The organism is Kribbella sp. NPDC004138 (assembly GCF_053603655.1).
The window spans coordinates 223634-277504 of sequence record NZ_JBSGFZ010000002.1 but is presented as its reverse complement, the minus strand read 5'-3'; the positions used below and the strand labels follow the sequence as shown (position 1 = coordinate 277504).

Here is a 53871-nt window from a genome sequence, read left to right as displayed (position 1 = left end):
GCCCTGCTGCTCGTAGTACCGGACCAGTGCGCCGTCCCCGCCGGCGAAGCAGTCCACCCGCAGCAGCCGCACGCCTGCTTCGCGGGCCAGGCCGCGCGCGTGGTCGAGCAGGGTTCCGCCGAGGTTCTGCCCGGCGGACGCGCGATCGGTCACGAGCAGCCGCACGTAGAGCTCCGGCTCGGTGGCCGGCGGCACGTAGTCGAGCGCGGCGCCGACGGCCAGCGCGCCGACCACCCGGTGGTCCGCCGTACCGACCCAGAGGCCGCCGTCGTCGGCGAAGCCGGTGATCTGCTCGACCCGCCGCGGGCTCGTCGAGTGCGGCGCCGTACCCCACTGGTCGGTCCGGCCGCGCGCGACCAGCCATTCGGTCGCATCGTCGAGGAGCGCCAGCACGGCCGGTACGTCGTCCCGCCCGGCCCGGCGGATCGTCATCTGCACGCTGCCCAGAATAAGTTGGCCGCGGATGTCGAAACCGCGTCCGCAGTCTCTACCCAGGGGTGTAGAGAGGAGCTCACGATGAGCAAGAAGACCGGAAAGCTGGACAAGACCTTCACCGCGCCGCTGCTGAAGAGCGACGCCAAGGGCGGCTGGACCTACGTGCAGATGCCGGAGTCGGCCGCGTACTTCGGGACGCGCGGACTGGTCAAGGTGCGCGGCACGATGGACGGCCACCCGTTCGAGAGTTCGTTCATGGCGCTCGGTGACGGTACGCACAAACTGCCCGTCAGGGGCGAGTTGCGAACCCTGCTCGGCAAGCAGCCCGGAGACGAGATCACCGTTCATTTGGAGGAACGTCTCGGTTGAGAGTCACCGTCGTTTGATCTGAGATCACTGTCACAACCGGTCATGTCCTGAGTAAGGACTCTGTGAAGAATCAGTGCTGACCGGCTGCTCGGGTGGGTCGATCGTGGGCCGGACCGTACCGTCGAACCTGGGTGGTCCGACGAAGGCAGGAGTGAACGAGGTGCAACGGGGCTCATGGGGCATGCCGTCGGCATGCCCGCGATCAGCGGAGCCGGTCTCACCGTGATTTCGCTGAACAAGATTCTCGGCGTGGCCGGCCTGGTGCTGCTGGTCGGCGGCGCGCTGCTCGGATTCCGGTCGGTGTCGGCGAGCGGGGCCGACTGCGGTTCGGCCTTCCGGCCGGCCGGCGGGATCACGCCGATGGCCTGCGACAACGCGCTCAGCGGCGCCAGCACGCTGACCACGGTCGTGATCAGCGCCGGCGTGCTCTGCCTGATCGGTGCCGTCGCGATCAAGGTCGTCCACGACCGCGCGCAGGAGAAGGTCAGCGCCTGAAACCAGGTGCGAACCCGCCCCCGGTGCGTCAGGGTGCCGGGGTGACGATCGAACCGTTCCGGCTGGACGTGCCGGACAGCGAGTTGGACGACCTGCGGCAACGACTCGACCTGGTTCGCTGGCCGTCGGAGCTTCCGGGCGCCGGCTGGTCGCGCGGCGTACCGCTGGAGTATCTGCGGGACCTGGCCGGCTACTGGCGGGACGGGTACGACTGGCGGGCCGCTGAGGCGCGGCTGAACGAGTGGCCGCAGCACACCACCGTCATCGATGGGGCGCTCGTACACTTCGCGCATCTCCGCTCGTCGTCGCCCGACGCGATCCCGCTCGTGGTGACCCACGGCTGGCCGGGCTCCATCGTCGAGTTCACCTCCGTCGCACCGTTGCTGAGCGACTTCCACCTGATCCTCCCGACCATCCCGGGCTTCACGCTGTCCGGCCCGACCCGCGAGCCCGGGTGGGAGTTCACACGGGTCGCGCGCGCGTGGACCGAGCTGATGACGCGGCTCGGATACCAGCGGTACGGCGTCCAGGGCGGCGACTGGGGCGCGGCGATCTCCCGCGAGGTCGGGCGGATCGATCCGGAACGGGTGCTCGGCGTACACCTCAACCTGATCCCCGGCGCGGGCGCGACGTCCGAGCCGACGCCGGCGGAGCTCGCGCCGCTGGACGCCGCCGAGCGCGAGCGCACGTGGGCGTCGTGGCGGCGGCAGCAGGAGTTCGCGTCCGAGCAGCAGGGGTACGCCGACCTGCAGTCCACCCGGCCGCAGACGCTGGCGTACGCGCTGACCGATTCGCCGGTCGGGCAGCTGGCCTGGATCGCGGAAAAGTTCGCGACCTGGTCGGACGTCCCCATCGACCGGGATCTGCTGCTCACCAACGTGATGCTCTACTGGCTGACCAGGACGGCGGGCTCGGCCGGAGCGATCTACTACGAGCGCGCGCATGCGGCGTACTGGGGTCAACCGCCCGAGCCGTCCCGGACCCCGACCGCGCTGCTCGACCTCGCCCACGAGAACTTCATCCCGCTCCGGCACAAGATCGCCGGCACCGACAACGTCGTCCGCTGGACCAGCCATCCGCGGGGCGGCCACTTCGCCGCGCTCGAGGTGCCCGAGCTGCTGGCCGCCGACGTCCGCGCCTTCTTCAGGGCTTGAGCCTGCCGTCGGTCCGATCGGGTGGGAGAACTATCGTGACCGCATGAGTTTTACCGGGTTTCCGGCTGCGGCGCTGGACTTCTACGACGATCTCGAGATGGACAACACCAAGACCTTCTGGACGGAGCACAAGCACGTCTACGAGGAGTCGGTCCGGGCGCCGATGGCCGCGCTGCTGGCCGAGCTCGAGGAGGAGTTCGGTACGGCGAAACTCTTCCGCCCGTACCGCGACGTCCGCTTCGCCAAGGACAAGACGCCGTACAAGACCCACCAGGGCGCCTTCATCGACGTCGCGCCGTCCACCGGGTGGTACGTGCAGGTCTCCGCACCCGGCGTCCGGGTCGCGGCCGGCTTCTACGAGGCGTCGTCGGAGCGCCTGGCCCGGGTCCGCACCGCCATCGACGACGACCGCCGCGGGAAGCAGCTGGAGAAGCTGCTCGCCAAACTGACGAAGGCCGGCTGGACGGTCGGCGGCGACAAGCTCAAGACCAGCCCTCGCGGCTACGACCCCGAGCACCCCCGGATCGACCTGCTCCGCCACAAGTCCCTGACGGTCGGCAAGAGCTACGGCTTCGAACCGGTCATCCACACCGCCGACCTGGTTGCCCAGGTCCGGTCCGACTGGCGAGCCACCAAACCCCTGATCACCTGGCTGACCGACAACACCTGAGACGGTCAACCAGGCAGAAGAGGGGAGAGACGAACGGAGAACAAGCGAAGGAACGAGGACAGAGAAAAGGATAGGAACGGCGCCCAGGGGCAGCCAGCGAGGTCGAGCATGTCCTGAAGTCGCGACCGGTCCGAGTTGCGCGCTGGTGCAGTTGAAGGAATCCGCTGCCAACTCCGACAGTTCACCCCTCGTCTCGCCAGCGGCGGAAGGTGTCGTTGAGGCTTCTCCACAGGCGCGCCCACCATTGCCGACGTCGCTGGCCTCTCACGAATCCGCCGCATCCGGGTACGCCGGATCGTTCGTGACCCGCAACGACACGAAGCGGCGGCGCATCGCAGTTTCGTATGCGGCCGCCGACGCGGGATCGGAGGTGTAGTCGGCGATCAAATGTTCACCGAACCACACGCGGACGCGCCGGTCGGTCGGGCGCGGGAGTTGTGTCGCGGTCATCGGTCGCTCAGGTTCCGTGCGATGTCGCGGATCATCAGAACCGCGATGACGACCGTGGCGACGATCAGCGCCCACATACCGGCGATCATCGCGAGCCACCTCGTCTCGTTCGTGCCCGAAGAGTTGACATGGCACGACCGTACGGAGCGTGATCCTCCTTGTACCATACGAATCTCGGCCCGGATCGGGCCGCAGAACACGAACGAATGGTTGGCAGACTGATCGATTCGCGCGGGCTGCGTACCGTGTCGGGGTCGAAAGCGAGAGGTTGTGGACAATGCCGAGACCAGCCGGCCCGCCGACTGTTCGACTGCGGCGGCTCGCGGCCGAGTTGAGCGCGCTCCGTGCCGAGGCTCAATTGACCCGTGAGCAAGTAGAGGAGCAAACCGGTGTCAACCAGGGAACGCTGTGGCGCATCGAGAAAGGCCATGCGAAGCCTCACAACGGCACCCTCGAGATCCTGTTCGATCTTTACGGCGTCGACGACTCACGCCGCGCGAACCTGATCGATCTGGCCCGGGACGCGAAGTCGCCTGGCTGGCTTCGCCAGTACCCGCACTACTCCGACGCGATATCGGATGGTTACGCGGCCTACATCAGCTTCGAGTCCGAGGCACGGTCCGTGAACAACTATGAGTCCCTGTTCATCCCCGGTCTGCTGCAAACCGAGGACTATGCCCGGACAGTCATGCTCGACGGCTTCGGCGCCGACACCGAGACCGTGGAGCGCCGCGTCCAGGTGCGCATGGAGCGTCAGGGTGTCTTGTCACCTCAACGGGTAGGGCGAGATCCGTTGGAGTTCTGGGCAGTCGTCGACGAGGCGGTGCTCCGGCGGGAGGTTGGTGGTCGGGCGGTCATGCGTGCACAGCTCGGACGGCTCCGAGAAGTGAGCGAGTTGCCCAATGTCACGGTGCAAGTGGTCCCCTTCGATCGCGGGTCCTACCGAGGGATGGACAACGCGTTCAGTCGACTCAGATTCGGGGCGACGGCACCTGACATTGTGCATGTGGAAGGCCTTGCCGGAGATCTGTTCCTCGAGTTGGAGGCTGAGGTCGATCGCTTCAGTTCGGTGTTCGACCACCTGCGGGCAACGGCGCTGAGTCCCCGGGACTCCAGCGCTCTGCTGGCGACGTTGATGGCTGGCTGACCGGACCGGCCGCCGTTGTCCACAACCTTGCGTTTCTGCCCGCGCAGGGCATTACTTCGCGCTGAAACGCCCCGCGACACGCTCCATGCGATGCGCAGGAACTCCTTCTGGGCTGCGTAGATTCACATGGTGCGCGGCCGGTCATGGTCCGTACGGTCATTTGCATGACCACCACAGGGATGAGCCTCGCGTTCTGGCCCGGCCAGGCGCCGGGACCGCAGACGAGCGTGCAACGCATTCTCTATTGCTACGCCTGTGAGCGCCTCATCCGGAGGCTTCGCGACGTTGTCGAGGTCCAGGATGCCGCCTCTCGGGTTGCGATCGATCGCGGCTACAGCCTTGGTCCCCTATTCGTCGAAGAGGATGACTCCGGCCTGGCGATGGAGGCGCTGCTTCATGCGATGGCGTCGAGCGTCGGTGGAGCCGTTGTGGCGGTCCCACACCGGGGTCACTTCGTTCCCCTCGGCTGGCCTGACGAGTGGCAGCAGCTCCTGGAGCGGCTCACCGGTCACCCGCTCGTATTCACCCGCTACACCCCATAGACAGCGGGGCGGGCATGCTGGCTCTCTGTTGCCCGTGTCCGCCCCGCTCTCCACAACTCGTGCATCGAGGGCTGACCGTGTCTAGTGCCTCAACCAGGGGTCCCTGGGGACTGACCAGGGTAATCGACTTCGAGGATTGCTGATCTGTTGGAGGACCCTGATGGCTGAAGTGACCGGTCGTGATTGGCACTTGCTCGCGGACGCGATGGTCAGATCGATCAAGCGCGAGGGGTATCTCCACAGCTCGCCTCTCGAGTTGGCATTTCGTGAGACACCGCGACACCTGTTCGTACCGGAGTTCCTCCGGCTGAAGCACAGCGCGGAGGGCATCACGACGGCTGACGGCGTCGTTGACGTGGATGATCCGTCCTGGCTCCCGACGGTCTATACGAACGAGGCTCTCATCACTCAGGTCAAACCGATCGCCGGGCAGGCCGGCGCCACGGCGTTCACCTGTTCCTCGTCGGCGCCGGCGCTGATGGCGGACATGATCGAGGAGCTCGGGATCGAGCGGGGCATGAACGTCCTCGAAATCGGCACCGGGACCGGCTACAACGCCGCCATCCTGTGCCACCTGCTCGGCGATCAGGCCGTGACCACGATCGACATCGACCCGGAGCTGGTCGGCCAGGCGCGCGAACGCCTCGCCCTCCTTGGATATCACCCGTCCTTCGAAGCGGCCGACGACTCCTACGACCGCATCGTCGCCACGCACGCGGTCGCTGACATTCCATACGACTGGATTCGATGGGCGAAACCGGGCGCTGTTGTCCTCGCGGACGTCCGCGCGCCGGAGAACAACACCGTCGGTGCGTGGGCGAAGCTAGTCGTTGACCAGGCCGGTACGACGGCCATCGGGACACTGATGGATCCGCGGGGATACTTCATGAGCGCCCGCAAGGTACCGGAGTTCGCCTACGCGGGCGAGCCTCCTCCAGAGCTCACCGAAGCCGAGCATCGCAAACGCGCGGGACAGACGCGGCAGCGCCGTACGTCTCTTGCGGCCGGGGTTCTCGACACTCCCGACCTCGCCATGTTCCTCTGGCGTTCTGCGTCAGGGCTGACCTTCTCCACGACGGCGGACGGCGCGGCCTCCCTGAACGGCTCTCATGGCGAGTCGTGGGCATATGTTGCTGACGGCAACGTGCATCACGGTGGCGTCGAAGACCTGTGGGTGCTTGTCGAACGGGCCTATGAAGCTTGGGACAGCGCCGGCCGGCCGCCGAAGGAGAGCTGGAAGGTCTTGGTGGACGACCGTGGTCGAACCTCCGTGACGCTTCCCGGCGCGGGCGGCCGCGTCCGCACCGGATAGACGCGTCGCGGGCGGCAGGCTGGGCTCAGCTCTCGAAGTCCTTCTTGATGTTGGTGAGGATGTCACGGGTCCTGTTCGGCGGCGGGGCCGCGACGCAGAGGGCTTCCATGGTGGCCGTGTACTGATCGAGGTCCTCGAGCTTGTCCAGGTACAGGGCGCTGCTGAGGTGCTCGATGTAGACCATGTCCGGGAGGTCCTGCTCCGGGAACCGCAGGATGCTGTACGCGCCGCCGGTGGCCGCGTGGCCGCCGACGTTGAACGGCATCACCTGGAGTGTGACGTTCGGGTACTGCGACGCGTCGATCAGGTGGTCGAGCTGCTGGATCATCGCCTTCACGCCGCCGATCGGCCGGCGCAGCACCGCCTCGTCGACGACTGCCCAGATCCGCACCGGGTCCGGGCGGGTCAGGACGCTCTGCCGGCCGGTCCGCAGCGCGACCCGGCGCTCGACCTCCTCGGCCGGGATCAGCCCGCGGCCGAGCTGGATGACCGCGCGGATGTAGTCGGGGGTCTGCAGCAGGCCCGGGACGAACTGCAGCTCGTAGACACGGATCAGCTGCGCCGCGGCCTCGAGGTCCAGGTAGGAGTGGAACCAGCTCGGCAGCACGTCGCCGTACCGGTGCCACCAGCCGGGGTTGTTCGCCTCCCGGGTGAGCGCGAGGAGGCGCTCGCGCTCTTCCTCGTCGTCGACGCCGTACAGCGTCAGCAGGTCGCGGACGTCGCGCTCCTTGAGGCCGACGCGGCCGAGCTCCATCCTGCTGACCTTGGACTCCGACGACCGGATCTCCCACCCCGCGTCGGATCTGCTGATCCCTGCTGCTACCCGCATCCGGCGTAGATGCCCGCCGAGAATGATGCGCAGCGCGGTCGGTCCGCTCTGCGCGCCCGACTCGGTCACACCCACCTCCCAGCGGCCCCAGCGGTCTCCATCGGCAACCTCACCCGCAGACGCACATCATCGCACGCCGGAGCGCTGATCTGCCGAAGTTCTTACAAAAGAGCGGCGATTCCGGATCGGCGATCACGGAGCGTAAGCCTAGCCGATGAATGGTTCGCCTCTTTTGTCAGTACATACTAGCGGCTCGACGCGCCGTCGAACACCGTTCGGCGACGGCTGATCCCGCCTCGCTGAGGCGCAAACAGGCCCAATCTGGTCTCGAAATGGAAAACGTGCGGATGCACGTGCATCGGGCGCTTGCATTCGTCGCGTGCCGACGCCATGATTGCTTCATGCACAGAAGGTGAGCTGGATCTCGCGAAAAGTGACATCGCGTGAACCGGCAGGCCGGTCCTACAGAGCGCCGACGGCCCCCCGTTGGCATGACTGGTTGGGGAACCCGAGTCGATGAACGACGACGACAGTGAGGTTGTGGAGCAGACCGCCGCGATGGCCGGCAGCCGTGCGCCCAAGGAGCTGACGGAGCGGGAGATCCAGGACCTGGTCGCGCGTTGCCCCGAGCAACAGCGCTGGGCCTTCGAGGGCTGGTTGCGCGGCGTCCGCCACCTCGACGGCGACCCGATCGTGAGCCTGGCCCCATGACCACCGACAGAGCAGCAGGAGGACGGAAGATGGTGCGGATCTGGCTGGGTGATCACCTGATCGCCGAGTACGTCGCCGAGCCGGACCGCGCGTCGCGGTACCAGCGCGTGATGACGCCGAAGTTCACCGGATTGCGAATCACCGTTGACAATGCGGCAACCGGGAAGGCCTCCGAGCTGCCGAGCGAGCAGCTCTGGCCGCTCACCGTTCAGTAAGTCCGTACCCGCCCCTCGGGCACGCCAGGACCGACTCTCGCCGGAGAGTCGGTCCTGGCGTTTTTATGCGTCGTCACGCCACTGCGCGGAGCCCCGTCCGGGCCCGCGGATCTCCGGGCACAGGAAAGGGCCCCTTCGTCACTCGCCTGGCGAAGGGGCCCTTGCTTCTGTGGTGCCCTGTACTTCTCTGTACTGCTCTTGTACTGCTCAGTGGTGCCGGGTCCTGCTCAGATCAGGTAGCCGAACTCGCCATCCTGAACGCCGCCGAGGAACGCCTCGATCTCTGCCTTTGTGAACACCAGCGCCGGGCCGTCGGTGAAGCGCGAGTTGCGCACCGCCACACCACCGTCCGGCAACTTTGCTACCTCGACGCAGTTGCCCGACGGGCCGCTGCGCTGGCTCTTGCGCCAGATCAGCTCGCTGTTCGAGTCGCCGGGCATGCCGTTATAGATCGCAGTCATCAGCTGCACCTTCCGTACGTCCTTGGCATATGCACGTGCATTTGGCCTTGCATTTGCATCGTACACGCTTTGGGCTCACGTGTCCGCTCCCTTACGTGCTGTGATCGTGATGCCGTGAAGCGAGCGTTTCGGCCGGTGATCCGGTCGCGATCGGTGACCGTTGCCCGACTGCCGCAGAGCTGTTGCCCGACCGGTGGAAAACTGCTGTGCATGAGTTCCTGAACCGTGGGGTACGGTTCCTGATGCAGGCATGACCGTGGTTCAGCGAAGTGCCACGCCGTGACGACAGTCGCGAGGTCATACCAATGGTCATCAACACCATCGAGCGGGAATCCACCCGCAGCGGAGCGCCCACGGATCGGGCCGCCCGCGAAGCAGCTACCCGGGAACTGATGGAACGGCGAGCTGCCAGCACCGACGAGGTCGAGCGTCAGGAGATTCTCGAACAGGTCGTCGAGCTCAACCTCGAAATGGCCAAGGGCATCGCGCGCCGCTTCCGCGGCCGGGGCGCCGAGGCCGACGACCTGGAGCAGGTCGCGTATCTCGGGCTGGTGAAAGCCGCCCACCACTACCGGCTGGAGGCCGAGACCCCGTTCATCGGGTTCGCGATCCCCACCATCCGCGGCGAGGTCAAGCGGTACTTCCGCGACTGCGCCTGGACGGTGCGGATCCCACGCCGGCTGCAAGAGATGCAAGGCACGATCGCGACCAAGCTGCCGGAGCTGGAGCAGCAGCTGAACCGCGAACCCACCCCGGCCGAACTGGCCGATCACCTCGAGGTCGAGGTCACCGAGGTCGAGCAGGCACTCGCGGCGCGCGGGTGCTTCAACGTCCTCTCGCTGGACCGGCCGGCCGAGGCCGACGCCGAGCTCACGCTCGCCGACGTGGTCGCCGACGACGAGGACGCGAGCATCGACCAGCTGGAAACGGTCGAGATGCTGCAGCCGGTGCTCGCCGATCTCGGCGAACGGGACCGCCGCATCCTGCAGCTGCGGTTCGTCGAGGGCTGGACGCAGTCCGAGATCGGCGAGGACATCGGCGTCAGCCAGATGCAGGTGTCGCGGGTCCTTCGCCGGATCCTCGACGACCTCCGCAAGAAGCTGACTCCGCTCCAGGCCGCCGCCTAGCTGTCGGTCGCGGGTCGCAGTACAACTCAAGGTTCCGCCGGTCCGTCGTCGACGAAAACTGCGACGGGCCGGCGTCACCTCTCCTTCGTCCACACCTCGCCGGCGACTCGCTGGGCGCTGAGTCTCACCGACGGTGCCGGGTACCTGCACAATGGGTGGAAGACGAGGGGATGAGTCGTTGCGGTTGGCTTTGCGGATGTTCAGGACCGTGCCCGCGGACGCGGTCGCGGTGCTGCGCGCGTATCCGCCGATGGTGGTGTGCTTCGCGGCCGCACTGACGGGCACCGCGCTGGTGTTCGACGTCTTCTACCTGGTCGCGAGTCCGGGACTGACGCTCGCACTCGTCTATACAGTGCCGGTGCTGGCCGGATTGATCGCCGGACTGGTCGCGGCGGCCGACGACGTCGGGCTGGAGCGACGCATCGTGCTCCGTACCGTCGGCGTGGCCGTTGCCTTCGGCATCACCAATGCGATCGTCGTCGCGATGATCGCGGCGATGGCCCGGACCGACCCGTCGAACTGGGCGGCCGGCGGCCAGGCGGTGCTGTTCGCCGGGTGCACGGTGTTCGCGGTCGCGCTCTCGATCGTTGCCTGCCGCAAGCTGATCGATGTGCTCGGCATCGAGATGAGAACCCGGCTCCCGCATCGCCGGCCGCCCCGCAGCCCGCTCGCCGCGCCCGCGGTCGCCGCCGTCAGGCCGCGGGTGAGCAAGGAGTCGGCCGCCCGCGCCAAGCCGGCCTCGCCGGTCGGGCCGCCCGCGGCCGTCGACGAGGAGGAGACCATCCCGGTCTTCGTCCCGCCGCCGCCGAAGATCGTCGACCTCGACGAGGCCCGCCCGGTCTCCGGCTCCGGCCCCGTCGGATCGCACACTCCGCGCGCCCGCCGTACGACCGTGCGACGCGTCAGCAAACCAGGCCGCCGCCCGGGTACCTAGGTCCCTGTCCGGCGTCCCCGGCCGGCGCGCGGACGGTGCCCGGAACTGCGAGACTGGGGCCCGACCAGGGGAGGGTGTCTGTGTGGGATCTGGTGGTTGTCGGAGCCGGGCCGGCGGGGGCCGCGGCCGCGCTCGGGGCGTTGGCGGCGGACCCGAGCTTGTCGGTGCTGCTGCTCGACCGGCACGAGTTCCCACGGGACAAGGCCTGCGGTGACGGCATCGCGCCGCACGTCCTCGACCTGCTGGCCGGCGTCGGCGTCACCGGCATCCTCGACGACTGGACCCCGGTACGGCGCTTCGTGCTGAACCGGGGTGCTGCGGGTGTGGACCGCGAGCTGTCCCGGCCGACCTGGGTGGTCCCGCGCACCGTCTTCGACCAGCGGCTCGTCGACGCCGCGCGAAAGGCCGGCGCGCAGTTCGTCCGCCGCCGGGTCCGCGGCCTCGCGATCCGGCCCGGGTCGGTCGGCGTCGACGACCTGGAGGCCCGCTTCGTGGTCGGGGCCGACGGCGCGCATTCCGTCGTACGGCGGGAGCTCGGCCTGAAGTCGGGCCCGGTGGCGCTCGCGATCCGCGGCTACGCGCCGACCCCGCCGGCACGGGCCGCGAGCCAGGTGATTGCGTACGGCCCCGGGCGGCAACCGTCGTACGCGTGGTCCTTCGACCGCGGCGACGGGTGGTCGAACGTCGGGTACGGCGAACTCCTGGCCGGTACCCGCCCGACCCGGACCGACCTGCTGAACCAGCTGGAGAAGCTGCTGCCGGGAGCGGCCGACGGCGGCGAGTCGTGGTGGGGACACCACCTGCCGCTCGCCGGCTGGATGTGGCGGCCGCGCCGCGGACCGGTGCTGCTCGCCGGCGACGCGGCCGGGCTGATCAACCCGATGACAGGGGAGGGCATCTACTACGCGGTCGCGACCGGTCTGCTCGCCGGCCGCGCCATCGCCGACGCCCTCCGAGCAGGCAGCCCGGACGCGGGTACGCCGTACCGCCGCCGCACGTCCCGCCTGCTGTCTCGGCACCTTCGCGATACCGCAGTGGTCGCCCAGCTCAGCCGTTCGGACCGGATCCTCGACGCCGGGATCCGGGCCGCCGCGGCCGACCAGCACGTCTTCGACGATCTCGTCGAGCTAGGCCTCGCGGACGGCGGCCTGACCCGCCGCCTGCTCCGAACCATCCTGCCCTGACGCCTTGAGCGCATACCTAGCAGCATCGACGACCCGCTCGACCGGCCAGCCGAGCTGCCTCGCCACGTCCGGCGCGCGATCGTCCTGCCACAGGACGGCGAGCACCGCCAGACAGTCCTGGAAGCCGGCGCCGCCCGACATGTCCTCACCGAGCCGCTCGAAGAACTCCGCCATCTGCAGCAGGCGATCACCCGCGGGACTGTCGCGACCGACCAGCTCGACGCCCTCGGCCGCGGTCTCCGCCCAGTTGTGGTTGGTGCGGGCGCTCACCTCCCACGCCTTCAGCCACACGTCGTCGGCGATCAGGTAATGCTGCAGCCGGCGCACCGGGTCGGGCTCGCGATGCACCATCCCGACCCGCTCGAGATAGCCGATCGCCTTCGAGATCGACGCCGGGCTGACCTTCAGCGCGCGGACCAGGTCGGCCGCCGTCAGCGTGCGGGAGTCGGAGGTGTAGAGCAGCGCCAGCACGCGCGACGCCATCCGTGGCAGCCCGCCGTCGACCATCATCGCCGCGAACCGCTCGACGTACGCCTGCCGTGGCTCGACGGGCCGGACAACGTCCACGGTCGCGGTGGACCTGCGCCGCCGGGCCCGGGACGCGGTGGCGTGGTGCGCGTGGTCGGCCCGGTATCCACGCGGGCCGCCGTTGCGGGCGACCTCCCGGCTGACGGTCGACGTCGGCCGGCGCAGCTGCCGCGCGATCTCGGCGTACCCGAGACCGTCGGCCAGGCCCGCCGCGATCTCCAGCCGGTCCTGGTGACTCAGCCTGCCTCCGGGCATCGGCATCCTCCGCGCATTCATCGTCAGCTCATTGCAACGGATTGCGTTCTCTCGCAATCTCATTGCACAGAATGCCATGATTGACAGGGTTTCTCGACCGTAAGACCGTGACAGATGATTGCCGGTCGTGTGAACGCAACGTAGCTTCCACGGCATGGTGCTGACAGTGGACGGCCTGCGGATGCGCTACGGCGATCGCGAGGTCCTGCGGGACGTGACGTTCGACGCCCGGCCCGGCGAGGTGCTGGCGTTGCTGGGGCCGAACGGCGCGGGGAAGAGTACGACGATCGAGATCCTCGAGGGCTTCCGGCTCCGGTCGGCGGGCCGGGTCGAGGTGCTCGGCGTCGATCCGGCCGCGGCCGACGAGCGCTGGCGATCCCGGATCGGCATCGTGCTGCAGTCCTGGCGCGACCACGGCAACTGGCGGGTGCGCGAGTTGCTGCACCATCTCGGCACGTACTACGCGCCGTACGCGACACCGGCCGCGCCGCGCCCGTGGCCGGCCGATGAACTGCTCGCCGCCGTCGGCCTGACCGCTTCCGCGGGGCAGAAGGTCAGGACGCTGTCCGGCGGGCAGCGGCGGCGGCTCGACGTCGCGATCGGGATCGTTGGCCGCCCCGACGTCCTGTTCCTCGACGAGCCCACGACCGGCTTCGATCCGCAGGCCCGCGTGGAGTTCCACGACCTGGTCCGCCGGCTCGCCGCCGAGCACAGGACGACGGTCCTGCTCACCACGCACGACCTCGACGAGGCGAGCAAACTCGCGCAGCGCATCGTCGTCCTGGCCGGCGGACGGATCATCGCGTCCGGCACGACCGCGCAGCTCACCGAGCTGATCGCGGGGGAGGACGAGGTCCGCTGGTCGGTCGACGGCCGGCCGTTCCGCGAGTCGACGCCCGACGCGACCGCCTTCGTCCGCGCCCTGTTCACCAGGTACGGCGACGCGGTCGGCGACCTCGAAGTACGCCGCGCCTGCCTCGAAGACACCTATCTCACCCTCGTCCGGGAGCAAGCATGAAGACCGGCTGGCAGCGGGGGCTGATCGAGTTGCGGCAGTCCTTCACCAACGGGCCCGAGCTGTTCAGCCATTTCCTCTGGCCGGTGCTGATGCTGGCCGCACTGTTCTTCCTCCGGCATCGCGACTTCGGCGCCACCGGGTTCCTGCTCGGCGCCCTCGCCCTGCCGAGCATCCTCGGGATGAACGCCGCGATGGGCATGGTCAGCATGAGTCAGCAGCTCACCGCCGACCGCGAGGACGGCACGTTGCTGCGGGCAAAGGCCATCCCGAACGGCATGGTCTGCTACCTGGTCGGAAAGGTCGTCTCGGTCGCGGGCGGGCTGCTCGTGGACCTGGCGATCCTGCTGATTCCGGGGCTGTTCCTCATCGACGGGCTGGCGCTCGGATCGGCGCACTGGTTCACGCTCGGCTGGGTGCTCGTGCTCGGCCTGGTCGCGACGCTGCCGATCGGCGCGATCCTCGGCTCGGTCTTCACCACCGCCCGGTCCCAGGGTCTGATCCAGTTGCCGATGCTCGCGCTGATTGCCGTGTCGGGCATCTTCTACCCGCTCACCTCGCTGCCTGGCTGGCTCGCAGGGATCGGCCAGCTCACCCCGGTGTACTGGATGGGCCTGGGGATGCGTTCCGCGCTCCTGCCCGACCAAGCGGTTGTGGTCGAGGTCGGTGAGTCGTGGCGGCACCTGGAAACGGCAGCTGTGCTCGGCCTCTGGGCTGTCGCCGGATTGCTGCTCGCTCCCGTCGTCCTGCGGCGAATGGCGCGCCGGGAGTCCGGCTCCAAGGTCGCCGAGCGTCGCGAACGCGCGCTCCAGCGCGTCGCATGATGGACGTATGGACCAGATGCAGGCGTGGGCAGTGGATCGTCCCGGACCGATCGACGGCGGTCCGCTGAAGCAGGTCCGCCGTACCGTCCCGGAGCCCGGCGCCGGTGAGGTCCTGGTGAAGGTGGAGGCGTGCGGGATCTGCCGGACGGACCTGCATCTGACCGAGGGCGACCTCGAACCGAAGCGCCCCGGCGTCGTTCCCGGTCATCAGGTGGTCGGCACCGTCGTCGGGCAGGGCGGTCGCTTCGCGGCCGGAGACCGTGTCGGGATCGCCTGGTTGCGCGGGACCTGCGGCGTGTGCGAGTTCTGCCGGCAAGGCGCCGAGAACCTCTGCCCGCGGTCGACGTACACGGGTTGGGACGCGGACGGGGGCTTCGCTGAGTACGCCGTGGTGCCCGAGGACTACGCGTACGCGCTGCCGGCCGACCGGCCCGCGGCGGAACTCGCGCCGTGGTTGTGCGCCGGGATCATCGGCTACCGCTCGTTGCTGCGCGCGAACCTCCCGCCCGGCGGCCGGCTCGGCATCTACGGCTTCGGGTCGAGCGCCCACCTCACCGCGCAGCTCGCGCTGGCCCAGGGCGCCGAGCTGTTCGTGATGACCCGCGGCGAGCGGAACCGTGCCCTGGCCAAGGAGCTCGGCGCCGCCTTCGTCGGCGAGACTGCCGATCGGCCGCCGGTGCCGCTGGACTCGGCGATCGTGTTCGCCCCGGCCGGCGATGTCGTCCCGTACGCGCTCGAGGCGCTGAAGCCGGGCGGGACCGCGGCGGTCGCCGGCATCTACCTGTCCGACGTACCGGCGCTGAACTACGAGCGGTACCTGTTCCACGAGCGCGACCTGCGCAGCGTCACCTCCAACACGCGTCGTGACGGCGAGGAACTGTTCCGCCTGATCGCCCGGCTGCCGGTGACGGCGCACACGACCGTTGTCCCGTTCGGCACCGTCGACGGGGCGCTCGCCGACGTCGCCCACGGCCGCGCGAGCGGGTCCCTGGTCACCGTCCTGGATTAACTGAACCGTCGCGGGCCGGAGAGCGTTAGAACTGGGTGAAGATTCCACCAGCGGGCGCCGCCCGGCTTCAAGGGTGCCTGCTAGCTGCGTTAGATTTGATCAAATCTCACCGACCTGCCAGGAGCGTGCGCGTGCGTATGTTGGAGCTGACCCGCCGTCCGCGGTCGGTCCCGGCTGCCGTACGCCTCTCGTCCGGAGAGGGCGGCCGGTGCTGAGCAAGGTCCTCGGCGCGGTAGGTGCGGTCCTGCTGATCGTCGGGGTGGTGCTCGCCGTCCGGCCGGTGCACGCCGGCGGGGACGCCTGCGGATCGGTCTTCCAGCCCGACAAGGGCATCACGCCGATGCAGTGCGACGCCCGGCTGAGCGGCCGCGGCACCCTGGTCGCCGGCTTCGGCGCCGGCGGCGTCGCCCTGGCCGTCACCGCCATCTCGCTCGCCGCGATCCGCGACCGCCGCACCCGCGTCACCTCCTGACCCCTCTCTTTGAGCCCTCACCAACCGTTTCGCAGGCCAGAGAATGGTTGGTGGGGGCTCAAAGTCGGTCGTGCGACGGCACGCTTGACCTTCACACTGTGTCAAGCCGGAAGGTGGCTGCATGTTCACCATCGGAGACTTCGCGGCGTTCGGGCAGGTGTCCGCGCGGATGTTGCGGCACTACGACGCGCTCGGGTTGCTGCGGCCGGCCGTGGTCGACCAGGCCACCGGGTACCGGTACTACTCGGCCGACCAGTTCAGCCGGCTGAACCGGATCGTCGCGCTCAAGGACCTCGGGTTCAGCCTGCAGCAGGTCGGCGAGATCGTCGACGCCAAGCTGTCCGCCGAGGAACTGCGCGGCATGCTGCGGCTGCGGCAGGCGCAACTCGAGGACGAGCTGGCCCGGAGTGCGGCCCGGCTGACGAGCGTCGAGGCGAGGCTCCGGCTCATCGAAAGGGAAGGTCACATGCCCACCGACGACGTCGTCCTGAAAACCATCGCCGCGACCCGGGTTGCCGAACTGTCCGCGATCTCACCGAGCTACGACGGTGCGGACATCGGCCCGGTGCTCCAGCCCCTGTTCGGCCAGCTCTTCGAACGGCTCGGCGCGGCCGGCATCGACCCGTGCGGTTCGCCGGTCGCGTACTACGAGGACGCCGGGGACGAGACGATCCGTGTCCACGCCGCCGTCCCCGTCGGCACGGGGACGGCGCCGGACGTCGACATCCTCGAGCTCCCGGAGCTCGCCCAGGCCGCCACGATCGTCCACCAGGGCGACATGATGGAGGCCGATCGCAGCATGCAGACGCTGGCCCGCTGGATCGAGGACAACGGCTACCGCAGCCAGGGGTACGCCCGGGAGGTCACGCTCCAGTTCGACATGGACAACCCGGCGAACTGGGTGCACGAGTTCCAGATCCCGGTCACAAGGTCAAGCTGACCGTCGCGAATGAGTGCGGCGGCAACGTCACCCGCAGACCGCGCGGCTCCGGTTCCACCTCGAGCGGAACCGGGGCCACCGCGTCCGGAGTGTCCACCGTGTTGTAGGCCTGCGGTTTCGATGCCGCCAGCAACCGTCCCGACGACTCCCACGACGCCGCGCCCCGGAGATCGAGCACGACGTCCAGCGCCTGCTCCGGATCGAGGTTGCTGACCGACACCAGCGCCCGCCCCTCCTTCACCGACGCGGACGCCGACACCAGCTGCATCGCCGTACCGTCGAGATCGTAGGTGCGACCCTCGACCACGTGCACCGGCAGCGCCTGCGCGTCCTGGTGTCCCTTGTTCATCTCGAACACGTGGTACGTCGGCGTCCGCACCAGGCCTCCGTCATCATCGGTGAGCAGCATCGCCTGCAGCACGTTGACCGTCTGCGCGATGTTCGCCATCACCAGGCGCTCCGCGTGCCGGTGGAACACGTCGAAGTGCAGGCTCGCCACGAGCGCGTCCCGCATCGCGTTCTGCTGGAACAAGAATCCGGGGTTCGTGCCCGGCTCCACGTCCCACCAGGTGCCCCACTCGTCCAGCACCAGGCCGATCTTGCGCTCCGGGTCGTAGGCGTCCATCAGCGCCGAGTGCGCGCGGATGACCCGCTCGATGTCCTGCGCCTTGGCCAGCGTCCGGTAGTAGTCCTCCAGGCCGAACTCGGTCGCGCTGCCCTTGTGCTCCCAGGTGCCGGCGACGGTGTAGTAGTGGATCGAGATGGCCTGGAAGATGTTCTTCGGGTCGCGCCCGCAGCCGAGGCAGCTGACCGCCTTCAGCAACGCCTCGGTCCAGGCCAGGTCGTCGTCCGACGCGCCCGCGGCGATCCGGTACAGCTTGTTGTCGCCGTGGTCCTTCAGGAACGTCGCGTACTGCCGCGCCAGGTCGGCGTACGCCTCGGCGCGCAGGTTGCCGCCGCAGCCCCACGCCTCGTTGCCGATACCCCAGAACGGGACCTGCCACGGCTCGTCACGCCCGTTGGCCTTCCGCAGCCGCACCATCGGGCTGTCGCCGTCACGGGTCAGGTACTCGACCCATTCGCTCATCTCGCGCACGGTCCCGCTGCCCACGTTCCCGTTGACGTACGGCGCCGCGCCGAGCAGCTCGCACAGCGCCATGAACTCGTGGGTGCCGAAGTGGTTGTTCTCCTCGACGTTGCCCCAGTGCGTGTTCACCATCGACGGCCGGTCCGCCTTCGGGCCGATGCCGTCCTTCCAGTGGTACTCGTCCGCGAAGCAGCCGCCCGGCCAGCGCAGGTTCGGGATGTCGAGCGCCCGGAGCGCCTCGACGACGTCCAGCCGGATCCCGCCCTCGTTCGGGATGTCCGAGTCCTCGCCGACGTAGAAGCCGCCGTAGATGCAGCGGCCGAGGTGTTCGGCGAAGTGGCCGTAGAGATGCCGGTTGATCGTGGGTCCGGGGACGTCGAGGTCGATCACGACCCGTGCTTCAGGCATGGAGCCCTCCTCAGTCTTTACAGTTGGCCGCATGGGCAAGCCGTCTGGCGTGGTGACGATGGCCGACGTCGCCCGGTACGCCGGGGTGTCGACGATGACAGTGTCGAACGTGATCAACGGGCGGCCGCGGGTCGGGCCGGAGACCCGGGAGCGGGTGCTGGCGGCGATCGGCGAGCTGGGGTACCAGGTGAACCTGGCGGCCCGGCATCTGCGCGCCGGCCGCACCGGCGTCGTCGGCCTGGCCGTGCCCGAGCTGGAGCGCCCGTACTTCGCGCAGCTGGCCGGCCGCCTCGCGGACCGCTTCGAGGCACACGGCCTGCGGATCGTCACCGAACGCACCGGCGCCAGCCGTGAGGGCGAGCTGGACGCGGTCGCCTTCTCCCGGCTGCGGATGTACGACGGGCTGATCCTCAGCGTGGTCGACATCGACCCGGCCGAGCTCGGCCAGCTGCGCACCGACGCGCCGGTGGTGATGATCGGGGAGCGGGCGCTGCCGTCCCGTTTCGACCACGTGATGATGGACAACGTCGACGGCGCCCGGCAGGCGACCGCGCAGCTGCTCGCGACCGGCGCGCGCCGGGTCGCGATGATCGGCGGCGATCCCGGCGGCTCCGCGACCATGCAGGCACTCCGCGCCGAGGGGTACGCGCTCGCCCACGCCGAGGCCGGCGTCGAGGTCGATCCGGAGCTGAACGTGCGCTGCTTGTTCGGCCTGCGGGACGGGTACGACGCCGTCCGGGGTTTGCGCGAGCGCGGGGTCGCGTTCGACGCGGTGTTCGCGCTGACCGACGTGGTGGCGATGGGGGCGCTGCGGGCGCTCGCCGACGCGGGCCTCCGGGTGCCGGACGACATCCAGGTGGTCGGCTTCGACGACATCGACGAGGCGGCGTTCCTGGTGCCGTCGCTGTCCACGGTCAACCCCGGTCACGACGAGATGGCCGACGCGATCACCACGCTGATGACGGCACAGCTGCGCAGCCCGGGCGGCGAGCCGAAGGAACTCGTCGTACCCGCGCAGCTCGTCCTGCGGGGCACGACGAAGCCGTCGGCCTGAAGTCCACTGTCGCCGCACGGCAGTAGGTATATCGATAAACAAGCGCGCTGGCAAGGCCCCGCAGTGCGGCGGGGCCTTGCGGGGGTCAGCGCAGCAGCTTCGCGACTTCCGTCAGCTGGTCCTCGGTCAGCGGGCCGAAGTCCATCGCACGGGCGTTCTCCTCGGCCTGCGCGACGGTCCGGAAGCCGGGGATCGGGACGGTCCGCGGACTGCGGGCCCACAGCCAGGCGAGTGCGCCCTGGGCCAACGTCCGCCCGCCGCTCTGCAGGACGTCGCGGATCGCGGACACCTTCTCCCACCACTCCGGCGATGGCACGCCGCCGTCGTCGAAGTACCGCAGCCAGGACGGCGGCAGCGTACGGATGTCCGCGCCGGTGGCCGGCCTGTTCACGTCCCGGCGGCCGAGGATCCCCATCCCCAGCGGGGTCCGGTTGATGCTCGCCAGGTTCTCGCGCTCGCACAGCGCGAAGAAGCCCGGCGCGTCGTGCAGCACGCTCGCTTCGTGCTGGACCGCGGCGCAGTGCTCGCCCTGGGCGAAGAACTCCGCGCTGTGCACCGTGTCGGTGCTCCAGGCGTAGCTGCGGATCAGCCCTTCGCGGACCAGTTCCTCGCAGGCCTCGCGCAGCGGCAACGCGATCTCGTCGGTGGTGTCGAAGTGCAGCTGGTAGAGATCCAGGTAGTCGGTCCCGAGCCGCTCGAGCGACGCCCGGACGGCCTTGTGGACGTACTCCGGGCTGCTGTCCTGGTGGTGCATGACCCGGGTCGACTCGTCGAACGTGTTGCCCCACTTGGTGGCGATCACCACCTGGTCGCGGATGCCTTCGAGGGCCTTGCCCAGAACGCGTTCGCTGTGGCCGGCGCCGTACACGTCCGCGGTGTCGAAGAACGTGACGCCGAGCTCGACCGCCCGGCGGATCGCCCGCACCGACTCGTCGTCGTCCACGACACCCCAGCCCAGCGGTTCACCGGCCGGATTGCTGAACGGCCCTCCGATCGCCCAGCATCCGAACCCGACCGGGCTGACCTCGATTCCTGCTCGTCCCAACCTGCGCATCTCCATGACGACGAGCCAACCAGCGTGGGGCTCATCCGTCCAATGAATCTTCTGTACGGACTTCATGCATGCCGTGCATATAACGAAATTACCCTCTTTACCTACCATTAGCTGTTAGGTAACCTTCCTAACAATTCTGGCTCCGCGCCCCCGGAGGAATCTCATGAGACTGCGCATGCTCGCGCTGGTACTACCTGTCGGACTGCTCGCCGCGCTGGGCGGCTCTGCCGCCAGTGCCCGGATGAACGCCGACACCCTGCTGTCGCAGGGCAAGCCGGTGATCGCCTCGAGCGTCGAGGACGACACTCTGACCGCGGCGAAGGCGGTCGACGGCAGTACGTCGACCCGCTGGGCCAGCGCCGAAGGGGTTGATCCGCAGTGGATTCGCGTCGACCTCGGTCAGCCGGCCGCGGTCGGCCGGGTCAAGCTGAACTGGGAGGCCGCGTACGCGAAGGCGTACCGGATCGAGGTCTCCGACAACGGGACCGACTTCACCACGGTCAAAGAGGTTGCGGACGGCAACGGTGCGACCGACGACCTGACCGGCCTGCAGGCACACGGCCGGTACGTGCGGCTCGTCGGCACCAAGCGCGGCACGTCGTACGGCTACTCGCTGTGGGAACTCCAGGTCTACGGCACGGCCGACTCGAGCGGCGACACCCAGGCGCCGACGGTTCCGGCCGGTCTGAAGAGCACCGGCGCGACGGGCACCTCCGTCGCGCTCAGTTGGACCGCCTCCACCGACAACATCGGCGTCAGCGGGTACGACGTCCTGCGCGGCGGCACGGTGGTCGCGACGACGCCGGGCACGCAGTACAACGACACCGGGCTGACCGCGAACACGGCGTACACGTACTCGGTGCGCGCCCGCGACCTGGCCGGGAACGTGTCCGCGGCGAGCGCGCCGATCACGGTCACCACCTCCGCCGGCGGCAGCGGGAGTTTCGTCCTCGCGGCCGCGGGGGACATCGCGGATCGCTGTACGGCGTCCGACTCCGACTGCATCCACCCGAAGACGGCGAACCTGGTCCAGGCGATGAACCCGGCCGCCGTGATCACGATGGGCGACAACCAGTACGACGACGCGCATCTGTCGGACTTCCAGAACTACTACGCGAAGACGTGGGGGAGGTTCAAGAGCATCACGCACCCGATCCCCGGCAACCACGAGACGTACGACGACACGCCGTTCCAGGGGTACCACGACTACTTCGGGTCGATCGCGACACCGCAGGGCAAGAACTATTACAGCTGGAACCTCGGCAACTGGCACTTCGTCGCCCTCGACTCGAACGACTTCGTCAAGGAGGACGGGCTGAGCGAGCCGGCCCAGCTCACCTGGCTGAAGCAGGACCTGGCGAACAACACCAAGGGCTGCATCGCCGCGTACTACCACCACCCGCGCTTCAGCTCCGGCGACCACGGCGACAACGTGGACGCCGATCCGCTCTGGCAGACGCTGGTGGCGGCGAAGACCGACCTCGTGCTGAACGGCCACGACCACCACTACGAGCGGTTCGTACCGCAGAACGCGGACGGCGACAAGGACGCCAACGGGCCGGTGCAGATCATCGGCGGCATGGGCGGCGCGCCGCTGTACCCGGTGCACGCCGCGCATCCGGCGACCGCCAAGATCATCTCCGACTTCGGGGTGCTGAAGCTGTCGATGACCGACAGCACGTTCGCCACCCAGCTGATCGGTCTGGACGGTGACGTCCTCGACAGCAGCCCGACGTACAGCTGCCACTGATGTATCTCGCATCCGTCGGCCCGCTGCGGACACCGCTGCGCCGCGTCCCCGGCAACGTCCCCGGAAATGTTCTGGCCTTGGGCGTCGTCAGCCTGGTGACCGACGTGTCGGCCGAGATGGTGACCGCGATCCTGCCGCTGTACCTGGTCTTCGGGCTCGGGCTGAACCCGCTGCAGTTCGGCCTGCTCGACGGCCTGTACGCCGGGGCCACCGCCGTACTGCGGCTGGCCGGCGGACATGTGGCCGACCGCTGGCGACGGTTGAAGGCCGTCGCCGGCGTCGGCTACGCGCTCTCGGCGGTTGCGAAGCTCGGCTTCCTGGCCGCCGGGTCCAGCGTTCCCGGGATCGGCGCGGTCCTCGCGATCGACCGCGCCGGCAAGGGGATCCGCACGGCGCCGCGCGACGCGCTGATCTCGTTGAGCAGCGACCCGGCGACCATGGGGCGCTCGTTCGGCGTCCACCGTGCCCTCGACACCGTCGGCGCTTTCCTCGGCCCACTCGTCGCGACCCTGGTCCTCTGGGCAAGCCTCAACGACTACAACTCGGTCTTCGTCACGAGCTTCGCCCTGGCCGCGACAGCCGTCATCCTCCTGACCACCTTCGTCCGCGACCACTCACCGCGCACCCCGCCCGCGCGGCCGGTGGGCAGGCTGCAAGCGCTCGCCTTGTTGCGGGATGCGGCTTTCCGCCGGAGCTGCATCTGGGCTGCTGTGCTCGGGCTGTTCACGATCACCGACTCCTTCGTCTACCTCGCCGTACAGCGCCGCTGGGACATCGACGCCGGCCTGTTCCCCCTGCTCCCGTTGGGAACCGCCGGCACCTTCCTGCTGCTCGCGATACCGCTCGGCCGGCTCGGGGACCGGATCGGCCGCTGGAAGGTCTTTCTCGGCGGCCATCTCGCGCTCGTCCTCGCGCTGCTCGTCGTGTCCGGTCCGTTCGGCAGTTGGTGGCTGGTCCTCGTGTTGCACGGCGCCTTCTACGCCGCGACCGACGGCGTACTCCCCGCCGCGGTCGGTCCGCTGCTCCCGGAGCACCTCCGCGCGAGCGGTCTCGCCGTACTGCAAACCGGCCAGGCGCTGGCCCGGATGGCGGCCGCCGTCACCGTCGGCCTGCTGTGGACCCTCTGGGACCTCCGACCGGCGATGCTCACGTTCACGGCCGGCCTGCTGGCGGTCACGCTCGCGGCGGCCGTCTTCAAACCGTTGGAGGTACGCCGATGACCCGCCGGCTGCTCGTGACCGCGATCGGTGTCCTCGCGCTCGTCGGCGGCGCGATCACGTACGTCGCCCACGCGCGCGACGGCGGCGCAGCCGAGAACGCCGTACCGGTCGTCACGGGAGAACCGATGCGGCTCGACGGCAGGACGCTCTACTTCCGGAACCTCGCCGACGGACCGGACTCCGGCAAGCTGGCCGCCGTACCTGCCGGTGATCCGGGAGCCGCCCGGCGCGTGGGGGAGCTGCACTGCGACCGGTTCGCCGCGGCCCACGGGACGGCGATCTGTCTGCGTCTGAAGGCGAATTCGCTGCCCGCGCTGACCGAGATGATCGTGCTCGACGCCGGCCTGCGGGAACGGCACCGCGAGTCCCTGCCCGGTACGCCGAGCCGGGCGCGGGTGTCGCCGGACGGACGGATCGTGAACTGGACGATGTTCGTGACCGGCGACTCGTACGCGGCCAGCGGTTTCTCGACCCGCACCGGCCTCTACGAGGTGGACACCGGACGGCTGGTGAAGACGATCGAGGAGCTCGCCGTCTTCGTCGGCGGGAAACGGTACTTCGCGTCGGACGTGAACTACTGGGGTGTCACGTTCGGTGCCGACGGCAATCGTTTCTACGTGACGATGGCGAGCAAGGGGAAGACCTACCTGATCGAGGCCGACTACCGCGCGTACCGCGGGACGGCGATCGCCGAGAACGTCGAGTGCCCGTCGCTGTCACCGGACGGCCGCCGCATCGCCTACAAGCAGAAGAACCCCGACGGCACCTGGCGCCTGGCCGTCCTCGACCTCGCCACGCGCCAGATCACCCACCCCGCCGAGTCCCGTCCCATCGACGACCAGCCCGTCTGGCAGAACAACACCACGCTGCTCTATCCGGTCCGCAACGCCGCCGGCACGCTGGACGTCTGGTCCGTAGGCCTCACCACACCCGCCCACTTGCTCATCCCGCAGGCCACCACGCCCTCCTTGAGCTAGCTCGCCCACTCAGCTGGTGATCGCTGCCATGGATTGTCAGGATTTGCTGGCACCGTCGAGCGGGTGACCTCACGACCTCGGCTGCTGCTGCCCGCAGCCTTCATCACGTCCCTCGGCAACAACATCCAGCTCCTCGGCGCCGCGTTGCTGCTGGTCCGCGCGCAGGGCTCGATGCTCGACGTCGGCTGGCTCTTCATCGCGGTCGCCGTACCGCAGGCCGTGCTCTCGCCGTACTTCGGCCGCCTCGCGGACCGCTTCGACCGGCGTCGCCTGTGGATCGGCTGCGATTTCCTCGGCGCCGCGGCCGCGCTGGCCCTCCCGATCGGTCTGGCGCTCGGCGTGTCCCAGCAACCGCTCGTCTATGCGACCAACTTCGCGCTGGCCGTGATCGCCGCCCAGTTCACGCCGGCGAGCGCGGCGCTCATCCGCGAGCGAGTCCCCACCGCGCACCTCCGCCGCTTCAACGCGCACTACGAGATCGCCCTGCAATGCGGCATGCTGCTGTCCGCCTGCGTCGGCGGGGTCGCGCTCCAGTACTTCGGCCCGACGCCGCTCTTCGCGTTCAACGCGCTCACCTTCGCCCTCTCCGCCGTACTGGTGTTCCGGGTCGGGACCGTCCGCCGGCCGCAAGAGATGCCCCTGGAGACCACTCCCGCCGCGCACCGCTCGGGGATCCCGCTTGCGCCGCTGGCCGTCCTGTTCGGGCAGGGCCTCGTTGTCGTGACAGTCTTCAACGCCCTGCTGCCGGTCTTGCTGATCGGAGAGTGGCATCGTGGTCCGGCCTTGCTCGGCGTGGTCGATGCCTTGGGTGGAGCCGGCTTCCTGCTCGCCGCGGCCGTCTACCGCCGATCGGCCGCACGTCTCGGTGATCTGAGGCTGGCGATCGGTGCTTTCCTGATCTGTACGTCGCTGTTCGCTCTGCAGCCGCTCTTCGGCGTACCGCTGCTGATGGCGCTTGTGCCGTTGGGCGCCTTCTTGTTCGGGCAGGCGCGGATCGCGACGCGGTCGCTCCTGATGACGTCGGTGGACGAATCGCGGGTCGGGTACGCGTTCGGGCTGGCCAACGGGTACGGGCTGGCCGCGACTGTCGTCGTCATGCTGATCACCTCGGTCGTCACCGGCCGCTCCGACACCCGCTACGGCTTCGCGACCGTCGCCGCGATCAGCCTCCTCACCGCGGGCCTGGCCGCCGCCTGGATCTCGCGCCGCCGGGCGGCGGCGGTCCGGGAGCCAGATGTAACAGTGCTTATATAAGTGCTGTTACTATCGGCTCCATGGAGGATCCCACGGAGCAGAGTTTGTGGCGGCCGTTGCACGAGCTGCTGGGGCGGATGGATGCCGAGATCGGGCGGATCTACACCGATCGCGACATCTTGGGGCTGAAGCCGACGTACGTGCGGGAGCTGCTCCAGCTGCATCTCAGGGGCCCGATGACGATCACCGAGCTCGCCGAGGCCACCGGGCGGACGCACTCGGCGCTCAGCCAGAAGGTGGCCGGGATGCGCGCCGCCGGCCTGGTCCGGACCGTGCCGGGCGCGGACGCGCGCAGCAAGCACGTCACGCTGACCGCGAAGTCGAAGAAGCTCGTCGAGTTACTGGCCGCCGAGTGGCGGGCCACCGAGGCCGCGATCGCCGAGCTCGAGGCGGAGCTGCCGTACCCGATGAGTCAGGTGGTCCGCGACGTCGAGGCGGCCCTGGCCCGGAAGAGCTTCCACGACCGCATCGCGGAGAAGCTGCGGTGAGGCGGGCGCTCATCGACCTGGGCCCGTTGCGGGTGCTGACGTACCGGCGGTTGTGGATCGGGCAGGTGCTGTCGGCGTTCGGCGGTCAGCTGACCTTCGTCGCGGTGATGTTCCAGGTATGGGACCAGACCGCGAGCCCGGCCTGGACCGGCGCGGTCGGGCTGGCGCAGGCGTTGCCGCTGATCGTGCTCGGCCTGTTCGCGGGCACCCTCGCCGACCGGCTCGACCGGCGCCGGATCTACCTGGTCACCACGATCGCGCAGTTGCTCACCGCAACCGTCATGGCGAGCCAGTTGGTGATCGGCCGGGTCCCGGTGGGGGTGCTGCTGGCGCTGGTCGCCGTCCAGGCGTCGTTCGGCGCGACCGCCGGACCGGTGGCGCGGACAGTCCTGCCGCATCTGCTGTCACGTGACCAGTTGGCGGCCGGGCTCGCGCTCAACCGGATCGGGTTCCAGGGCGCGATGCTGCTCGGCCCGGCGCTCGGCGGCGTGATCGTCGGCACCTGGGGCGTCGGCGTCTGCTACCTGGTCGACGCGCTGAGCTTCCTCGCCGCGCTGTACGGCGTCCTCGGGCTGCCGCACCTGCGGATCGAGGCCGTCGCGAAGCCGGGACTGCGCGGCGTGCGGGACGGGCTGAGCTTCATCGCCGCGACGCCGGTCATCCGGGGCGCGCTGATCACCGACCTGGCCGCGACCGTGCTGTCGATGCCGATCAGTCTGTTCCCGGTGATCAATGCGGAGCGGTTCGGCAACAACCCGCGGACGCTCGGGCTGTTCCTGACCGCGATCGCTGTCGGCGGGGTCGCCGCGTCGTTGTTCTCCGGGACGTTCACCCGGCTGCCCCGGCACGGCGTGGTGATGTTGTGCGGTTCGGCCGGGTGGGGGATCGCGCTGCTGCTGTTCGCCTTCTCGCCGGCGGCGTGGCCTGCGTTGGTGTTCCTCGCGGTGGCAGGTGCCGCGGACACCGTCGCGGTCGTGTCGCGGAGCACGATCGTTCAGCTGCACACACCGACCGAGCTGCTCGGCCGGGTCAGCGCCGCCGAGCAGATCGTCGGCCAGGCCGGCCCCGACCTGGGCAACCTCCGCGGCGGTGTCGTCGCACAGCTCACCTCACCGGTCGTCTCGCTCGCGTCCGGAGCGCTGCTGTGTGTCGCGGCCGTCGCCGCGGTCGCCGGCACGACGCCAGGCTTGCGAGCGGCCGAAGAAGTCCCGGTTACAGACTGACGGTGCGGAAACCGGCGTTGCCCATCGACGACTCCGGCGTGTTCGACGAGCGGGCGGCGTTGCGGTAGCGGTTGCAGTACGAGTCGTGGCACAGGTACGAGCCGCCGCGCATCACCCGCGCCGCGCCGAGCGACGGGCCGGACGGGTTCCCGGCCGGGGAGAACTTGTAGTACCGCGGGCCGAACCAATCCTCGCACCACTCCCAGACGTTCCCGACCGTCTGCCACAGGCCGTAGCCGTTCGGCTGGAAGGTGCGGACGGGTGCGGTCGTCAGGTACCCGTCCTCCTCGGTGTTCGTCCGCGGGAACTCGCCCTGCCAGATGTTGCAGCGCCACTCGCCGTCGTCGCCGATCAGCTCGTCGCCCCACGGGTAGCGGGCGCCCTCGAGGCCGCCGCGGGCGGCGTACTCCCACTGGGCCTCGGTCGGCAGCCGGCGGCCGGCCCACTTGCAGTACGCGACCGCGTCGTTCCAGCTCACGTGGACGACGGGATGCCCGTCGAGCCCGTCGAGCCCGGACCGCGAGCCGCCCGGGTGCCGCCAGTCGGCGCCGCGGACGCCGGCCCACCACGGCGTACCGGACGCCGGGCCCATCACCTCGTCCGGCTCGGCGGCCAGCGCGAGGTGGAACACCGCGGAGTAGCCGAAGGTCTCGGCCTCGGTCCGGTAGCCGGTCGCGTCGGCGAAGCGGGCGAAGTCGGCGTTCGTCACGCTGGTCGCGTCGATGCTGAACGGCGCCACCTCGACCTGGTGCACCGGGGTCTCGCCGTCACCGGCGTTCTCGTCGCCGTTGCTGTTCCCCATCGCGAACGAGCCGCCGCCGAGCGTGATCTGCTCGATCCCGTGCGCACCGGCCGCGGCCGGCACCGGGGAACCGGCCGGGAAGTCCAGCGGGACCCCGATCCGGGCAGGCGCACAGCAGGACGGGTGCTCGTCGCTCATGCCTGTCAGCTTAGTTGTCGGCTCCGGGGCCGAAGGCGGCCTATCCGAGGCTCGGCGGTCCGGCCTCGATCCGGCGCAGGACCGGGTCGAGACGGTAGAAGTCGGTGCCGGTGATGAGCTGGCGTTCGTCCCACCAGGTCGCGCCCGCCTCGGCGAGCGGCTCGATCAGGGCGCGGGAGCGGGCAGGGGCGGTCGGGCTGATGCCGCCGACGATCACGTCGTACGGCGTGCTCGTGTCCGTGCGCTGCTCGTTCACGAAGGCGACCAGGTCGCGCAACTCAGCGACCGGCGGCGCTTCGCCGTGGTTGGCGGTCTTGAACAGCGGGACGGCGCCGTCCCAGCGCGCGGCCCGGCGCATCGGCGCCTTGCGCGGCCAGAACCCCGCGATCCAGACCGGCGGCCGCGGTCGCTGGACCGAAGCGGGCAGCAGCTCCACGTCGTCGGCCAGGTAGTGCTCGCCGCGGTGGTTCACGCGGTCACCCGACCAGTACGCCGTCAGCAGGTCGAGGCCCTCGTCCAGCTTCGAGGCCAGCACCTTCGGGTCGGTCTCGTCGCCGAAGCTGCCGAACTCGTCGTCGATCGGCCCGCCGAGCCCGGCGCCGAAGATCACCCGGCCGCCGCTGAGCCCGTCGAGGGTGGCGACCTGCCGGGCGAGTTGCTCGGGCCGCCGGCGCGCGACCGGCGTGACCAGCGGACCGAGCGCGATCCGCGAGGTCGCCAGCGCGGCCGCGGTCATCAGCATCCACGGGTCGCCGAACGGCTGCCCGCGCCGCCGTTCCTTGCTGTGCACCACGTGGTCCCAGAGGAACAGGCCGTCCCAGCCTGCCTCCTCGGCCGCCGTCGCCACGCGGGCCACGGTGCGGGCGTCCGCGAAGTCCCCGAAGTTCGGGATGTTGATCGAGAAGCGCATCGTCACTCACCCAGTCGTAGTTCGACGAACGGAATCGTGTCGCCCGGCAGCAGATAGGTCTCCACCTCGACGAAGCCGTGCGCCTTCGCGAACCGGAGGCCGTCGGCGTTGCTGCTCAGGATGTGCGTCTCGATGCCGTCGCCCAACTCCCGCCCGCGCCGCAGGCAGTGCTCGTAGAGCGCCGTACCGAAACCACGGCGCCGGTACGCCGGGAGCACCCGGGCGATCACCACCGCCGCCGGGGTCTCCTCCGACGGCGGGCGGACCGTGGAACAGCCGACGAGGACGTCGCCGTCGTACGCCACCTCGAGCACGTTCCGCGTCGCCCGCTCCTGGATGTCGTCGACCGACAACGGGGCCGTCGGGATGATCTCGTTGTGCACCCGCTGCCAGTCCAGCACCGTCTGCTCATCGCTCACCGGCACAATCCGCAACTCACTCACCCCGCCACCCAACAGGCAGCCGGGGGCAGCGGTCAAACGAGTAGTAGCGTCCGTGTCGTGCGGATTCTGTTTGTGGGTAACAGCTTCACGTCGCGGAACAACCTGCCCGGGTTGATCAAGGGTCTGGCTGCGGCGCGGGGGATCGAGGTCGGGCCCAAGCTGATCTCGGCCGGTGGCGCGTCGCTGCGGCAGCATCTCAACGCCGGCAAGGCGCTCGACGAGATCGCGAACGGCGGCTACGACACCGTCGTCCTGCAGGAGCAGAGCACCTTGCCGATCAAGAGCCCGGACCGCTTCCGCGAGAGTGCCCGCGACTTCGGTGCGGCGATCACCGCGGCCGGTGCGCGGACGGCGTTGTACCTGACCTGGGCACGCCGCAACGCGCCGGAGACCCAGCGGGCGTTGACCGACGCGTACGGCGCCGCCGCGGTCGAGCTCGGCGCGACGCTCGTCCCGGTCGGCATGATCTGGGAACGCTTCCTCGCCGAACACGACGAACCCGCGCTCCACGACGCGGACAACAGCCACCCGGCCCTCGCCGGCAGCTATCTCGCGGCGTGCGTCTTCCTGATCGCGCTGCTCGACGAGGACCCGGTCGGCATCGACACCCCGGTCAAGGGCCTCGACAACAAGACCGCGGCCTTGCTCCAGCAGTCGGCGTGGGACATCTGCAGCGCTATTTAGCGTCGTGGAACACGAGCCCGAGGGTGTGGCGCTGACCTGAGCGGATCGCGGACACGCCGTGCCGGACCGGTGCGGCCGACCAGCCGCGCGCCGACTTCACCGGCCGATCGCGCGTCGTGAAGACCAGCCCGTGGCCCTGCGGGATCAGCGTCGACGTACCCCGCGACTGCGCCCGCGGCCGCTGCTCGACCAGCAGGAACTCGCCGCCGGTGTGGTCGGCGCCCGGGTCGTTCAGGTTGATCACGACCTGGAGCGGGAACACCTTGTCGCCGTACAGATCCCGGTGCAGGGCGTTCCAGTCGCCCGCGCCGTACCGCAACAGGATCGGCGTCGGCCGGACCTGCCCGGCCTGATGACAACTGTCCAGCCATTCGTCGAGGGTGTCCGGCCACTCCGCTTCCCGGCCGAGCTTCGCGTACCAGTCGCGCGCGATCGGCAGCAGCCGCGGGTACAGCGCCTGCCGCAACGACTCGACCGCCTCGGGGAACGGCCGGTCGAAGTACCGGTACTGACCCTCGCCGAACCGGTGCCGCGCCATGTCGATCGTCGCGCGGAACCGCTGGACGTCGTCGTACATGCCGGCGATCCGCGCACACTCGGCCGGCGTCAACAGCTGTGGTAGCAAGGCACAACCGAGGTCGTCCACCTCCGCCGCCACCGCATCCCAGTCGGCTCCGGACACTCGTCGCTCGTACCTGTTCATACCTCCTGAACGGGCTGGAGCAGGATCGTGTGAGTCTGCTCCAGCACGGTGATCGGCGCCAGCATCGTCGCGTCGTCGAGCGGGCGCTCGCCGGTCTCGAGCATGTCGAGGAACACCTTCAGACCCGGTACGACGTACGCCGAATCCAGCCGTACGTCGTGACTCAGCAGCCCGGTGCGCCCGACGATCTCGGCGTGGAACGGCACCCGCCCCTCGTCCGTCGGCTTCACCAGCTGCAGTGTGACGAGCACCCCGCCGCACGGGTAGCGGACGACCACGGTGGAACCGACCCGCTCGACGGTGACCGGACCCGGCTCGCCGGGAGCCAGCCGCTGCGCCAGATCGGCCGCGTGAATTCCGTAGAAGAAGATCCCGCTGTACTCGCTGTCCGGATCGGCCGGCCCGGTGACCGTGACCGCCTGGAGTTCACCGACCTCGGCGGCCGCGAGCGCATCCGCGTCCGCGACCCAGCGCACCGCGGAGTACGACGTCACCGCAGCACCACCGCGCCGCGCCGCGTCCAGGATCGCCCGCGCATCCGCCGTACTCGCGGCCAACGGCTTGTCCACCCACACGGGCAGACCGGCCTCGAGGAACGGTACGGCGTGTTCGCGGTGCAGCGCCCCGTCGCGGTTGGTGACGATCAGCGCGTCGACACTGCCGAGCAGCTCCGCGGACGTCGGCACGATCTGGGTGATGCCGCCGGTCGCGGCGAGCTTGCGGTTGCGTTCGTCGTCCGCGCCGACCAGTGCGACGATGCGCGCAGTGGCAGTGCCGGTTTCCGTGACGGGGTCGACGTTGAGGTGCTCGACGATGTGATCGGCGTGGCTGTTCTCGGTGCCGACGAGAGCGATGCGCAGCGGCATGGGTCAGTTCTCCTTCAGCTCGACCGGCTGCCCGGAGCGGGCGGACTCGTAGACCGCGAGCACCGTCGCCAGCGACCGCCGACCTGCATCCAGCGTCACGGCCGGCGGACGGCCTTCGCGGACGGCGGCGATGAAGTCGCGGTACTGCGCGAGGTGCGCGAGCTCGGTCGGTCCCCAGCCGTCCGGTCCTTCCAGCGCCGGCGCCTCGGGTGCCGTGGCGTCCGCGGCGTCGAAGTAGGCGAGCTGGTCGTCGTCGAGGACCGCCGTGCCCCGGTCGCCGTGGATCGTCAGCCGGACCGGGCGGCCCGGGTACGCCGCCGTACTGGCGAGCATCAGACCGATCGCCCCGCTCTCGAACACGATCGTCGCGCCCGCGAGATCCTCGACCTCGATGCCTTCGTGCGCGAGCCGTCCGGTCTGTGCGCTCACCCGGATCGGGCGGCCGAGCATCCAGACCAGCAGGTCGAGCGCGTGGATGCCCTGGTTCATCAGGGCGCCGCCGCCGTCGACCGCGAGGGTGCCGCGCCAGTCGTCGCCGTCGTAGTACGACTGCGGCCGGAAGAACGCCGACTCGGCGATCCCGGACGTGACCCGGCCGAGCGCGCCGCTGTCGATCGCGGCCCGGATCTGCGCGACCGGGGGCTGGAACCGGCGCTGGCTGATCACGGCGACGGTCAGTCCGGTCTCCCGCTGCGCGTCGATCAGCCGGTCCGCGGCGGCCAGGCTGATGTCGACCGGCTTCTCGACGACGACGTGCTTGCCCGCGTGCAGCGCCTCGACAGCGACGTCGGCGTGCAATGCGCTGGGCAGGCAGATCCCGACGGCGTCGATGTCCTCGGCGGCGTACGCGTCGGCCGGCGTCGGGTACGCGCGCCCGCCGTACTGCGAGACGATTTTGCCGGCGCGGTCGAGGTCCTTGTCCACGACCGCGACCAGGACGGCCTCGTCCCCGAGGGCTTCGAGGAGGCGGGCGTGCACGGCGCCGATCACGCCGGCGCCGATGAGGGCGAAACGCATGAAACTCTCCGATCGATGGCTAGTCAGCTGTCCAGGCCAGTGGGCTTCCATCTGTTTCTGCCGAGCGCTGGGCCAGCAGGGCAATCCGCGTGACGAGCAGGCTCCGGTCCGTCGTGATGTCCGGCTCGTTGCCTGCGGCAAGCGCCTGCAGCGGCTTCTCGGCGGGCCGGAAGCCGGCCGGCAGCGGTACGTCGTGCGGCGCCAGGTCGGTCGTGGTCAGGACCAGGCGGTTGCGGGCCCAGAGCAGCTCCGCGGTGCCTTCGGTGCCGACCAGCTTCATCCGGTAGTCGCCGTGCACCGGCGAGCCGGCCGGGTTCATCCAGTCGACGCCGGCGGTGATGACCGCGCCCGCTCCGCTCAGCGTCGCCACGCCGTACGAGCTGTCCACGACGGTGCCGCTGACGGTTCCGGCGGTCAGGCCGGTGAAGAGCAGGGCGGCGTCGATGTCGTGCACGGCGAGGTCGTTCAGGAGTCCGCCGTACCGCTCGCGCTCGAAGAACCACGCCGGACGGGTCGGGCGGTTCAGTTTGTGCGGGCCGGACGACGTCACGCCGTGGATGGCGCCGAGCCGGCCGGCGATCTCCAGGGCCGCGAGCGTGACGGGGTAGTACCGCTTCTCGAGCAGCAGGGTCACGTGCCGACCGGTGCGGCGCGCGGCCTCGGCGATCGCGTCCAGGTCCTCGAGCGTCGTACACAGCGGCTTGTCGGCGATCACATGGCAGCCGGCGTTGAGCGCGTCGACCACTGCCTGGCCGCGGTCGCCGTAGATCCCGGCGACCATGACGACGTCAGGCTCGGTGTCGCGCAGCATCTGCCGGTGGTCGGTGAAGACCTTGGCGTCGTACGGCGCTGCCCAGCGCTCGGCGGTCTCGCGGGACGGGTCCGCCACCGCGACCAGCTCGAACGCGGCGACCTGGTCGACCTCGGCGGTCGCATAGGCCACGTGCGGGTGGGCGGCGCCGGCGATCGCGATTCGCGTCATATCCGTGATTCCAGCATGCAACCGGTTGCACGTCAACGCGTCAGGGCGCGGGTTTCGGCGCCGGCGCGGTCGTCGCGCGGGTGACCAGGTGCGTCGCGATCGTGACGCACCCGGCGCTCGGCTCGGTGGCCTCCAGCAGGTCGACGAGCAGCTTCGCGGCCGCCGTGCCGGCGGTCGCCGCCGCGGCCGAGACGCTGGTCAGCGCGGGCGTGGTGAGCGGGGCGAGGGTGTCGTCACAGCCGACCAGGCTGAAGTCCGCCGGCACCGAGAGGCCGCGCACCTCGAGCCCAGCCAGCACTCCCTGCGAGACCACGTCGTCGAACGCGATCGCCGCGGTCGCCCCGGACCGGACGAGCGCCGACACCGAGTCCCGCCCGGCCGAGTAGGTCGGGCGCCCGACCTCGATGATCTCGACCGTCAGTCCCGCCGTCGCGGACGTCTGCGTGAGCGTGTCCCGGCGCTGCTGGTCCGACCAGGAGTCACGCGGTCCGGCCAGGTACGCGAGCCGCTCGTGGCCGAGTTTCTTCAGCAGCAGCACGGCCTCGGTCATCCCGCCCGACGAATCGATCAGCACCCGTGGGATGCCGTTCAGGTCGCGGTTCACCAGGACGACCGGACGGGTCGCGGCCAGTCCGCGGATCAGCTCCTCGGACAGCCGCGGCGAGGCGAGCACGAAGCCCTCGACCTGCGGCGCCAGCCGGGCGATCAGCTTGGCCTCCCGCTCCGCCGACTCGTCGGAGTCGCCGAGGAACACCGCGAGGTCGGCGGTCTCGGCGGCGAGTTGCAGGCTCCGCACCAGCGGCGGGAAGAACGGGTTCGCAATGTCCGGTACGACGACCGCGATGTTCCCGAACCGGCCGGTCGACAGCGCCCGCGCGGCCTGGTTCCCGACGTACCCGAGCCGGGCCGCGACCGCGCGGACGTGCTCGACGGTCTCCGGGCTGAGCAGTTGCGGCCTGGTGAAGGCCCGCGACACCGTCGACCGCGACACCTCGGCGGCGATCGCGACCTCGCGAATCGTGACCCCGGTACGTGTTGCCATGCGGCCACGATAGTGCAACCGGTTGCATCACTTCACGATCCCGAACCGGAAGTTCAGGTTCTCGGCCGTGCGGAGCTCCAGCCGGGTCGGGTGCACGCCGGGGCTGTCGTAGAAGCGGACGCCTTCGCCCAGCAACACGGGGACGACGTGCAGGACGATCTCGTCGACCAGACCGGCGTCCAGCGCCAGGCGGGGAACGGCGCCGCCGGTGACGACGAGGTTCCGGCCGCCGGCCGCGCGCAGGCCGTCCGCGACCACGTCGCGGATGTCGCCGCTCACGTAGGTGAACTCCGGGATCGGGTTCGTGGCCGGGTCCTTGCGCGTGTAGACGAGGATCGGGCCCTGCCACGCCCCGCCGTACGGACGGTTCTCGCCGACCGCCTCGACCCGCTTGCCGCCGCACAGGAACGCGCCACAGCCGGCGATCACCTCCGCGCCGAGACCGGACGGCCCGCCGTCCGCGAGCGAGGTCCAGTCGAGGTTGTCGTCGCGGTCCCCGATGAAGCCGTCGAGGGACATCGTCATGTGCCAGATCACTGTGCCGGTCATGGTCACCAGCGTCGCCCGGCGGCCATTCATGCGTCCAATGCCAATTCGACGGCAGAGGCATAGATAGCATCGATACATGCTCGATCTGGTCCGGCTGCGGGTGCTGGCCGCGGTCGCCGCACACGGTTCGGTCACGGCGGCGGCCGCGGCGCTGCACTACACGCAGCCCACCGTCAGTCATCACCTCGCCCGGCTGGAGGCCGCGACGGGAGCGAAGCTGGTGCAGAAGGCCGGCCGCGGGATCCGGCTCACCCCGGAAGGGGAGGTGCTCGCCCGCCGGGCCGCCGAGATCGTCGGCCGCGTCGACGCCGCCGACGCCGAGCTCGCCGCGCTCGTGGGCCTGCGCTCCGGCCGGGTCCGGGTCGGCGCCTTCAGCTCGGCACTCAGCGAACTCGTGCCACCGGCCACGGCCGAGCTGCGCCGCGACTACCCGGACCTCCGGCTGGAACTCACCGACGCCCACCCGCGGGTCGCCGTACGGCAGCTGCGGGCGGGGGACATCGACCTCGCGATCGTGTTCCGGTACGACGACGAGCAGCCGGACGACGGCATCCGCTACAGCTACCTGCGCGACGACCCGATCCACCTGCTGAGCAGCCGACCCGGCGAGACCCTCACCGACCATCGCGACTCGGACTGGATCGCCGGCTGCGAGAACTGCCGCCGCGAGCTGCTGCAGCACTGCGCCGACGCCGGGTTCACGCCGCGGATCGCGTTCACCAGCGACGACGTGATCGTCAAGCAGGCCCTCGTCCGGGCCGGGCTCGGCGTCACCACCTCACCCGGCCTGGCGCTGCGCTCGCACCTCGCCGACGGGGTGTGCTCGACGGAGCTGCCGGTCGTCCGGCGCATCTTCCTCGCGACGTACGGCGAACCGCCCGATCCGCCGGCCACAGCAGCCTTCATTGCAGCCCTGAAACGCGTCACACTGGCCTGAGGACTCCGGTTGCAGGGCCGGGCGATGGGGCACTGGGTGAGCATGGTGGATGCCGAGCTGCGATATCTGCGGATCTGGCGGGCAGCCGTGGTGGTGCTGGCCGTGATCGGAGTGCTGGCCGCGCTGGTGTTCGTGTCACCGGCGACCAATCTCGCGGCCTTCGTGGTCGCCGCGTTCACCACCGGAGCGATCTTTCTCAGTATCGGCCTCGGCCGCGACCTGCCGTCGTCGGACCTGCTGCACGTGGTGCCGCGGGGCGCGGTGCTCGGCGGACTCTGCCTGCTCGCGGTCTGCGGGTACGCCGCCGCGATCGGCGCGCCCACCGCGGTCCTGCTCCTGCTGATCGTCGGGATCTCGCCCCCGGTCGTGGGATGGTTGCGCTCCGGTCGCCCTGAGCGCCCGGCGCGGACGCTGCCGCGCCGGCGCATCCGGTTGCCCAAGGCATCGAGTCGGCAGCTCAAGGCGGTCCGCGCGGACCCCGACCCGACCGCCCAGTGGCCGATGCCGAAGTACCTGACCGCCGTGGTGCGCAGCGTCGGCGAGTTGAGCGACGAGGAGCTGTGCCTGGCCTGGCGCCGCAGTTTCAACCAGCTCCAGCGCGCGATGAGCGCCGACCACTGGCAGGCGATGGTCGACGTACGGCGGGCCTACCTGGACGAGCTCGAACGCCGCCATCCCGACTCGTTCACCACCTGGCTGGCGTCGAACCCGCGCGCCGCCGGCAACCCGGCCCGGTTCTTCACCCACCGCGCCGACCACTAGGCCCCAGGCCCCAGGCCCCAGGTCCTAGCCGAACGCGGCCCGCAGGTCCGCCGCGATCAGCTCGACCGCGTGCCGCCCGGCGGAGAGCGCCGCCGGGAAGTTCAGGAACGCGTGCATCGTGTCCGCGTACTCGACCAGCCGCGTCGGTACGCCGTCCTGCTCCAGACGACCGGCGTACGCGAGCGCGTCGTCGCGCAACCAGTCCTGCCCGGCCGCGAGCATCAGCGTCGGCGGCAGCCCGGCGAGCGTCGCGGCCTGCAGCGGTACGGCGCCCGCAGGGATGTCGCGTGCTCCGAAGTACCACTCGTGCCAGTCGGCGGCCGGATGCAGGTCCAGGACCGGGTAGCACAGGATCTGCCGGTCGGGGAGTGGCGCACCCGCGTCGCGGGCGAGCTGGCAGGCGCCGGCGGCCAGTGCGCCGCCCGCGCTCTGGCCACCCACAGCGATCTGTCCGTCGCCGTCGACGTTCGCGCGGATCCAGGCGAGCGTGTCGCTGACGTCGTGCAGCCCCGCCGGGCAAGGGTTCTCGGGCGCGAGGCGATAGTTGAGTGAGATCACCGTGACGTTGCCGGCGGCGGCGATCCCGGAGGCCGCGAACTCGATGTCCCGCAGGTCCCCGCCGACGAATCCGCCGCCGTGCAGCCAGAGCAGAACGGGCCGGGGCCGTGGTGACGGCCGGTAGAGCCGGGCCTGCAGCGTCCGGCCGGGCAACTCGATCGCGAGGTCCTCGACGGCGACCCGCGGGTCACGTTCGCCGGCCACGGCCGGGTCGGGCAGCTCCTCCCGATCGAGCAGCAGCGCCTGGTACGGATCCAGCCCTGGATGATCCGGCTGGTCGGCGAGCAGTTTCCGCAAGGCGTCCGTCTCAGGCCCGTACTGCGGGCTGTCGACGATCTCGTGGATCATGCGCGCACCATAGCCAGGTGGCGGGCCGCGTGCGCGAACAGGATCCCGTCCGGTGTGGTCGAGACGTACTCGGCGAGCGCGCCGATGCCGCCGTCGAACCCGGCACCCGTCGACGGATCCGTCCAGGTGTCGTCGTCGTACTGCGAGATCTCGTCGACGAGCGCGGCGCCGACGCTGCGGAACCGGTGCAGCACGAGCTCGGACGGGATCCGCCGGCCCGCCTCCACGCCGCCGAGGTTCAGTGCGCGCCCGCTGTCGGCGGTCTCCCAGCGCGGATCGAGACTCCAGTGCAGCCGGCCGGCCCGGGCGTCCCGCAGCACGGCGAGGGTGATCTCGTCCCACATCAGCACGTGCGCGACCAGATCGTGCAGCGAGTCGCAGAAGTCGCCGAGCGGCCCGGCGGCCACGTCGTACGGCGCGCGCAGCTCGGTCTCGGTCAAGCCTTCGGTCCGGCTCAGCAGCAGGTCCTGGTCGCGCCGGATCAGCTCGGCCGCCTGCGCGGGTGTTGTCGTCGGTGTACGCATGCCGACAATCAACCAGCCCGGACGGGGCGGCATCGGCCGATTGCGCGAACCTCTCAATCCACCGCGCTACGGTTACCAGTTGAATCGGACAGAGGGAGTGGGCTGTGAGGATCGGGATCGTCGGCGCGGGCGGGGTGGGCGGGTACTTCGGCGCGCTGCTGGCTGCCGCCGGGCAGGACGTGGCGTTCGTCGCGCGGGGCAAGCACCTGGAAGCGATGAACGCCGACGGGCTCGCGGTGCTGAGCCCGGCCGGTGACCTGCGGCTGCCGGTGCGGGCGACGAGCGATCCGGCGGAGATCGGTCCGGTCGACTATGTGCTGGTCTGCGTGAAGACGTGGCAGCTGCCCGAAGCGATCGCCGCGATCCGGCCGCTGGTGGGCGCGGACACCGCGATCGTCACCGTGCAGAACGGGGTCGAGGCGCCCGGCCAGGTCGCCGACGTCTACGGGCGGGACGCCGTACTGCCCGGTGCCGCGGAGGTGATCGCGTACGTCGAGAGTCCTGGTGTCGTCCGGCACCTCGGCAACGGGAAGCTCAACGTCGGGGAGTGGGACAACCAGGTCACGCCGCGGACCGACCGGCTGCGGGACGCGGTCGTCGGCGCGGGACTGCAGGCGAACGTCCCGGACGACATCTGGGCGGCGCTGTGGACGAAGTTCCTGTCGGTCGTTCCGGGCGGCGGCCTCGGTACGGCGACCGGCGCCGCGTACGGCGTGCTCCGCACCCACCCCGCCACCCGCCGGCTGCTCACCGAGGCCATCACCGAGATCCGCGACGTCGCGCTCGCCCGCGGCATCCAGCTCGCAGCCGACGTCGTACCGCGCACGCTGGCCTGGATCGACCAGCTCCCCGCCGACGGCACCACGTCACTCCAGCGCGACCTGATCGCCGGCCGCCCGTCCGAACTGGACGCCTGGACCGGAGCCGTCGTCCGCCTCGGCAACGCCGCCGGCGTCCCGACCCCGGTCAACACCTTCCTCTACGACCTGGCCACCGCCCGAGCCCTTGCCACCGGCAACTGACACCCACCGCGGGGGAGGTTAGTTGTCGGCGAGGCGCTGGAGCAGGTTTGCCAGGGTTTGCTGTTCCTCGGGGGTCAGGCGCGCCAGTTGGTCGGCCATCACGGCGCGGCGCTTCTCGCGGAGGGTGGAGAGGATCTTCAGGCCGTCGGGCGTGAGATAGACGAGTGTGGCGCGGCGGTCGTGTGGGTCTGGCTGTCGCGCGACGAGGCCAGCTGCCTCGAGATCGTCGACGACCGACGTCGCGGACCGCGGCACGATGCCGAGCTGTGCTGCGAGTTCGCTCAGCCGCAGTAGCCGGTCCGCACGATCGAGCGTCCGCAGTACGCGGAACTGCCCGTGCGTGACGTTCTCGCCGAACCCCTCTCGGGACGCCCGGCGCTGGCGGCGGACGATGCCGTCCAGTAGGCCGGCGATCTGTTCGGCCGCGTCATCAGGCGCATGCATGTCCAGAGCCTAGTGGCCCTTCTTCCCCGGAGGGGAACAAACCGAGGTGTTTGTGAGGTTGACTCATAGTGAGTTAACCTCAGTATGTCTTGGTCCCTGACTGGAAGGAACTGCATGTCGCAGATCTCCGGCTTTCCGGGCGGGGGATCCGGCGGCGGGCGTGCGATGCGTTCGCTGTTGAAGGACTCCTCCGTCCGGCATCACAAGTTGTCGGCGGGCACCCTCCGCCGGATCCTCGGGTTCGCCCGTCCGTACCGCGGCTACCTGGCCGTGTTCCTCGTCCTCGTGGCGTTCGACGCCGGCACCGGCGCGGTCACCCCGCTGCTGTTCCGCGCGATCATCGACCGCGGCATCGTGCCTGGCCACGCCGAGGTCGTCGTCTGGCTCGCTCTCGTCGTCGCACTGCTCGCGATCGCGAACAGCGCGATCACCCTCGCCGAGCGCTGGTTCTCCGCGCGGATCGGCGAGGGCCTCGTCTACGACCTCCGCACCGCCGTGTTCGACCACGTCCAGCAATTGCCCGTCGCGTTCTTCAGCCGGACCCAGACCGGCGCGCTCATCCAGCGCCTGAACGGCGATGTCCTCGGTGCCCAGCAGGCGTTCACCTCCACGCTGTCCAACGTCGTCAGCAACCTGCTCAGCGTCGCGCTGGTGCTCGCTGCGATGTTCGTGATGTCGTGGCAGATCACGCTGCTCGCGCTCGTCGTGCTGCCGCTGTTCGTCATTCCCGCCCGGCTGCTCGCCGGGAAGCTGCGCGCGGCGACGGCGGAGACGTACAAGCTGAACGCCACCATGGCGCAGACCATGACCGAGCGCTTCAACGTCGCCGGCGCTGTGCTCGCCAAGGTGTTCGGCCGGACCGAGGATGCCTCCCGGGACTTCGCCGGGAAGGCCGCCCGGGTCCGCGACATCGGCGTCACCACGTCGATGTACGCCGGTGTCTTTCGCGTCTCCCTGACGCTGGTCGCGGCGCTCGCGGTGGCGCTCGTGTACGGCGTCGGCGGGGTCTTCGCCGTCGAAGGGATGCTCGGGATCGGGACGGTCGTCGCGCTGACGGCGTACCTGAACCGGCTCTACGGCCCGCTGACCGCGCTGTCCAACATCCAGGTCGACGTGATGACCACGCTGGTCAGCTTCGAGCGGGTGCTCGAGGTCCTCGACCTGCCGCCGATGGTTGCCGATCGCAAGGACGCGAAGACGCTGCCGGCGACCGCGGAGCCGTCGATCGAGTTCGACCACGTGTCGTTCCACTACCCGTCCGCGGAAGAGGTGTCGCTCGCCTCGCTGGAGTCGGTCGCGACGCTGTCGGCCGAGACCGGGGACGAGGTGCTGAAGGACGTCACGTTCACCGTCGAGCCGGGGCAGATGGTCGCCGTGGTCGGCCCGTCCGGCGCCGGCAAGTCCACCCTGTCCTCGCTCGTCTCCCGGATGTACGACGCCACCGGCGGCGCGGTCCTGGTCGGCGGTCACGACGTACGGGAGGTCACGCAGACCTCGCTGCGCGCGGCGATCGGGGTGGTCACTCAGGACTCGCACCTGTACCACGACACGATCCGCGCCAACCTGCAGCTGGCCCGCCCGGACGCGACCGACGACGAGCTACACGCGGCGCTCGGGGCGGCGCAGATCGCTGCCCTCGTCGACAGCCTTCCGGACGGTCTGGACACCGTGGTCGGCGACCGCGGGTACCGGTTGTCGGGCGGCGAACGTCAGCGGCTCGCGATCGCCCGGCTGCTCCTCAAGTCGCCGTCGATCGTGATCCTCGACGAGGCCACCGCGCACCTCGACTCCGAGTCCGAGGCCGCCGTCCAGACCGCGCTCGCGAACGCGCTGGTCGGCCGGACCTCGCTCGTCATCGCGCACCGGCTGTCGACGATCCGCAACGCCGACGTCATCCTCGTCCTCGACGACGGCCGCATCCAGGAGCGCGGCACGCACGACGAGCTGCTCGCCCGCGGCGGGCTGTACGCCGACCTCTACGCGACCCAGTTCGCCGAGGCCGCCTGACCACCTGCCGGACCCCCGGTCGCGCGGCGCGTCGTGCGCGGGGGAGGATCTGCCGTATGAGAGATCGGATGACTGCGGCCGCCATGGAGCTCACGTACGACGCTCCCGCGGCGGACTGGCTCGCGGCGCTGCCGCTCGGCAACGGCCGGATCGGGGCGATGTGGTTCGGCGGCGCCGAGCGTGACCGGATCGCGCTGAACGACGAGACGCTGTGGTCGGGCAGCCCGGAGACCACCCGCCGGCTGTCGACGCCGATCGGCGAGGTCGGCGCGGCGGCGGTCGACCGGGTCCGGGCCGCGCTGGTGCAGGGCGACGTCCGCATGGCCGAGGAGCTCTCGCACGGCTTCCACAGCGGTCACTCGCAGGCGTACATGCCGCTCGGCGACCTGCTGCTGGACCACCGGCTGTCAGGTGCCGTCGCGAACTACCGGCGGCGGCTCGACCTGGACACCGCGGTGGCACGGGCCGAGTACGAAGTCGGCGGCGTCGAGGTCTGGCAGGAGGTGTTCGTCAGCGCGCCGGCACAGGCATTGATCCTACGTCTGGGTGCATCGGAGCCGCTCACGGTGACGCTCAGCCTCACCTCCCAGCTCCGCTCGACCACGGAGGCGGTCGGTGACAGCGGGCTGGCGCTGCTGGCGACCTGCCCGTCGTCCGTCGCCCCGCCGCACGGCAACGCCGCCGACCCGATCCAGTACTCCGACGGCGACGACCGTGGCATGAGCGCGGCCGTCGTACTGCGGGCGCACACCGACGGATCCGTCACGGCGACCGACGAGGCGCTGACCGTCAGCGAAGCGACCGAGCTGTACGTCGTACTCGCCACGGCCACGGGCTACGAAGGACCGGCGATCACACCGACACGCACCCGCGAAGAGTGCCGCGATGCCGCCGACACGACAGCCCGAACTGCGCTTGCCAAGGCGGAGGACCTGCGTGACGAGCATGTGGCCGACTACCAGGAGCTCTTCCGGCGTTCGGTCCTCACACTGCCCTCCGATGTCGAGCTGACCACCGACCGGCGGCTCACCACCGCGGGCGACGATCCGGGACTGGCGGCGCTCATCTACAACTTCGGGCGCTACCTGATGATCTCCAGCTCCCGCCCGGGCGGCCTGCCGACCAACCTGCAGGGCATCTGGAACGAGCATCTGCAGCCGCCGTGGAGCAGCAACTACACGGTCAACATCAACACCGAGATGAACTACTGGCCGGCGGAGACGACGTCCCTGTCCGAGTGCCACGAGCCCCTGCTCACCTACGTAGCGAACCTCGCCGAGGCAGGACGGCGTACGGCCGAGGAGCTCTACGGCACGAAGGGTTGGACCGCGCATCACAACGCCGACGCCTGGTGCTGGACCGCGCCCGTCGACGGCAACCCGAAGTGGTCGAACTGGCCGATGGCCGGCGTCTGGCTGTGCCGTCACCTTTGGGACCACTACGCGTTCACCGGCGATCGCGAATATCTCCGCGACGCGTGGCCGGTGTTGCGCGGTGCCGCCGAGTTCTGTCTCGACTGGCTGTTCGAGCTCCCGGACGGCACGCTCGGTACGGCGCCGTCGACCTCGCCGGAGAACGAGTACGTCGCCGCCGACGGCGAACCCGCCTCGGTCACGACCTCCGCGACGATGGACCTGTCGCTGATCGCGGACCTGTTCGACCGCTGCCTGCAGGCCGTGGCCGAGCTCGAGCTCGCCGACCCGCTCGTCGACGACCTGACCGCCGCCCGCAAGCGCATCCCCGACCCGCGGGTCGGCAGCCGGGGCCAGCTGCAGGAGTGGCTGGCGGACTTCGCCGAGGCCGAGCCGCAGCACCGCCACACGTCCCATCTGATCGGCCTGCACCCCGGCGACCAGATCACCCCGGACGGTACGCCGGAACTCGCTCAGGCCGCGGCCCGCACCTTGGAGTTGCGCGGGGACAAGAGCACGGGCTGGTCGCTGGCGTGGCGGATCTCGTTGTGGGCAAGGCTCCGCGACGGCGTGGCCGCCCACCGTCTGGTCCGCGAGCTGCTGACTCCGGCCTCCGATTCGGGCACCGACTACGTGGGGGACGGCTCGGGCCTGTACCCGAACCTCTTCTGCGCGCACCCGCCGTTCCAGATCGACGGCAACTTCGGTGCGACCGCCGGGATCGCGGAGATGCTGCTGCAGAGCCACACCGGCGAGCTCGAGATCTTCCCCGCGCTGCCGGACGCCTGGCCGGAGGGCTCGATCACCGGTCTGCGCGCCCGCGGCGGCGTCGGCGTCGACCTCACCTGGTCCGCGGACGCGGCACACGCCGTCCTGACGGCCGACCGGGACGGCACCGTCGTCCTCCGCCATTGCGAGCGTCGCGAGGAGGTGTCTCTCACCGCCGGGGTCCCGTACACCTGGACAATTGCCGGATGAGCTTCGTCATCGGCGTCGACATCGGTACCGGCAGTACGAAGGCCGTTCTGAGCACGCTCGACGGCGAGGTCGTGGCGGTCGCACGCCGCGACCACGCCCCGAGCCTGCCGCAGCCGGGCTGGGCCGAGATGGATCCCGAGCGCGACTGGTGGGGCGACGTCGTCGAGGTTCTCGCCGAGCTGGACACGACCGGCGTCGCGGCGGTCTGCGTCTCCGGTCTCGGGCCGTGCGTCGTCCAGACCGACGACGACCTGCGCCCGCGGCGGCCGGCGATCCTGTACGGCGTCGACACCCGCTCGACCCGCGAGATCGCCGAGATCACCGAGCAGCTCGGCGCGGCCGCGATCCTGGAGCGCTGCGGGAAAGACCTGTCCAGCCAGGCGATCGGGCCGAAGCTGGCCTGGCTGCGGCGCGCCGCGGGTGACGCGTGGCGGCCGCAGGATCGCTGGTTCAGCGCCCACACGTACGTCGTGGCGCGGCTGACCGGCGAATGGGTGCTCGACCATCACACGGCCAGCCAGTGCGACCCGTTCTACGACATCCGCCGGCAGGACTGGGCAGCGGATTGGGTGGAAGCCGTCCTGCCGGGTCTCGCATTGCCACGCTTGGTGTGGCCGTCCGAACAGGTGGGAGTTGTACGGCGGGCGGCCGCTGAGCAGACCGGCCTGTCCGAAGGGACGCCGGTCGTCGCGGGGACCGTCGACGCGTGGGCAGAGGCGTTCAGCGTCGGCGTACGGCGGCCCGGCGACCTGATGCTGATGTACGGCTCGACGATGTTCTTCGTCCAGGTTCTTCCCGCCCCGACGAGCGTGCGCGGTCTGTGGACGACGTCCGGGGTCGAGCGCGGATCGCACACCCTGGCCGCCGGTATGGCCACGTCCGGGACGGTTACGACCTGGCTTCAGGACCTGACCGGCGGTGCACCCTTCGAGACGTTGCTCGCGGAAGCGGCCGCCGTCCCCGCGGGCAGTGAAGGGCTCGTCCTGCTGCCGTACTTCAGCGGCGAGCGGACCCCGATCTACGACCCGCTGGCACGCGGCGTGATCGCGGGACTGACGCTGCGACACGGCCGCGGTCACCTGCTGCGCGCGGCGTACGAAGGGATCGCCTGCGGGGTGCGGCAGATCCTGGACATCTTCGGGCCGGCCGACCGGATCGTTGCCGTCGGCGGCGGAACGCTGGGCGGCCTGTGGGCCCAGATCGTCAGCGACGTCGCGGGAATCGAGCAGATCGTTCCCCGGCAGACGATCGGGGCGTCGTACGGCGATGCGCTGCTGGCCGCGATCGGGATCGGCGCGGTCGCACCGGACACCGACTGGACCAGACCGGATCACGTCGTGGCGCCGGACCCGGCGACGGCGCCGACGTACGCGAGCCTGCTGCAAACCTTCACCGAGCTGTACCCGGCGACGCGGGCGCAGGTCCACCGGCTGGCACGGAGCGCGCTCTAGGTCAGGTCGCGGACGTGCAGGACGGTGCCGCTGGCGACGTCACGGTCGAGCAGCGACCAGATGGATCGCGCCACCGTCTCGGGTTTGGAGAGCTTGCCGAGGGCCTCCATCTCGCGGAAGCGGCTCGACACCGGGACCTCGAACGGACTGGCCGCGCGCAGTTCGGCCTGCATTGCCGTGTCGACCGAGCCGGGTGACACGGAGACGACCCGGCAGCCGGGATGTCGGCGCCGCTGCTCGAGCCCGACCGTGCGCACCCATTGGTCGATCGCGGCCTTCCCCGCGCAATAGCTGGACTCGCCCTCGTGCGGTCTGCTCGCCGCACCCGACGACACCATGATCAGGTGCTGTTCACAGTCCCGCCCGGAAAGCGCGCTCAGGAACGACTGCCCGAGCACCTGCGCGGCCGCGGAGTTCAACAGCACGTTACGGGTGTACTGCTCGGTGTCGACATGATCCGCCGAGCCGAGCGGCGTCAGCGTCCCGGCGTTGTGGATGAACACCACCAGCTCCGGATCGCCGGCCTCGATCCGCTGCCGGAAGTCCTTGTCGACCACCGGCCACGAGTCCGGATCGGCGAGATCCACCGCGACATGGTGCGCCCCCGGCGTACCGCCACGGCGTGAGATGTCGATCAGCTCGGCGCTCTCGAACGGGATCGTGGCGGCCAGCGCGGCCCCCAGCCCGGCCGACGCACCAGAGATCCAGACCAGGACCCGCCGTAGCGGCGTCACCGGCTTCCCGTCCCCGAGCGCAGGCAAAAATCCAGCATCATGCAGTTCCCCCCTGCAGCCCCATCCACCCCTTGCTAGAGGCAGAGTACGTCCTGCGGCCCCCGAGACGTACCCCCCTCGGCGTTTCTCACCCCGTGCGATGGCTCGGTCGCCCGCAGCGCCTGCCGGCCAACGCTCAGCGGGCTCTCAGCGAACCTGTTGCCAAGAGCATCGACGAGGGCTTCGCCGGCCCCCTGCCGGGGGTACGCCGGACGGCCGCGGCGAGTTCCGCGGCCGTTCGGGCGTACCGACGCGCCGGAACGAGCTCAGGAATCGTTGTCCCGGAGGTCGTCGTTCTGGCCGTCGAGGTTGTCCAGCTGGTCCCGGGCCATGTCGGTGCCCTGGTCGATCTTGTCGCCGTACTTGCCGCCGGTCTTCTCGTCGGCGAACTCGCCGGCCTTGTCCAGGCCCTCGTCGATCTTGTCGCCGTGCTCGTCGACCAGGTCGCCGGCCTTGTCCTTCATGTTGTCGAACATGCCCATCGCGGTTTCCCCGTTCTCTCGATGGTTGCCTTCCACTACCGAACCGCCATTACCCGATCGCCCGGATCCCACACACCGGGCGGTCAGGCAGTGAACGGATTCCGATCCGCCGTGAGGGCCGGGAGCACGGTCCCGGCGAACGTCGCGTAGAGGTGCCGCTGGAACATCGGGCCGAAGCTCACCCGGGCGACACCTCGCGCGGCGTAGTCCGCGACGGAATTGACGCCCTGCCCGTAGCCGACGTTCACCGGGCCGTCGATCTGTGTGGTGAGCGTGCAGATCAGGTCGAGGTCGCCGGCGCCGATCGGGTACACGCAGTCGGCGCCGGCGGCCAGGTAGCGGTTGCCGCGGTCGAGCGCGGTCGCCAGCTGTTCGTCCGCCGTACCGGCTCGGCGGACGAACGCGTCGATCCGGGCGTTGATCACGAGTGCGTCGCCGGCCGCGGCCCGCACCGCGGCCAGGAAGTCCTCCTGCGCACCGGCGTCGATCATCCGGCCGGTCGCCGGATCGGAGTCCTCCAGGTTGAGTCCGACGGCGCCGGTCGCGACGAAGCGCTCCACCAGCTCAGCCGGAGCCAGGTGGTACCCACGCTCGAAGTCGACCGTGACCGGCACGGACACCGACCGCGCGATCCGCGCCGCGGCCGCCAGGACGTCGTCGACCGGCGCGTACTCACCGTCGTCGTACCCGAGGACCGCCGCTGTCGCGTTGCTGCTGGTCGCGACCGCGGCGAAGCCGGCCTCCTCGACCAGGCGGGCCGAGGCCGCGTCCCAGGCGTTCGGTACGACGAGCGGTGTGCCGGGAACGTGCAGCTCCCGCAAAGTAGTTGCTGAAGACATCAGGATCTCCTGTGGATCAGTGGCAGCCCGAAGGCTGGGAACAAGGCAGGCTGATGAAACGCGAGCACGGCCGAGATCTCGTCCTTGGTACAGGTCAGGACCTTGATCGAGTGCGCGTGGAAGTGGTCGTCGGAGCCGTGGATGTAGAGCGCGAACGCGGGCTGCCCGTTCGCCGAGGTCTCCACCAGAACCCGTCGGTCCGGCCCTGGCCGCAGCTTCGCGTCGAGCAGCCGCAGCACGTCGGTACGCCCACTGAACCAGGTCAGGATCGGCGGCATCTCCCACCGCGCGTCCGCGCTGAACAGCCCTTCCAGAGCGACGAGGTCCTTGCTCTCCATCGCCGCCTGGAACTGGTCGAGCAGCGCCCGTCGTACCGGCTCGTGCGGCTCGCTCAGGTCGTCCTCCCGCGGCCGCAGCCGGGCAAGCTCGGCCCGCGCCCGCTGCAGCGAGCTGTTCACCGCTGCAGTCGTTGTGTCGAGCAACGACGCGACCTCTGCGGCAGGCCAGGTGAGAACCTCGCGCAGAATCAGTACGGCGCGTTGCCGCGGCGGCAGATGCTGCATCGCGGCGACCATCGCCAGCCGCAGGCTTGCGCGGTCGCCGACCACCGCGGCCGGGTCGGCGCCGAGCAACCGGTCCGGGAACGGCTCCAGCCACGGCACCTCCAGCGCCTGGCCGTGCAGCTCGTCCGGATCGTTGCCCGGGGCACCCAGCGCCGAGGGGACGACCCGTCGGCTGCTGTGCTGCAGGAGGTTCAGGCACACGTTGGTAGCGATCCGGTACAGCCAAGTCCGGACCGACGAACGGTGCTCGAAGTCCGCGTGACCACGCCAGGCGCGCAGGTACGTCTCCTGGACGGCGTCCTCGGCGTCGTGCAGCGACCCGAGCATCCGGTAGCAGTGCGCCACCAGCTCACCCCGGTACTGCGCGAACTCCTCCTCGAGGTTCATCGGACTCCTTCCACCACCTTCTCCGGCACGACCTCGGCACTGCGGCGGGCAGCGATGGCCAGCCCCGAGACGGCCCCGAGCAACGACAGTACGCCGCACCCCGCGAGCGCCCGGGCGAAGCCGTCACCGGTGTAGCCGCCCGCCGCGGTGAACACCGAACCGAGCACGGCCACCCCGGCCGCGCCGCCGAGCTGCCGGTTCATGCTGTAGATCCCGGACGCGATCCCGACCGCCTCCCGGGGCAGCGCCGCCATCGCCGCGCTCTGCGCTGCGGGCATCGCGAGCGAGATCCCGCAGCCGGTGACCACCAGCGGCACGACCAGCCCCCAGTAGTGGTCCGCGCCGCGGCTGACCCAGAACATGCCGGCGGTCTGCAGCGCCATACCGATCACCACGAGCGGGCGCTCGCCGACGCGCTCGACCAGCCGGCCGGCGATCGGGCCCACCACGAAGAGGGTCGCGGTCCACGGCAGGAGCTGCAGACCGGCCTTCAACGGCGCCGATCCGAGCACGGCCTGCATGTACTGCGACAGGAAGAAGACCGCGCTGAACAACGCCGCGCTGAGGAAGAAGCCGGCCGAGTTCGCCGCGCTGAACGTGCGGTTCCGGAAGAACGCGAGCGGAACCATCGCGTGATCCGTCCGCCGCTCCCACCAGCCGAACGCAGCCAGCATGACCACCCCGGCCGCGAACCCGCCGAGGACCTCCGCGCTCGTCCAGCCGGCCGACTCACCGCGCACCGTGCCCCAGACCAGCCCGAGTACGGCGAGGCTGATCAGGACCGCGCCGACGAGGTCTAGCCGTCGCGCCGGGCCGGTGCTCTCACCGATCTTCGTCAGTACCAGCGCGATCGCGGCCACGCCGATCGGCACGTTGATCCAGAAGATCCACTGCCACGACAGCCCTTCGGTGACCGCGCCGCCGATCAGCGGACCGCCCAGGACGGCGATCCCCGTGACGCCGCTGAACACGCCGATCGCCCGGCCGCGCCGCTCCGGCGGGAAGGCGGCCCCGAGCAGCCCCATCGCCAGCGGCATCACCATCGCCGCACCGACGCCCTGCACGGCCCGGGCCGCGATCAGCAGCGGCAACGTCGTCGCCAGGGCGCAGGCGACGGACGCGGCCGTGAACACGGCCAGCCCGGCGGCGTACGTCCGTCGTCGGCCCAGACGGTCACCGATCGCGGCGGCCGTCATCAGCAGCATCGCAAAACTCAGCCCATAGGCGTTGACCGTCCACTCCAGCTGCTCGGCCGACGCGCCAAGATCCGCCCGGATCGTGGTCAACGCCGCGGCAACCACCAGAACGTCCAACGCCACCATGACCGACCCGATCGAGGCCAGTCCCAGAACCCATCTCTGCTCAGCAGTCTCTTTCACACCCCTACAGACCGCCGCCGAGCCCCGAACTCATCGCTGCGATGAGAGAAAGTCCGCTCAGCGTTCGGGTCGGGACTCGATCTGGATGAGGGTTTGCTGGCCGGCGGCCACCAGAGTGCGGTGGGTGGAGGTGATGCCGAAGACCTCGAGGCGGCAGATGGTGAGGGTGCGGCCGGGTTTGATCACCGTGCCGACGGCCTCCAGCTGGTCGCCCTCGGCGGGGGCCAGCAGGTTGATCTTGAACTCGACCGTGAGCACCGACGTACCCTCCGGGAACAGCGTGAACGCGGCGTACCCGCCGGCGCTGTCCGCGATCGAGCTCGTCGCGCCGGCGTGGAAGTAGCCGTGCTGCTGCGTGACCTCGGGCCGGCTCGGCAGCACGATGTGCACCTCGCCCGGCCCGATGTGCACGATCCGCGCCCCGAGATGGGTCATCAGCCCCTGGCGGTCGAAGCTCGCCTGAACCCGCTCCCGTACCTCGGCCGCCGCCTGCTCCATACCCCGGACGCTACTAGGTCAACGCGATCAGCGCGGCCGCGGGCAGCGTCGGCGTCGGGGAGCCGCCGGCGGGCTCGACGGTGAGTCCGAACGCCGTCATCCCGGCGGTCGAGCCGTTGACGACCTGAGTGAGGTCGCCCGCGGCCAGGCCGACCGAGTGCGCGGTCTTGCCCTGGTCGATCATCCACAGTTGCCACGTCCGGTCGTCGGGCAGCTTCGGAAGGCCCCGCAGTACGACGACCGACTTGTCGGCCTGCGCCGATGCGACGACCGTGGCCTGACCGCCGCCCTGGACCGCCCCGTGAACGGTCCGCGCGTCGGGTTGGGCCAGAACGGCCGCCACCTGCCGGTTGGCACGCTCCGCCGCCTGCCGGTCCCGGTACTGGTCGACCGCGACCCCGCCGCTGAGCGCGACCGCGACGGCCGCAGCAGCGAGCGTGAGCACCGACCGGCGACCGAACCGGCGCGGTACGGCGGGACTCGCCGACCCGCCCTCGACGACCGGGGGGAGCTGCCGGACGTGCTCGATCGCCGCCATCACGTTCGCCTTCAGGGCGGGCGGTGGCGAGGCCGACACCTGGGTGGCCAGTTTCACTGCGGCCGCGCGGAGCTCCGCGACCTCGGTGGTGCAGAACGCGCATTCGGCCAGGTGGGCTTCGAAGCGGACCCGTTCGTCGTCGGGCAGCGCGTCGAGAACGTACGGACCGGTGAGGGTGTGCACATCGGGTTCCGTCATGATCCTTGCCCCCTTGTGGCTCCGAGGCAGTCGCGGAGCCGGATCAGGCCGTCGCGCATTCTCGCCTTGATGGTCGGAAGCTTGGCGCCGAGTTGCTGGGCGACCTCCGGGTAGGTGTAGCCGTTGTAGTACGCGAGCTCGATGGACTCCCGTTGCAGCTCGGTCAGCGAATCGAGGCAGCGCCGTACCTGCTCGGCCTCGAGCCGGGTGCTGACGGTGTCCGCGACCTGGTCGAACTCGACCTCGGCGGTCCGCGCACCGACCTGCTCGGTGCGATCGGCGGCGGCCTGCTCGGAGCGGACCCGGTCGACCGCGCGGCGGTGCGCGATGGTCAGGATCCAGGAGTGGGCGGAGCCCCGGCCGGCGTCGTACCGGCTCGCGGTGCGCCAGACGTCGATCATGACCTCCTGGGTCACCTCCTCGGACTGGGCCGGGTTACGAAGGATCCGCCGTACCAGCCCGAACACCGAGGGGGCGACGCGGTCGTAGAGCGCGCTGAACGCGGCGCTGTCGCCGGTCGCGGTCAGCGCCAGGAGGTCGCCGTCGCCGACCGCGCCGGATCGCGGGTGCGATCCAGCGGGCCAGGGCAGCGAAGTAGGTCCGGTCACGGTCAGCTTGCCGGGGGCATCAGCACGGAGTCGATGAGGTACACGGTAGCGTTCGCGGTCTTCACGCCGCCGCAGATCACGTTCGCGCCGTTCACCTTGAGGGCGTCGCCCGAGCCGCTCACCGTGACGTCCTGCTTCTCGACGGTCGGGTGCTTGCCGACGACCGCCATCGGGTCGAGCTGGCCCGCGACCACGTGGTACGTCAGGATCTTGGTCAGCAGCGCGTCGTTGGTCTTCAGCGTGTTCACGGTCGCGGCCGGGATCTTCGCGAACGCGGTGTCGACCGGGGCGAAGACGGTGAACTCGCCGCCGTTCAGCGTGGAGACCAGGTCGACCTTCGGGTTCAGCTTGCCGGAGACCGCCGCGACCAGCGTCGTGAGCAGCGGGTTGCCCGATGCGGCGGTGGCCACCGGCGCGGCCGCCATACCGTCGATCGAGCCGGCGCCCGACGGGTTCGCCTTCGCGTAGTCGGCGCAGCCCGGTCCGACCAGGCCGGCGGCGGCCTCGCTCATCGACGGCGTGGTGCTCGTCGCCGGTGCGCTGCTGCTCGTGCTGGTGGTGCTCGTACCGCTTGCGGCGCCGTTGTCGTCGTCACCACCACAGGCGGATGCGGTCATTGCGAGAGCCAGTGCGCTGAGGGCGAGACCGGCGCGGGTGAGGTGCTTGGACATGAGGTGATCTCTTTCCTGAGGAGGGTGCTGACTGAACACTTCGGGAGTACTTCGGAGCGGGTCGCGGGCCGGATGGGTCACTCGACCATCACGACCGTGTTGTGCAGGCCGCTCGAGCCGTTCGGGCGCGGCGGCGCCTGGCGATCGGTCTGGATCTCGCCCGCCGCGTCGGTCGCGCGGACGGTGAGTTTGTGCGTGCCTGGCGTGGCGTCCCAGCGGAACGTCCACTGCCGCCAGGTGTCCGGGCCGTCGACCGGTGCGAGCCGGGCCGGTTGCCACGGGCCGTTGTCGACCCGGACCTCGACCTTGCGGATGCCGCGGTGCTGCGCCCACGCGACCCCGGCCGCGATCGCAGGCCCGGCCTTGACGGTCGCGAAAGCCTTCGGTACGTCGATCCGCGCGGACGTCTTGATCGGCGCCTCGACCGACCAGCCGCGGTCGGTCCAGTACGCGCTGAAATCCTGGAACCTGGTGACCTCGAAGTCGACGATCCACTTGGTCGCGGACACGTACCCGTACAGCCCGGGCACCACCATCCGAACCGGGAAGCCGTGCTCGAACGGCAGCGGTTCACCGTTCATCGCGACCGCGAAGATCGCGTCCCGGCCGTCGGTGAGCGCGGACAACGGCGTACCGATGGTGAGACCGTCCACGCTGGTCGACTTCACCGCGTCGGCGCCGTCCCGGACGCCGGCCTCGCGCAGGACGTCCGCGATCGGTACGCCGATCCACCGGGCGTTCCCGACGTACGGCCCGCCGACCT

The 53871-nt window shown here is 70.1% G+C and carries 60 protein-coding genes (2 of these 60 only partly in view); 31 read left to right on the top strand and 29 right to left on the bottom strand.

The window, feature by feature from the left end; genetic code table 11:
• On the bottom strand, positions 1 to 432 hold the 5' portion of the coding sequence (locus ACWEOO_RS03435) for an N-acetyltransferase family protein (protein WP_452141707.1). The gene continues 81 nt to the left of window position 1, outside the view; 432 of the gene's 513 nt are visible here — the first part of the coding sequence; its start codon is at positions 430 to 432; its stop codon lies off the left edge, out of view.
• A gap of 84 nt (positions 433 to 516) precedes the next feature.
• Here ACWEOO_RS03435 and ACWEOO_RS03430 point away from each other — a divergent pair, with 84 nt between their 5' ends.
• The 4 genes from ACWEOO_RS03430 (at position 517) to ACWEOO_RS03415 (ending at position 3123) form a co-directional block, all read left to right on the top strand.
• Complete coding sequence (locus ACWEOO_RS03430; protein ID WP_452141594.1) at positions 517 to 804, top strand: DUF1905 domain-containing protein; 288 nt, start codon at positions 517 to 519, stop codon at positions 802 to 804.
• Between the two features lie 174 nt (positions 805 to 978).
• On the top strand, positions 979 to 1299 hold the full coding sequence (locus ACWEOO_RS03425; protein WP_355697712.1) for a hypothetical protein: 321 nt from the start codon (positions 979 to 981) through the stop codon (positions 1297 to 1299).
• A gap of 41 nt (positions 1300 to 1340) precedes the next feature.
• Positions 1341 to 2453 carry an epoxide hydrolase family protein gene (locus ACWEOO_RS03420; RefSeq protein WP_452141593.1) on the top strand — a complete coding sequence of 371 codons (1113 nt, stop codon included), beginning with the start codon at positions 1341 to 1343 and terminating at the stop codon, positions 2451 to 2453.
• A gap of 43 nt (positions 2454 to 2496) precedes the next feature.
• The gene (locus ACWEOO_RS03415) at positions 2497 to 3123 is read left to right on the top strand and encodes a DUF2461 domain-containing protein (RefSeq protein ID WP_452141592.1); all 627 of its coding nucleotides are present in this window, start codon (positions 2497 to 2499) and stop codon (positions 3121 to 3123) included.
• Positions 3124 to 3387: 264 nt separating this feature from the next.
• On the opposite strand, the gene ACWEOO_RS03410 is transcribed toward ACWEOO_RS03415, so the two are convergent.
• Positions 3388 to 3573, bottom strand: a complete 186-nt coding sequence (locus ACWEOO_RS03410; RefSeq protein WP_452141591.1) for a hypothetical protein — start codon at positions 3571 to 3573, stop codon at positions 3388 to 3390.
• A gap of 277 nt (positions 3574 to 3850) precedes the next feature.
• Between ACWEOO_RS03410 and ACWEOO_RS03405 the strand changes: the two genes are divergently transcribed.
• From ACWEOO_RS03405 to ACWEOO_RS03395, 3 genes are all read left to right on the top strand, one after another.
• Positions 3851 to 4720, top strand: a complete 870-nt coding sequence (locus tag ACWEOO_RS03405; RefSeq protein ID WP_452141590.1) for a helix-turn-helix domain-containing protein — start codon at positions 3851 to 3853, stop codon at positions 4718 to 4720.
• Positions 4721 to 4884: 164 nt separating this feature from the next.
• Complete coding sequence (locus ACWEOO_RS03400; RefSeq protein WP_452141589.1) at positions 4885 to 5262, top strand: hypothetical protein; 378 nt, start codon at positions 4885 to 4887, stop codon at positions 5260 to 5262.
• A 190-nt stretch (positions 5263 to 5452) separates the two neighbouring features.
• Positions 5453 to 6574 (top strand): methyltransferase domain-containing protein, encoded by a 1122-nt coding sequence (locus tag ACWEOO_RS03395; RefSeq protein ID WP_452141588.1) that lies wholly within the window; start codon positions 5453 to 5455, stop codon positions 6572 to 6574.
• A 25-nt stretch (positions 6575 to 6599) separates the two neighbouring features.
• Here the strand turns inward: ACWEOO_RS03395 and ACWEOO_RS03390 are convergent, their stop codons facing one another.
• Positions 6600 to 7472, bottom strand: coding sequence for a helix-turn-helix domain-containing protein (locus tag ACWEOO_RS03390; protein ID WP_452141587.1), 873 nt, complete (start codon positions 7470 to 7472; stop codon positions 6600 to 6602).
• A gap of 447 nt (positions 7473 to 7919) precedes the next feature.
• Here ACWEOO_RS03390 and ACWEOO_RS03385 point away from each other — a divergent pair, with 447 nt between their 5' ends.
• Positions 7920 to 8114: a hypothetical protein gene (locus ACWEOO_RS03385; protein ID WP_452141586.1), complete on the top strand. Its 195-nt coding sequence runs from the start codon at positions 7920 to 7922 to the stop codon at positions 8112 to 8114.
• The gene (locus ACWEOO_RS03380; protein ID WP_355697703.1) at positions 8111 to 8329 is read left to right on the top strand and encodes a hypothetical protein; all 219 of its coding nucleotides are present in this window, start codon (positions 8111 to 8113) and stop codon (positions 8327 to 8329) included. Before ACWEOO_RS03385 ends, ACWEOO_RS03380 begins: the two co-directional genes overlap by 4 nt.
• A 227-nt stretch (positions 8330 to 8556) precedes the next feature.
• On the opposite strand, the gene ACWEOO_RS03375 is transcribed toward ACWEOO_RS03380, so the two are convergent.
• Positions 8557 to 8790 carry a DUF397 domain-containing protein gene (locus tag ACWEOO_RS03375; RefSeq protein WP_359936285.1) on the bottom strand — a complete coding sequence of 78 codons (234 nt, stop codon included), beginning with the start codon at positions 8788 to 8790 and terminating at the stop codon, positions 8557 to 8559.
• A gap of 305 nt (positions 8791 to 9095) precedes the next feature.
• On the opposite strand from ACWEOO_RS03375, the gene ACWEOO_RS03370 reads away from it, so the two are divergent.
• From ACWEOO_RS03370 to ACWEOO_RS03360, 3 genes are all read left to right on the top strand, one after another.
• Positions 9096 to 9917, top strand: coding sequence for a SigB/SigF/SigG family RNA polymerase sigma factor (locus ACWEOO_RS03370; RefSeq protein WP_359936283.1), 822 nt, complete (start codon positions 9096 to 9098; stop codon positions 9915 to 9917).
• Positions 9918 to 10113: 196 nt separating this feature from the next.
• Positions 10114 to 10851: a hypothetical protein gene (locus tag ACWEOO_RS03365; protein WP_452141585.1), complete on the top strand. Its 738-nt coding sequence runs from the start codon at positions 10114 to 10116 to the stop codon at positions 10849 to 10851.
• Positions 10852 to 10931: 80 nt separating this feature from the next.
• Complete coding sequence (locus ACWEOO_RS03360; protein ID WP_452141584.1) at positions 10932 to 12035, top strand: NAD(P)/FAD-dependent oxidoreductase; 1104 nt, start codon at positions 10932 to 10934, stop codon at positions 12033 to 12035.
• Here the strand turns inward: ACWEOO_RS03360 and ACWEOO_RS03355 are convergent.
• Complete coding sequence (locus ACWEOO_RS03355) at positions 11979 to 12839, bottom strand: MarR family transcriptional regulator (RefSeq protein WP_452141583.1); 861 nt, start codon at positions 12837 to 12839, stop codon at positions 11979 to 11981. The two genes, ACWEOO_RS03360 and ACWEOO_RS03355, sit on opposite strands and share 57 nt — an antisense overlap.
• 133 nt (positions 12840 to 12972) lie before the next feature.
• On the opposite strand from ACWEOO_RS03355, the gene ACWEOO_RS03350 reads away from it, so the two are divergent.
• From ACWEOO_RS03350 to ACWEOO_RS03330, 5 genes are all read left to right on the top strand, one after another.
• Positions 12973 to 13836: an ABC transporter ATP-binding protein gene (locus ACWEOO_RS03350; RefSeq protein WP_452141582.1), complete on the top strand. Its 864-nt coding sequence runs from the start codon at positions 12973 to 12975 to the stop codon at positions 13834 to 13836.
• On the top strand, positions 13833 to 14657 hold the full coding sequence (locus ACWEOO_RS03345; protein ID WP_452141581.1) for an ABC transporter permease: 825 nt from the start codon (positions 13833 to 13835) through the stop codon (positions 14655 to 14657). Before ACWEOO_RS03350 ends, ACWEOO_RS03345 begins: the two co-directional genes overlap by 4 nt.
• Positions 14658 to 14664: 7 nt before the next feature.
• On the top strand, positions 14665 to 15666 hold the full coding sequence (locus ACWEOO_RS03340) for a zinc-dependent alcohol dehydrogenase family protein (RefSeq protein ID WP_452141580.1): 1002 nt from the start codon (positions 14665 to 14667) through the stop codon (positions 15664 to 15666).
• A gap of 208 nt (positions 15667 to 15874) precedes the next feature.
• Positions 15875 to 16138, top strand: a complete 264-nt coding sequence (locus tag ACWEOO_RS03335; RefSeq protein ID WP_452141579.1) for a hypothetical protein — start codon at positions 15875 to 15877, stop codon at positions 16136 to 16138.
• A gap of 121 nt (positions 16139 to 16259) precedes the next feature.
• The gene (locus ACWEOO_RS03330) at positions 16260 to 17078 is read left to right on the top strand and encodes a MerR family transcriptional regulator (protein WP_452141578.1); all 819 of its coding nucleotides are present in this window, start codon (positions 16260 to 16262) and stop codon (positions 17076 to 17078) included.
• On the opposite strand, the gene ACWEOO_RS03325 is transcribed toward ACWEOO_RS03330, so the two are convergent.
• On the bottom strand, positions 17062 to 18573 hold the full coding sequence (locus ACWEOO_RS03325; protein WP_452141577.1) for an alpha-N-arabinofuranosidase: 1512 nt from the start codon (positions 18571 to 18573) through the stop codon (positions 17062 to 17064). The genes ACWEOO_RS03330 and ACWEOO_RS03325 overlap by 17 nt on opposite strands.
• 31 nt (positions 18574 to 18604) lie before the next feature.
• On the opposite strand from ACWEOO_RS03325, the gene ACWEOO_RS03320 reads away from it, so the two are divergent.
• Positions 18605 to 19627: a LacI family DNA-binding transcriptional regulator gene (locus ACWEOO_RS03320; protein ID WP_452141576.1), complete on the top strand. Its 1023-nt coding sequence runs from the start codon at positions 18605 to 18607 to the stop codon at positions 19625 to 19627.
• Positions 19628 to 19712: 85 nt separating this feature from the next.
• Here the strand turns inward: ACWEOO_RS03320 and ACWEOO_RS03315 are convergent, their stop codons facing one another.
• A complete protein-coding gene (locus ACWEOO_RS03315; RefSeq protein WP_452141575.1) occupies positions 19713 to 20687 on the bottom strand; it encodes an aldo/keto reductase in 975 nt (324 codons plus the stop codon).
• A 157-nt stretch (positions 20688 to 20844) separates the two neighbouring features.
• Here ACWEOO_RS03315 and ACWEOO_RS03310 point away from each other — a divergent pair, with 157 nt between their 5' ends.
• The 6 genes from ACWEOO_RS03310 (at position 20845) to ACWEOO_RS03285 (ending at position 27593) form a co-directional block, all read left to right on the top strand.
• Positions 20845 to 22431 carry a discoidin domain-containing protein gene (locus tag ACWEOO_RS03310; RefSeq protein ID WP_452141574.1) on the top strand — a complete coding sequence of 529 codons (1587 nt, stop codon included), beginning with the start codon at positions 20845 to 20847 and terminating at the stop codon, positions 22429 to 22431.
• A complete protein-coding gene (locus ACWEOO_RS03305; protein ID WP_452141573.1) occupies positions 22431 to 23651 on the top strand; it encodes an MFS transporter in 1221 nt (406 codons plus the stop codon). The genes ACWEOO_RS03310 and ACWEOO_RS03305 overlap by 1 nt, the downstream gene beginning before the upstream one ends.
• Positions 23648 to 24628 carry a TolB family protein gene (locus ACWEOO_RS03300; RefSeq protein WP_452141572.1) on the top strand — a complete coding sequence of 327 codons (981 nt, stop codon included), beginning with the start codon at positions 23648 to 23650 and terminating at the stop codon, positions 24626 to 24628. Before ACWEOO_RS03305 ends, ACWEOO_RS03300 begins: the two co-directional genes overlap by 4 nt.
• 63 nt (positions 24629 to 24691) lie before the next feature.
• A complete protein-coding gene (locus ACWEOO_RS03295; RefSeq protein WP_452141571.1) occupies positions 24692 to 25882 on the top strand; it encodes an MFS transporter in 1191 nt (396 codons plus the stop codon).
• Positions 25883 to 25902: 20 nt separating this feature from the next.
• Positions 25903 to 26370 (top strand): MarR family winged helix-turn-helix transcriptional regulator, encoded by a 468-nt coding sequence (locus ACWEOO_RS03290; RefSeq protein ID WP_452141570.1) that lies wholly within the window; start codon positions 25903 to 25905, stop codon positions 26368 to 26370.
• Positions 26367 to 27593: an MFS transporter gene (locus ACWEOO_RS03285; protein WP_452141569.1), complete on the top strand. Its 1227-nt coding sequence runs from the start codon at positions 26367 to 26369 to the stop codon at positions 27591 to 27593. Before ACWEOO_RS03290 ends, ACWEOO_RS03285 begins: the two co-directional genes overlap by 4 nt.
• On the opposite strand, the gene ACWEOO_RS03280 is transcribed toward ACWEOO_RS03285, so the two are convergent.
• From ACWEOO_RS03280 to ACWEOO_RS03270, 3 genes are read right to left on the bottom strand one after another with little or no spacing between them, the layout of a single operon-like run.
• Positions 27583 to 28533, bottom strand: coding sequence for a formylglycine-generating enzyme family protein (locus ACWEOO_RS03280; RefSeq protein WP_452141568.1), 951 nt, complete (start codon positions 28531 to 28533; stop codon positions 27583 to 27585). The two genes, ACWEOO_RS03285 and ACWEOO_RS03280, sit on opposite strands and share 11 nt — an antisense overlap.
• A 40-nt stretch (positions 28534 to 28573) precedes the next feature.
• The gene (locus ACWEOO_RS03275; protein WP_452141567.1) at positions 28574 to 29443 is read right to left on the bottom strand and encodes an LLM class flavin-dependent oxidoreductase; all 870 of its coding nucleotides are present in this window, start codon (positions 29441 to 29443) and stop codon (positions 28574 to 28576) included.
• Between the two features lie 2 nt (positions 29444 to 29445).
• Entirely contained in the window at positions 29446 to 29862 is a 417-nt protein-coding gene (locus ACWEOO_RS03270) for an N-acetyltransferase family protein (RefSeq protein WP_452141566.1), read from the bottom strand.
• 81 nt (positions 29863 to 29943) lie between these two features.
• On the opposite strand from ACWEOO_RS03270, the gene ACWEOO_RS03265 reads away from it, so the two are divergent.
• Complete coding sequence (locus tag ACWEOO_RS03265) at positions 29944 to 30570, top strand: hypothetical protein (RefSeq protein ID WP_452141565.1); 627 nt, start codon at positions 29944 to 29946, stop codon at positions 30568 to 30570.
• On the opposite strand, the gene ACWEOO_RS03260 is transcribed toward ACWEOO_RS03265, so the two are convergent.
• The 6 genes from ACWEOO_RS03260 to ACWEOO_RS03235 are packed head-to-tail and all read right to left on the bottom strand — an operon-like array spanning position 30563 to position 35729.
• The gene (locus ACWEOO_RS03260; RefSeq protein ID WP_452141564.1) at positions 30563 to 31273 is read right to left on the bottom strand and encodes a 2OG-Fe(II) oxygenase; all 711 of its coding nucleotides are present in this window, start codon (positions 31271 to 31273) and stop codon (positions 30563 to 30565) included. The genes ACWEOO_RS03265 and ACWEOO_RS03260 overlap by 8 nt on opposite strands.
• Entirely contained in the window at positions 31270 to 32139 is an 870-nt protein-coding gene (locus ACWEOO_RS03255) for a Gfo/Idh/MocA family protein (protein WP_452141563.1), read from the bottom strand. Before ACWEOO_RS03255 ends, ACWEOO_RS03260 begins: the two co-directional genes overlap by 4 nt.
• 3 nt (positions 32140 to 32142) lie before the next feature.
• Positions 32143 to 33156, bottom strand: coding sequence for a Gfo/Idh/MocA family protein (locus ACWEOO_RS03250; protein ID WP_452141562.1), 1014 nt, complete (start codon positions 33154 to 33156; stop codon positions 32143 to 32145).
• A 19-nt stretch (positions 33157 to 33175) separates the two neighbouring features.
• A complete protein-coding gene (locus ACWEOO_RS03245) occupies positions 33176 to 34138 on the bottom strand; it encodes a Gfo/Idh/MocA family protein (RefSeq protein ID WP_452141561.1) in 963 nt (320 codons plus the stop codon).
• Positions 34139 to 34178: 40 nt separating this feature from the next.
• Positions 34179 to 35180, bottom strand: a complete 1002-nt coding sequence (locus tag ACWEOO_RS03240) for a LacI family DNA-binding transcriptional regulator (protein WP_452141560.1) — start codon at positions 35178 to 35180, stop codon at positions 34179 to 34181.
• Between the two features lie 27 nt (positions 35181 to 35207).
• The gene (locus tag ACWEOO_RS03235; RefSeq protein ID WP_452141559.1) at positions 35208 to 35729 is read right to left on the bottom strand and encodes a dihydrofolate reductase family protein; all 522 of its coding nucleotides are present in this window, start codon (positions 35727 to 35729) and stop codon (positions 35208 to 35210) included.
• A gap of 76 nt (positions 35730 to 35805) precedes the next feature.
• Here ACWEOO_RS03235 and ACWEOO_RS03230 point away from each other — a divergent pair, with 76 nt between their 5' ends.
• Both ACWEOO_RS03230 and ACWEOO_RS03225 read left to right on the top strand, forming a co-directional pair.
• Positions 35806 to 36666 carry a LysR family transcriptional regulator gene (locus ACWEOO_RS03230; RefSeq protein ID WP_452141558.1) on the top strand — a complete coding sequence of 287 codons (861 nt, stop codon included), beginning with the start codon at positions 35806 to 35808 and terminating at the stop codon, positions 36664 to 36666.
• Positions 36667 to 36702: 36 nt separating this feature from the next.
• Positions 36703 to 37428 carry a hypothetical protein gene (locus ACWEOO_RS03225; protein WP_452141557.1) on the top strand — a complete coding sequence of 242 codons (726 nt, stop codon included), beginning with the start codon at positions 36703 to 36705 and terminating at the stop codon, positions 37426 to 37428.
• A gap of 24 nt (positions 37429 to 37452) precedes the next feature.
• Here ACWEOO_RS03225 and ACWEOO_RS03220 read toward each other — a convergent pair whose 3' ends face one another.
• Both ACWEOO_RS03220 and ACWEOO_RS03215 read right to left on the bottom strand, forming a co-directional pair.
• The gene (locus tag ACWEOO_RS03220; protein WP_452141556.1) at positions 37453 to 38334 is read right to left on the bottom strand and encodes an alpha/beta hydrolase; all 882 of its coding nucleotides are present in this window, start codon (positions 38332 to 38334) and stop codon (positions 37453 to 37455) included.
• Positions 38331 to 38858, bottom strand: coding sequence for a hypothetical protein (locus tag ACWEOO_RS03215; protein WP_452141555.1), 528 nt, complete (start codon positions 38856 to 38858; stop codon positions 38331 to 38333). Before ACWEOO_RS03215 ends, ACWEOO_RS03220 begins: the two co-directional genes overlap by 4 nt.
• A gap of 104 nt (positions 38859 to 38962) precedes the next feature.
• On the opposite strand from ACWEOO_RS03215, the gene ACWEOO_RS03210 reads away from it, so the two are divergent.
• Positions 38963 to 39880, top strand: a complete 918-nt coding sequence (locus ACWEOO_RS03210; RefSeq protein WP_452141554.1) for a 2-dehydropantoate 2-reductase — start codon at positions 38963 to 38965, stop codon at positions 39878 to 39880.
• A gap of 18 nt (positions 39881 to 39898) precedes the next feature.
• On the opposite strand, the gene ACWEOO_RS03205 is transcribed toward ACWEOO_RS03210, so the two are convergent.
• Positions 39899 to 40324 carry a MarR family winged helix-turn-helix transcriptional regulator gene (locus ACWEOO_RS03205; RefSeq protein WP_452141553.1) on the bottom strand — a complete coding sequence of 142 codons (426 nt, stop codon included), beginning with the start codon at positions 40322 to 40324 and terminating at the stop codon, positions 39899 to 39901.
• Between the two features lie 114 nt (positions 40325 to 40438).
• Here ACWEOO_RS03205 and ACWEOO_RS03200 point away from each other — a divergent pair, with 114 nt between their 5' ends.
• The 3 genes from ACWEOO_RS03200 to ACWEOO_RS03190 are packed head-to-tail and all read left to right on the top strand — an operon-like array spanning position 40439 to position 46172.
• A complete protein-coding gene (locus tag ACWEOO_RS03200) occupies positions 40439 to 42331 on the top strand; it encodes an ABC transporter ATP-binding protein (RefSeq protein ID WP_452141552.1) in 1893 nt (630 codons plus the stop codon).
• 56 nt (positions 42332 to 42387) lie between these two features.
• The gene (locus ACWEOO_RS03195; protein WP_452141551.1) at positions 42388 to 44721 is read left to right on the top strand and encodes a glycoside hydrolase family 95 protein; all 2334 of its coding nucleotides are present in this window, start codon (positions 42388 to 42390) and stop codon (positions 44719 to 44721) included.
• Positions 44718 to 46172, top strand: a complete 1455-nt coding sequence (locus ACWEOO_RS03190) for an FGGY-family carbohydrate kinase (RefSeq protein WP_452141550.1) — start codon at positions 44718 to 44720, stop codon at positions 46170 to 46172. Before ACWEOO_RS03195 ends, ACWEOO_RS03190 begins: the two co-directional genes overlap by 4 nt.
• Here ACWEOO_RS03190 and ACWEOO_RS03185 read toward each other — a convergent pair.
• The 10 genes from ACWEOO_RS03185 to ACWEOO_RS03140 all read right to left on the bottom strand — a co-directional run.
• Positions 46169 to 46933 (bottom strand): SDR family NAD(P)-dependent oxidoreductase, encoded by a 765-nt coding sequence (locus ACWEOO_RS03185; RefSeq protein ID WP_452141549.1) that lies wholly within the window; start codon positions 46931 to 46933, stop codon positions 46169 to 46171. The two genes, ACWEOO_RS03190 and ACWEOO_RS03185, sit on opposite strands and share 4 nt — an antisense overlap.
• Before the next feature lie 278 nt (positions 46934 to 47211).
• Entirely contained in the window at positions 47212 to 47427 is a 216-nt protein-coding gene (locus tag ACWEOO_RS03180; RefSeq protein ID WP_452141548.1) for an antitoxin, read from the bottom strand.
• Positions 47428 to 47510: 83 nt separating this feature from the next.
• Positions 47511 to 48266 carry an isocitrate lyase/PEP mutase family protein gene (locus ACWEOO_RS03175; protein WP_452141547.1) on the bottom strand — a complete coding sequence of 252 codons (756 nt, stop codon included), beginning with the start codon at positions 48264 to 48266 and terminating at the stop codon, positions 47511 to 47513.
• Entirely contained in the window at positions 48266 to 49216 is a 951-nt protein-coding gene (locus tag ACWEOO_RS03170; protein WP_359936204.1) for a sigma-70 family RNA polymerase sigma factor, read from the bottom strand. The genes ACWEOO_RS03175 and ACWEOO_RS03170 overlap by 1 nt, the downstream gene beginning before the upstream one ends.
• Positions 49213 to 50538, bottom strand: a complete 1326-nt coding sequence (locus tag ACWEOO_RS03165; protein ID WP_452141546.1) for a DHA2 family efflux MFS transporter permease subunit — start codon at positions 50536 to 50538, stop codon at positions 49213 to 49215. Before ACWEOO_RS03165 ends, ACWEOO_RS03170 begins: the two co-directional genes overlap by 4 nt.
• Positions 50539 to 50652: 114 nt before the next feature.
• Positions 50653 to 51093 (bottom strand): PaaI family thioesterase, encoded by a 441-nt coding sequence (locus tag ACWEOO_RS03160; protein ID WP_452141545.1) that lies wholly within the window; start codon positions 51091 to 51093, stop codon positions 50653 to 50655.
• A 13-nt stretch (positions 51094 to 51106) separates the two neighbouring features.
• Entirely contained in the window at positions 51107 to 51829 is a 723-nt protein-coding gene (locus ACWEOO_RS03155; protein ID WP_452141544.1) for an anti-sigma factor, read from the bottom strand.
• Entirely contained in the window at positions 51826 to 52437 is a 612-nt protein-coding gene (gene sigK / locus ACWEOO_RS03150; protein WP_452141543.1) for an ECF RNA polymerase sigma factor SigK, read from the bottom strand. The genes ACWEOO_RS03155 and sigK overlap by 4 nt, the downstream gene beginning before the upstream one ends.
• Positions 52438 to 52439: 2 nt before the next feature.
• Entirely contained in the window at positions 52440 to 53108 is a 669-nt protein-coding gene (locus tag ACWEOO_RS03145; RefSeq protein WP_359936194.1) for a fasciclin domain-containing protein, read from the bottom strand.
• A gap of 77 nt (positions 53109 to 53185) precedes the next feature.
• Positions 53186 to 53871 carry the 3' portion of a molybdopterin-dependent oxidoreductase gene (locus ACWEOO_RS03140; protein WP_452141542.1) on the bottom strand. The gene runs 787 nt beyond the window's last position, so the window shows 686 of its 1473 coding nt (coding positions 788-1473); its start codon lies off the right edge, out of view; it ends in the stop codon at positions 53186 to 53188.

Coding starts and splice junctions, on each gene's coding strand:
- ACWEOO_RS03400 (WP_452141589.1), top strand. CDS start 4,885: ATGACCACCACAGGGATGAGCCTCGCGTTCTGGCCCGGCCAGGCGCCG.
- ACWEOO_RS03330 (WP_452141578.1), top strand. CDS start 16,260: ATGTTCACCATCGGAGACTTCGCGGCGTTCGGGCAGGTGTCCGCGCGG.
- ACWEOO_RS03365 (WP_452141585.1), top strand. CDS start 10,114: ATGTTCAGGACCGTGCCCGCGGACGCGGTCGCGGTGCTGCGCGCGTAT.
- ACWEOO_RS03300 (WP_452141572.1), top strand. CDS start 23,648: ATGACCCGCCGGCTGCTCGTGACCGCGATCGGTGTCCTCGCGCTCGTC.
- ACWEOO_RS03280 (WP_452141568.1), bottom strand. CDS start 28,533: ATGAGCGACGAGCACCCGTCCTGCTGTGCGCCTGCCCGGATCGGGGTC.
- ACWEOO_RS03250 (WP_452141562.1), bottom strand. CDS start 33,156: ATGCGTTTCGCCCTCATCGGCGCCGGCGTGATCGGCGCCGTGCACGCC.
- ACWEOO_RS03325 (WP_452141577.1), bottom strand. CDS start 18,573: ATGCCTGAAGCACGGGTCGTGATCGACCTCGACGTCCCCGGACCCACG.
- ACWEOO_RS03190 (WP_452141550.1), top strand. CDS start 44,718: ATGAGCTTCGTCATCGGCGTCGACATCGGTACCGGCAGTACGAAGGCC.
- ACWEOO_RS03405 (WP_452141590.1), top strand. CDS start 3,851: ATGCCGAGACCAGCCGGCCCGCCGACTGTTCGACTGCGGCGGCTCGCG.
- ACWEOO_RS03385 (WP_452141586.1), top strand. CDS start 7,920: ATGAACGACGACGACAGTGAGGTTGTGGAGCAGACCGCCGCGATGGCC.
- ACWEOO_RS03340 (WP_452141580.1), top strand. CDS start 14,665: ATGGACCAGATGCAGGCGTGGGCAGTGGATCGTCCCGGACCGATCGAC.
- ACWEOO_RS03165 (WP_452141546.1), bottom strand. CDS start 50,538: ATGGTGGCGTTGGACGTTCTGGTGGTTGCCGCGGCGTTGACCACGATC.
- ACWEOO_RS03180 (WP_452141548.1), bottom strand. CDS start 47,427: ATGGGCATGTTCGACAACATGAAGGACAAGGCCGGCGACCTGGTCGAC.
- ACWEOO_RS03245 (WP_452141561.1), bottom strand. CDS start 34,138: ATGACGCGAATCGCGATCGCCGGCGCCGCCCACCCGCACGTGGCCTAT.
- ACWEOO_RS03230 (WP_452141558.1), top strand. CDS start 35,806: ATGCTCGATCTGGTCCGGCTGCGGGTGCTGGCCGCGGTCGCCGCACAC.
- ACWEOO_RS03355 (WP_452141583.1), bottom strand. CDS start 12,839: ATGAATGCGCGGAGGATGCCGATGCCCGGAGGCAGGCTGAGTCACCAG.
- ACWEOO_RS03160 (WP_452141545.1), bottom strand. CDS start 51,093: ATGGAGCAGGCGGCGGCCGAGGTACGGGAGCGGGTTCAGGCGAGCTTC.
- ACWEOO_RS03205 (WP_452141553.1), bottom strand. CDS start 40,324: ATGCATGCGCCTGATGACGCGGCCGAACAGATCGCCGGCCTACTGGAC.
- ACWEOO_RS03320 (WP_452141576.1), top strand. CDS start 18,605: ATGGGCAAGCCGTCTGGCGTGGTGACGATGGCCGACGTCGCCCGGTAC.
- ACWEOO_RS03430 (WP_452141594.1), top strand. CDS start 517: ATGAGCAAGAAGACCGGAAAGCTGGACAAGACCTTCACCGCGCCGCTG.
- ACWEOO_RS03290 (WP_452141570.1), top strand. CDS start 25,903: ATGGAGGATCCCACGGAGCAGAGTTTGTGGCGGCCGTTGCACGAGCTG.
- ACWEOO_RS03415 (WP_452141592.1), top strand. CDS start 2,497: ATGAGTTTTACCGGGTTTCCGGCTGCGGCGCTGGACTTCTACGACGAT.
- ACWEOO_RS03260 (WP_452141564.1), bottom strand. CDS start 31,273: ATGAACAGGTACGAGCGACGAGTGTCCGGAGCCGACTGGGATGCGGTG.
- ACWEOO_RS03375 (WP_359936285.1), bottom strand. CDS start 8,790: ATGACTGCGATCTATAACGGCATGCCCGGCGACTCGAACAGCGAGCTG.
- ACWEOO_RS03155 (WP_452141544.1), bottom strand. CDS start 51,829: ATGACGGAACCCGATGTGCACACCCTCACCGGTCCGTACGTTCTCGAC.
- ACWEOO_RS03200 (WP_452141552.1), top strand. CDS start 40,439: ATGTCGCAGATCTCCGGCTTTCCGGGCGGGGGATCCGGCGGCGGGCGT.
- ACWEOO_RS03345 (WP_452141581.1), top strand. CDS start 13,833: ATGAAGACCGGCTGGCAGCGGGGGCTGATCGAGTTGCGGCAGTCCTTC.
- ACWEOO_RS03425 (WP_355697712.1), top strand. CDS start 979: ATGGGGCATGCCGTCGGCATGCCCGCGATCAGCGGAGCCGGTCTCACC.
- ACWEOO_RS03170 (WP_359936204.1), bottom strand. CDS start 49,216: ATGAACCTCGAGGAGGAGTTCGCGCAGTACCGGGGTGAGCTGGTGGCG.
- ACWEOO_RS03370 (WP_359936283.1), top strand. CDS start 9,096: ATGGTCATCAACACCATCGAGCGGGAATCCACCCGCAGCGGAGCGCCC.
- ACWEOO_RS03305 (WP_452141573.1), top strand. CDS start 22,431: ATGTATCTCGCATCCGTCGGCCCGCTGCGGACACCGCTGCGCCGCGTC.
- ACWEOO_RS03310 (WP_452141574.1), top strand. CDS start 20,845: ATGAGACTGCGCATGCTCGCGCTGGTACTACCTGTCGGACTGCTCGCC.
- ACWEOO_RS03350 (WP_452141582.1), top strand. CDS start 12,973: ATGGTGCTGACAGTGGACGGCCTGCGGATGCGCTACGGCGATCGCGAG.
- ACWEOO_RS03220 (WP_452141556.1), bottom strand. CDS start 38,334: ATGATCCACGAGATCGTCGACAGCCCGCAGTACGGGCCTGAGACGGAC.
- ACWEOO_RS03315 (WP_452141575.1), bottom strand. CDS start 20,687: ATGGAGATGCGCAGGTTGGGACGAGCAGGAATCGAGGTCAGCCCGGTC.
- ACWEOO_RS03275 (WP_452141567.1), bottom strand. CDS start 29,443: ATGCGCTTCTCGATCAACATCCCGAACTTCGGGGACTTCGCGGACGCC.
- ACWEOO_RS03240 (WP_452141560.1), bottom strand. CDS start 35,180: ATGGCAACACGTACCGGGGTCACGATTCGCGAGGTCGCGATCGCCGCC.
- ACWEOO_RS03195 (WP_452141551.1), top strand. CDS start 42,388: ATGAGAGATCGGATGACTGCGGCCGCCATGGAGCTCACGTACGACGCT.
- ACWEOO_RS03235 (WP_452141559.1), bottom strand. CDS start 35,729: ATGACCGGCACAGTGATCTGGCACATGACGATGTCCCTCGACGGCTTC.
- ACWEOO_RS03145 (WP_359936194.1), bottom strand. CDS start 53,108: ATGTCCAAGCACCTCACCCGCGCCGGTCTCGCCCTCAGCGCACTGGCT.
- ACWEOO_RS03215 (WP_452141555.1), bottom strand. CDS start 38,858: ATGCGTACACCGACGACAACACCCGCGCAGGCGGCCGAGCTGATCCGG.
- ACWEOO_RS03175 (WP_452141547.1), bottom strand. CDS start 48,266: ATGTCTTCAGCAACTACTTTGCGGGAGCTGCACGTTCCCGGCACACCG.
- ACWEOO_RS03410 (WP_452141591.1), bottom strand. CDS start 3,573: ATGACCGCGACACAACTCCCGCGCCCGACCGACCGGCGCGTCCGCGTG.
- ACWEOO_RS03255 (WP_452141563.1), bottom strand. CDS start 32,139: ATGCCGCTGCGCATCGCTCTCGTCGGCACCGAGAACAGCCACGCCGAT.
- ACWEOO_RS03380 (WP_355697703.1), top strand. CDS start 8,111: ATGACCACCGACAGAGCAGCAGGAGGACGGAAGATGGTGCGGATCTGG.